Source organism: Bacillus sp. NS1 (assembly GCF_058248265.1).
In genome coordinates, this window is record NZ_JBZAZF010000006.1 from 115,343 (window position 1) to 173,013 (window position 57,671).

At 44.8% G+C, this 57,671-nt stretch carries 56 protein-coding genes and 2 pseudogenes (2 of these 58 running past the window's edge); 43 read left to right on the plus strand and 15 right to left on the minus strand.

Annotated features, from left to right (window positions below; translation table 11 throughout):
* Positions 1-212, plus strand: partial view of a lipase EstA gene (estA, locus tag AC4CV5_RS18995; protein WP_166854387.1) — the final stretch only. Its footprint begins 427 nt before the window's first position; only the last 212 of its 639 coding nucleotides appear in the window; its start codon lies beyond the left edge, outside the window; it ends in the stop codon at positions 210-212.
* Between the two features lie 37 nt (positions 213-249).
* Here estA and AC4CV5_RS19000 read toward each other — a convergent pair whose 3' ends face one another.
* Positions 250-633, minus strand: coding sequence for an RDD family protein (locus tag AC4CV5_RS19000; RefSeq protein WP_166854743.1), 384 nt, complete (start codon positions 631-633; stop codon positions 250-252).
* Positions 634-867: 234 nt separating this feature from the next.
* Between AC4CV5_RS19000 and AC4CV5_RS19005 the strand changes: the two genes are divergently transcribed.
* Complete coding sequence (locus AC4CV5_RS19005) at positions 868-1,944, plus strand: helix-turn-helix domain-containing protein (RefSeq protein WP_166854386.1); 1,077 nt, start codon at positions 868-870, stop codon at positions 1,942-1,944.
* Positions 1,945-1,982: 38 nt separating this feature from the next.
* Here the strand turns inward: AC4CV5_RS19005 and natK are convergent, their stop codons facing one another.
* A complete protein-coding gene (natK, locus tag AC4CV5_RS19010) occupies positions 1,983-2,939 on the minus strand; it encodes a two-component system sensor histidine kinase NatK (RefSeq protein WP_490923607.1) in 957 nt (318 codons plus the stop codon).
* Positions 2,940-2,951: 12 nt separating this feature from the next.
* A complete protein-coding gene (gene natR, locus AC4CV5_RS19015) occupies positions 2,952-3,653 on the minus strand; it encodes a two-component system response regulator NatR (RefSeq protein WP_373923986.1) in 702 nt (233 codons plus the stop codon).
* Positions 3,654-3,796: 143 nt separating this feature from the next.
* Here natR and natA point away from each other — a divergent pair, with 143 nt between their 5' ends.
* The 3 genes from natA (at position 3,797) to AC4CV5_RS19030 (ending at position 6,766) form a co-directional block, all read left to right on the plus strand.
* On the plus strand, positions 3,797-4,537 hold the full coding sequence (gene natA / locus AC4CV5_RS19020) for a sodium ABC transporter ATP-binding protein NatA (protein WP_490923608.1): 741 nt from the start codon (positions 3,797-3,799) through the stop codon (positions 4,535-4,537).
* Complete coding sequence (gene natB, locus AC4CV5_RS19025; RefSeq protein WP_063336008.1) at positions 4,538-5,698, plus strand: sodium ABC transporter permease NatB; 1,161 nt, start codon at positions 4,538-4,540, stop codon at positions 5,696-5,698.
* Between the two features lie 135 nt (positions 5,699-5,833).
* The gene (locus tag AC4CV5_RS19030) at positions 5,834-6,766 is read left to right on the plus strand and encodes an aldo/keto reductase (protein WP_490923610.1); all 933 of its coding nucleotides are present in this window, start codon (positions 5,834-5,836) and stop codon (positions 6,764-6,766) included.
* A 39-nt stretch (positions 6,767-6,805) separates the two neighbouring features.
* Here the strand turns inward: AC4CV5_RS19030 and AC4CV5_RS19035 are convergent, their stop codons facing one another.
* Positions 6,806-7,870, minus strand: coding sequence for a DUF4352 domain-containing protein (locus tag AC4CV5_RS19035; protein WP_490923612.1), 1,065 nt, complete (start codon positions 7,868-7,870; stop codon positions 6,806-6,808).
* 46 nt (positions 7,871-7,916) lie between these two features.
* The gene (locus tag AC4CV5_RS19040) at positions 7,917-8,024 is read right to left on the minus strand and encodes a hypothetical protein (RefSeq protein WP_119913350.1); all 108 of its coding nucleotides are present in this window, start codon (positions 8,022-8,024) and stop codon (positions 7,917-7,919) included.
* Between the two features lie 173 nt (positions 8,025-8,197).
* Between AC4CV5_RS19040 and AC4CV5_RS19045 the strand changes: the two genes are divergently transcribed.
* A complete protein-coding gene (locus tag AC4CV5_RS19045; protein ID WP_222143483.1) occupies positions 8,198-9,613 on the plus strand; it encodes a YcdB/YcdC domain-containing protein in 1,416 nt (471 codons plus the stop codon).
* Between the two features lie 185 nt (positions 9,614-9,798).
* Positions 9,799-11,160: a YcdB/YcdC domain-containing protein gene (locus AC4CV5_RS19050; protein ID WP_490923615.1), complete on the plus strand. Its 1,362-nt coding sequence runs from the start codon at positions 9,799-9,801 to the stop codon at positions 11,158-11,160.
* A gap of 6 nt (positions 11,161-11,166) precedes the next feature.
* On the opposite strand, the gene cwlK is transcribed toward AC4CV5_RS19050, so the two are convergent.
* Positions 11,167-11,670 carry a peptidoglycan L-alanyl-D-glutamate endopeptidase CwlK gene (gene cwlK / locus AC4CV5_RS19055; protein ID WP_222143485.1) on the minus strand — a complete coding sequence of 168 codons (504 nt, stop codon included), beginning with the start codon at positions 11,668-11,670 and terminating at the stop codon, positions 11,167-11,169.
* A 120-nt stretch (positions 11,671-11,790) separates the two neighbouring features.
* On the opposite strand from cwlK, the gene rapJ reads away from it, so the two are divergent.
* The 6 genes from rapJ to znuB all read left to right on the plus strand — a co-directional run bounded on the left by rapJ (position 11,791) and on the right by znuB (position 18,222).
* Positions 11,791-12,912 (plus strand): response regulator aspartate phosphatase RapJ, encoded by a 1,122-nt coding sequence (rapJ, locus tag AC4CV5_RS19060; RefSeq protein ID WP_248602407.1) that lies wholly within the window; start codon positions 11,791-11,793, stop codon positions 12,910-12,912.
* A gap of 108 nt (positions 12,913-13,020) precedes the next feature.
* Complete coding sequence (locus tag AC4CV5_RS19065) at positions 13,021-13,797, plus strand: SDR family oxidoreductase (protein ID WP_490923617.1); 777 nt, start codon at positions 13,021-13,023, stop codon at positions 13,795-13,797.
* Positions 13,798-13,821: 24 nt separating this feature from the next.
* Positions 13,822-15,513 (plus strand): glycoside hydrolase family 13 protein, encoded by a 1,692-nt coding sequence (locus tag AC4CV5_RS19070; RefSeq protein WP_490923619.1) that lies wholly within the window; start codon positions 13,822-13,824, stop codon positions 15,511-15,513.
* A gap of 181 nt (positions 15,514-15,694) precedes the next feature.
* On the plus strand, positions 15,695-16,672 hold the full coding sequence (locus tag AC4CV5_RS19075; protein ID WP_166854377.1) for a metal ABC transporter substrate-binding protein: 978 nt from the start codon (positions 15,695-15,697) through the stop codon (positions 16,670-16,672).
* A gap of 54 nt (positions 16,673-16,726) precedes the next feature.
* Positions 16,727-17,422: a zinc ABC transporter ATP-binding protein ZnuC gene (gene znuC / locus AC4CV5_RS19080; protein WP_072182371.1), complete on the plus strand. Its 696-nt coding sequence runs from the start codon at positions 16,727-16,729 to the stop codon at positions 17,420-17,422.
* Entirely contained in the window at positions 17,380-18,222 is an 843-nt protein-coding gene (gene znuB, locus AC4CV5_RS19085) for a zinc ABC transporter permease ZnuB (RefSeq protein WP_222143489.1), read from the plus strand. Before znuC ends, znuB begins: the two co-directional genes overlap by 43 nt.
* 40 nt (positions 18,223-18,262) lie before the next feature.
* On the opposite strand, the gene AC4CV5_RS19090 is transcribed toward znuB, so the two are convergent.
* Positions 18,263-19,258 carry an LLM class flavin-dependent oxidoreductase gene (locus AC4CV5_RS19090; protein ID WP_490923620.1) on the minus strand — a complete coding sequence of 332 codons (996 nt, stop codon included), beginning with the start codon at positions 19,256-19,258 and terminating at the stop codon, positions 18,263-18,265.
* 286 nt (positions 19,259-19,544) lie between these two features.
* Here AC4CV5_RS19090 and AC4CV5_RS19095 point away from each other — a divergent pair, with 286 nt between their 5' ends.
* The 11 genes from AC4CV5_RS19095 (at position 19,545) to niaP (ending at position 30,700) form a co-directional block, all read left to right on the plus strand.
* Positions 19,545-20,144, plus strand: a complete 600-nt coding sequence (locus tag AC4CV5_RS19095) for a TerD family protein (RefSeq protein WP_010332925.1) — start codon at positions 19,545-19,547, stop codon at positions 20,142-20,144.
* A gap of 22 nt (positions 20,145-20,166) precedes the next feature.
* Entirely contained in the window at positions 20,167-20,748 is a 582-nt protein-coding gene (locus AC4CV5_RS19100; RefSeq protein ID WP_010332926.1) for a TerD family protein, read from the plus strand.
* A gap of 35 nt (positions 20,749-20,783) precedes the next feature.
* Positions 20,784-21,362 carry a TerD family protein gene (locus tag AC4CV5_RS19105; RefSeq protein ID WP_373924000.1) on the plus strand — a complete coding sequence of 193 codons (579 nt, stop codon included), beginning with the start codon at positions 20,784-20,786 and terminating at the stop codon, positions 21,360-21,362.
* Between the two features lie 51 nt (positions 21,363-21,413).
* On the plus strand, positions 21,414-22,187 hold the full coding sequence (locus tag AC4CV5_RS19110) for a TerC family protein (RefSeq protein ID WP_222143492.1): 774 nt from the start codon (positions 21,414-21,416) through the stop codon (positions 22,185-22,187).
* A 62-nt stretch (positions 22,188-22,249) separates the two neighbouring features.
* On the plus strand, positions 22,250-23,410 hold the full coding sequence (locus tag AC4CV5_RS19115; protein WP_222143652.1) for an HpcH/HpaI aldolase/citrate lyase family protein: 1,161 nt from the start codon (positions 22,250-22,252) through the stop codon (positions 23,408-23,410).
* Entirely contained in the window at positions 23,400-24,710 is a 1,311-nt protein-coding gene (locus AC4CV5_RS19120; RefSeq protein ID WP_490923658.1) for a phosphoribosyltransferase family protein, read from the plus strand. Before AC4CV5_RS19115 ends, AC4CV5_RS19120 begins: the two co-directional genes overlap by 11 nt.
* Positions 24,711-24,716: 6 nt before the next feature.
* On the plus strand, positions 24,717-25,826 hold the full coding sequence (locus AC4CV5_RS19125) for a cysteine protease StiP family protein (RefSeq protein WP_373924001.1): 1,110 nt from the start codon (positions 24,717-24,719) through the stop codon (positions 25,824-25,826).
* On the plus strand, positions 25,823-26,623 hold the full coding sequence (locus AC4CV5_RS19130) for an HAD family hydrolase (RefSeq protein ID WP_222143494.1): 801 nt from the start codon (positions 25,823-25,825) through the stop codon (positions 26,621-26,623). The genes AC4CV5_RS19125 and AC4CV5_RS19130 overlap by 4 nt, the downstream gene beginning before the upstream one ends.
* A 31-nt stretch (positions 26,624-26,654) precedes the next feature.
* Positions 26,655-28,268: a YceG family protein gene (locus tag AC4CV5_RS19135; protein ID WP_490923623.1), complete on the plus strand. Its 1,614-nt coding sequence runs from the start codon at positions 26,655-26,657 to the stop codon at positions 28,266-28,268.
* A gap of 15 nt (positions 28,269-28,283) precedes the next feature.
* Positions 28,284-29,375 carry a toxic anion resistance protein gene (locus AC4CV5_RS19140; RefSeq protein WP_222143495.1) on the plus strand — a complete coding sequence of 364 codons (1,092 nt, stop codon included), beginning with the start codon at positions 28,284-28,286 and terminating at the stop codon, positions 29,373-29,375.
* A 122-nt stretch (positions 29,376-29,497) separates the two neighbouring features.
* Complete coding sequence (gene niaP, locus AC4CV5_RS19145; protein ID WP_490923625.1) at positions 29,498-30,700, plus strand: niacin permease NiaP; 1,203 nt, start codon at positions 29,498-29,500, stop codon at positions 30,698-30,700.
* A gap of 29 nt (positions 30,701-30,729) precedes the next feature.
* On the opposite strand, the gene AC4CV5_RS19150 is transcribed toward niaP, so the two are convergent.
* Positions 30,730-31,899, minus strand: a complete 1,170-nt coding sequence (locus tag AC4CV5_RS19150) for an MFS transporter (protein WP_490923627.1) — start codon at positions 31,897-31,899, stop codon at positions 30,730-30,732.
* A gap of 68 nt (positions 31,900-31,967) precedes the next feature.
* Positions 31,968-32,263, minus strand: a pseudogene (locus tag AC4CV5_RS19155) (ArsR/SmtB family transcription factor).
* Between the two features lie 289 nt (positions 32,264-32,552).
* Between AC4CV5_RS19155 and opuAA the strand changes: the two are divergent.
* Genes opuAA through AC4CV5_RS19170 form a run of 3 tightly spaced genes read left to right on the plus strand, consistent with a single transcriptional unit; the run spans position 32,553 to position 35,540 of the window.
* On the plus strand, positions 32,553-33,809 hold the full coding sequence (gene opuAA, locus AC4CV5_RS19160) for a glycine/proline betaine ABC transporter ATP-binding protein OpuAA (RefSeq protein ID WP_326222743.1): 1,257 nt from the start codon (positions 32,553-32,555) through the stop codon (positions 33,807-33,809).
* A gap of 1 nt (position 33,810) precedes the next feature.
* On the plus strand, positions 33,811-34,659 hold the full coding sequence (opuAB, locus tag AC4CV5_RS19165) for a glycine/proline betaine ABC transporter permease subunit OpuAB (protein WP_166854367.1): 849 nt from the start codon (positions 33,811-33,813) through the stop codon (positions 34,657-34,659).
* On the plus strand, positions 34,659-35,540 hold the full coding sequence (locus AC4CV5_RS19170; protein ID WP_333514128.1) for a glycine betaine ABC transporter substrate-binding protein: 882 nt from the start codon (positions 34,659-34,661) through the stop codon (positions 35,538-35,540). Before opuAB ends, AC4CV5_RS19170 begins: the two co-directional genes overlap by 1 nt.
* Positions 35,541-35,671: 131 nt before the next feature.
* On the opposite strand, the gene AC4CV5_RS19175 is transcribed toward AC4CV5_RS19170, so the two are convergent.
* Positions 35,672-36,271 carry a DUF421 domain-containing protein gene (locus AC4CV5_RS19175; RefSeq protein WP_248602417.1) on the minus strand — a complete coding sequence of 200 codons (600 nt, stop codon included), beginning with the start codon at positions 36,269-36,271 and terminating at the stop codon, positions 35,672-35,674.
* A gap of 123 nt (positions 36,272-36,394) precedes the next feature.
* Positions 36,395-37,702 (minus strand): chloride channel protein, encoded by a 1,308-nt coding sequence (locus AC4CV5_RS19180; RefSeq protein WP_222143501.1) that lies wholly within the window; start codon positions 37,700-37,702, stop codon positions 36,395-36,397.
* 229 nt (positions 37,703-37,931) lie between these two features.
* Between AC4CV5_RS19180 and AC4CV5_RS19185 the strand changes: the two genes are divergently transcribed.
* The 5 genes and pseudogenes from AC4CV5_RS19185 (at position 37,932) to AC4CV5_RS19205 (ending at position 43,754) form a co-directional block, all read left to right on the plus strand.
* Positions 37,932-38,099: a hypothetical protein gene (locus AC4CV5_RS19185; protein ID WP_175271331.1), complete on the plus strand. Its 168-nt coding sequence runs from the start codon at positions 37,932-37,934 to the stop codon at positions 38,097-38,099.
* Between the two features lie 134 nt (positions 38,100-38,233).
* A pseudogene (locus AC4CV5_RS19190) lies at positions 38,234-38,831 on the plus strand (DUF6773 family protein).
* Positions 38,832-38,978: 147 nt separating this feature from the next.
* Positions 38,979-40,958, plus strand: a complete 1,980-nt coding sequence (amyE, locus tag AC4CV5_RS19195; protein WP_490923630.1) for an alpha-amylase — start codon at positions 38,979-38,981, stop codon at positions 40,956-40,958.
* A 173-nt stretch (positions 40,959-41,131) separates the two neighbouring features.
* On the plus strand, positions 41,132-42,097 hold the full coding sequence (locus AC4CV5_RS19200; protein WP_456520694.1) for an L-lactate dehydrogenase: 966 nt from the start codon (positions 41,132-41,134) through the stop codon (positions 42,095-42,097).
* Between the two features lie 31 nt (positions 42,098-42,128).
* Positions 42,129-43,754: an L-lactate permease gene (locus AC4CV5_RS19205; RefSeq protein ID WP_248602422.1), complete on the plus strand. Its 1,626-nt coding sequence runs from the start codon at positions 42,129-42,131 to the stop codon at positions 43,752-43,754.
* A gap of 43 nt (positions 43,755-43,797) precedes the next feature.
* Here the strand turns inward: AC4CV5_RS19205 and bmr3 are convergent, their stop codons facing one another.
* Positions 43,798-45,333: a multidrug efflux MFS transporter Bmr3 gene (bmr3, locus tag AC4CV5_RS19210; RefSeq protein ID WP_373924011.1), complete on the minus strand. Its 1,536-nt coding sequence runs from the start codon at positions 45,331-45,333 to the stop codon at positions 43,798-43,800.
* 112 nt (positions 45,334-45,445) lie between these two features.
* Here bmr3 and AC4CV5_RS19215 point away from each other — a divergent pair, with 112 nt between their 5' ends.
* The 3 genes from AC4CV5_RS19215 to AC4CV5_RS19225 all read left to right on the plus strand — a co-directional run bounded on the left by AC4CV5_RS19215 (position 45,446) and on the right by AC4CV5_RS19225 (position 47,445).
* On the plus strand, positions 45,446-45,910 hold the full coding sequence (locus AC4CV5_RS19215; protein WP_166854357.1) for a MarR family transcriptional regulator: 465 nt from the start codon (positions 45,446-45,448) through the stop codon (positions 45,908-45,910).
* Between the two features lie 74 nt (positions 45,911-45,984).
* Complete coding sequence (locus tag AC4CV5_RS19220) at positions 45,985-46,614, plus strand: LysE family translocator (protein WP_166854356.1); 630 nt, start codon at positions 45,985-45,987, stop codon at positions 46,612-46,614.
* Between the two features lie 69 nt (positions 46,615-46,683).
* Positions 46,684-47,445 (plus strand): YqcI/YcgG family protein, encoded by a 762-nt coding sequence (locus AC4CV5_RS19225; protein ID WP_222143504.1) that lies wholly within the window; start codon positions 46,684-46,686, stop codon positions 47,443-47,445.
* A gap of 1 nt (position 47,446) precedes the next feature.
* Here the strand turns inward: AC4CV5_RS19225 and AC4CV5_RS19230 are convergent, their stop codons facing one another.
* Positions 47,447-48,787, minus strand: a complete 1,341-nt coding sequence (locus tag AC4CV5_RS19230; protein ID WP_490923632.1) for an amino acid permease — start codon at positions 48,785-48,787, stop codon at positions 47,447-47,449.
* Between the two features lie 129 nt (positions 48,788-48,916).
* Here AC4CV5_RS19230 and AC4CV5_RS19235 point away from each other — a divergent pair, with 129 nt between their 5' ends.
* Both AC4CV5_RS19235 and nadE read left to right on the plus strand, forming a co-directional pair.
* The gene (locus tag AC4CV5_RS19235; RefSeq protein WP_166854353.1) at positions 48,917-49,513 is read left to right on the plus strand and encodes a DUF1989 domain-containing protein; all 597 of its coding nucleotides are present in this window, start codon (positions 48,917-48,919) and stop codon (positions 49,511-49,513) included.
* A gap of 132 nt (positions 49,514-49,645) precedes the next feature.
* The gene (nadE, locus tag AC4CV5_RS19240) at positions 49,646-50,464 is read left to right on the plus strand and encodes an NAD(+) synthase (RefSeq protein WP_490923633.1); all 819 of its coding nucleotides are present in this window, start codon (positions 49,646-49,648) and stop codon (positions 50,462-50,464) included.
* Between the two features lie 49 nt (positions 50,465-50,513).
* Here nadE and tmrB read toward each other — a convergent pair whose 3' ends face one another.
* The gene (gene tmrB, locus AC4CV5_RS19245; protein ID WP_490923660.1) at positions 50,514-51,107 is read right to left on the minus strand and encodes a tunicamycin resistance ATP-binding TmrB; all 594 of its coding nucleotides are present in this window, start codon (positions 51,105-51,107) and stop codon (positions 50,514-50,516) included.
* Between the two features lie 281 nt (positions 51,108-51,388).
* Between tmrB and AC4CV5_RS19250 the strand changes: the two genes are divergently transcribed.
* Positions 51,389-51,949, plus strand: coding sequence for a shikimate kinase (locus tag AC4CV5_RS19250; RefSeq protein WP_490923635.1), 561 nt, complete (start codon positions 51,389-51,391; stop codon positions 51,947-51,949).
* 25 nt (positions 51,950-51,974) lie between these two features.
* Here AC4CV5_RS19250 and AC4CV5_RS19255 read toward each other — a convergent pair whose 3' ends face one another.
* On the minus strand, positions 51,975-52,736 hold the full coding sequence (locus AC4CV5_RS19255; protein WP_166854351.1) for a class I SAM-dependent methyltransferase: 762 nt from the start codon (positions 52,734-52,736) through the stop codon (positions 51,975-51,977).
* 116 nt (positions 52,737-52,852) lie between these two features.
* Between AC4CV5_RS19255 and AC4CV5_RS19260 the strand changes: the two genes are divergently transcribed.
* The 5 genes from AC4CV5_RS19260 to pruA form a co-directional block, all read left to right on the plus strand.
* Positions 52,853-53,827: a LysR family transcriptional regulator gene (locus AC4CV5_RS19260; protein WP_222143508.1), complete on the plus strand. Its 975-nt coding sequence runs from the start codon at positions 52,853-52,855 to the stop codon at positions 53,825-53,827.
* 71 nt (positions 53,828-53,898) lie between these two features.
* Entirely contained in the window at positions 53,899-54,858 is a 960-nt protein-coding gene (gene cah / locus AC4CV5_RS19265) for a cephalosporin C deacetylase (RefSeq protein WP_490923637.1), read from the plus strand.
* 80 nt (positions 54,859-54,938) lie between these two features.
* Positions 54,939-55,721 carry a nucleotidyltransferase domain-containing protein gene (locus AC4CV5_RS19270; RefSeq protein ID WP_166854348.1) on the plus strand — a complete coding sequence of 261 codons (783 nt, stop codon included), beginning with the start codon at positions 54,939-54,941 and terminating at the stop codon, positions 55,719-55,721.
* A gap of 187 nt (positions 55,722-55,908) precedes the next feature.
* Positions 55,909-56,820: a proline dehydrogenase PutB gene (gene putB, locus AC4CV5_RS19275; RefSeq protein WP_166854739.1), complete on the plus strand. Its 912-nt coding sequence runs from the start codon at positions 55,909-55,911 to the stop codon at positions 56,818-56,820.
* A gap of 16 nt (positions 56,821-56,836) precedes the next feature.
* Positions 56,837-57,671: the 5' portion of an L-glutamate gamma-semialdehyde dehydrogenase gene (gene pruA, locus AC4CV5_RS19280; RefSeq protein ID WP_222143510.1), read on the plus strand. 713 nt of this gene lie beyond the right edge of the window; 835 of the gene's 1,548 nt are visible here — the first part of the coding sequence; it begins with the start codon at positions 56,837-56,839; its stop codon lies beyond the right edge, outside the window.

Genomic DNA, 57,671 nt, shown 5'->3' on the forward strand with positions numbered 1-57,671 from the left:
AGGCGCTTCCAGGAACAGATCCAAACCAAAAGATTTTATACACATCCGTTTACAGCAGTGCCGATATGATTGTCATGAATTATTTATCAAAATTAGACGGTGCTAAAAACGTTCAAATTCATGGTGTTGGCCACATCGGTTTATTGATGAACAGCCAAGTCAACAGCCTGATTAAAGAAGGACTGAACGGCGGAGGCCAAAATACGAACTAACGAGATGCATAACCTTGAAGAATTCTATTCTTCAAGGTTATTCTGCTTTTAGCACAATTGTTTTCGCAGCCATATCATGAACGGTTTGTTTTTTCTTCGTAAATGCGGCTGTCAAATAGATCAGGCGAGAGAACACATGCACCCACGCTATCATGTAACGGACAATGGCCTGTGGAAGGGATATTCTTTCGTATGTTTCGTCTCTCACGATTTGCAGCCCAATGATTTTTTTGCCCAGTGTACCCTTCCAGTTTGTCAGCGGCATCAGCAAAGGATACACAAGCAGCATTATTATGGCGACAACAATGACGCCGGCGGACCCGTCACCAAACGTAAATCCGGCTGCCAAAATCACTGCTGCGGCAATGACCACATCAAGTAGTAGGGCGCAGGCGCGCAACATAAAACCAGCTAGTTCCAACATAAACACTCCTTAAAATTTTAGATAAATACCTAATGATTGTAAAAAAGAAGGGCCTAAAGTGGGAATAGGTTATAAGTCTTAAATCACAAAAGTTGGTGTAAATGTCATAGGTAAATTGGCATAATCAGCCAGCTTATCATATTACCAAATTCTTTTTTATCCCGAAACCAAGCCCTCAGAAGTTATTTTTGTTAAAATAGAAAAGTTACAAAAGAATTCGGAGGGTTTATTGTGGGAAAAGTGAAACGAAATGCCCCTTGCCCATGTGGCAGCGGCAAGAAATATAAAAAATGCTGCGGAAGTAAAGTTGTCGATTTCCCGACAGAACTAGCGGCAAAAGAAGCAAAACAAATTCAGGAAGACTTAGTGGAGTATGCCTTCACAGTACATAGAGAAAGTATTTCAGGCTTTATCAACCAGCATGATTTCCTTTCTGCTATGGACAGACAGACGAAAGACATTAGCGTATTTAACTTAGGAATCTGGGGAATCTTCTTCCATCAGCTTGCTGGTGAAAAGACAATCTTCGAAGAGTACCTTCAGAAAAAAGGCGATTCAATCACTCGTCCGAAAACGCGTGAGATCGTTGAATCATGGAAGAGCATGACGCCTGCTTTATTGCTGTTGCAGGACATAAAAGAAGGTGTCATTCACTTTGAGGATGTTATTACGACAAAACAATTCGAAGTGGAAATGGACGCCAACAATCAAGACCTCCCGCCAGTGGGGAGCCTGATTCTCGGATATCCAATCCACGAAGCAGAAAAAGCAGAATTCTTCATGCAGTTCACGATCTTCCCGGTGAAGAGAACGGAAGCGCTGATCAGCAAAGTGAAGAAATATGCGGATGCCGCTGTGAAGAACGGCAAAACGCCGGAAGACTTCATGAAGCAAGAATTCAACAACGTTCTGTTCGCGCTGTTAGCGGAGAAAGATGAAGAGCCGCAAGCAGAGGCAGCTGAAGAAAGCAGTGTTGAGTGGGCAAATGACATGGAGAAAGAAACAGCTGCGGCTATTGAAGAAGGCATGAGCGGAGATGAGTATCCGACTGAATTGATTCCGGCTGTCATTGACATTTGGAAAACATTCTGTGAGAAAAAATCACCTGTTATCAGAAAACCGGAAGCTTTTGCTGCGGCAGTTGAATATTATGTGAATGCGATTTCTCTTAACGGCGCGTCCGTTTCTCAAGCCAAACTGGCGAAAAAATACGGCGTCAGCGCCTCAACAATTTCCAGCCGTTACAAAGAAATTGAAAGCACGTTGCAAGACGAAGCGGATCGTTTTGCACAAACATTATCCTCATAATGAAAAAAACCTTGAAAAGCCTGGCTTTTCAAGGTTTTTTATTTTTGAAACGGAATTTTGATTTCTAACCGGAAGACGGGGTGGCGGTAGGTAAAATCCAGCCTGCCAAAAGCGCTCTTCACCAGTTTTTGAATGATAAACGTGCCCATGCCTTCATGAGCGCCGCCTTTCGTTGAACGGCCAAACGATTGATACAGTGTATCGAGCACTTTTGGATCCATGCCGGGCGTGCTGTTTTCACAAATCAGCACATAAAGCCCGTTGCGCAGCGAAGTTTCCAGCTTAATCTCCGCTTTTTCTCGGGCTTCCTCCGCGCTGTCGAGCGCATTTTCTAATATGTTGCCGACCAAGCTGACCTGATCAGCGGGTGAAAACGGAAGTGAAGAAAGCGGTGTATGCATATGCAGCGAAACCTTCACACCTGAAGCATGTGCTTTTTCAAGAAAATCATAAAGCACTCCTGCAACGTACGCATTCTCTCCCTTCAAAAAACGGTCATATTGACTGTATTCATCCGCCCAGTTTTGAATATATGCTTGTGTATCTGCCTTGGACTGCGCTGAACGGATCGCTGTCAGATGCTTCATTGTATCGTGATTCCGGCTTCTGACATCCATCAGCATTCGATTAGCGTGCTGTTCAGCCTGAGTCAGCTTATCAATTTGATCAGAAAGCCTTGCCTGCAAAGCAGACTGTCCGATACGGAGCCCTTCACACGCTGCATATATCACGATCGCAAACAATGCTAGCAGTATGTCAGAGCCAACCAGCACCGCCGCCGCTGACATCACTTGAATCACGCCAATCCATGTACAAAGCTGGAGGGAACAGCGGTCCCACATCTGCTTCGTTTTCCATAGGTACAACCCTGCTGCCGCCGTGCCTAAAGCAGCGGCGAGAAAAGAGACGGCTGTACTGTGCGAAAGAGCAGCAGCCCCCTGATAAAATATAAAACTAAATAAAAACAGACAAAGACATTGAAAAAGGGTAATCACGTACTAAACTCCTCAAAAATAGTAGTTTTGAAAATAATCAAGCTGCTGCTTGGTGATCATCGCTTTTTTAGACGTTCCCTCAAAGGAAACTGTAAATGAATGCTTGGTATAAGCGGAAAAGTGCTTTATGTAATGAATGTTGATAATAAAGGAACGGTGCGAACGGAGAAAATCCTTCTCCGGCAGGTCGCCTTTAATATCATTTAATGTTTGATACGTCTGCACCTCTTCGGCAGTTGTCACAATCGTCGTCGAACGTCCCGTCCGTTCTGCGAAAATGATATCCTTCTTTTGCAGCACGTGCATTTCAGATTTTTGCTTAATCAATATCCGCCCATTCAAATTCGTTTCCGTTTTCTTTTTCAAATAACGGTCGAAGGAAGCGTTCAGCCGGTCGGCATGGTACGGCTTCATAATATAATCATGAACGTTCAGGTCAAAGGCATGAACGGCATATCCGCCGTTGCCGGTGACGAAAATCACATCCACATCAAGCGAATGGGATCTGATCAAATCAGCAAGCTCATAACCAGACATATGAGGCATCTCGATATCGGCAAGCAGCAGATCAATGTCACCGTTCTTCACCCGGCTGTAGGCTTCCTCCGCTGAATCGGTGGAAAAGACAATTTCGACATCCTGCATTCTGGACACGATCGCTTCCAGCTTCTCTAAATCTACTCGATAATCATCGACAAGTCCGATTTTTACCATTATCATTCCCCTAGTTACATAGAATCATCTTTATTCTATCCCATTTCGCGACATAAAAAGAACTCTTCGCGACAACTTTATCCAACAAATCCAGCATTTCGTATATAGTCATTACTAGAAATAACGAAAAGGGAGATTGTGACATGATTACACTGACCGATTGCAGCCGCAGGTTTCATGATAAGAAAAAGGTAGTCAAAGCGGTGCGAGATGTAAGCTTAACAATTCAAAAAGGAGAAGTCGTCGGCATTCTCGGAGAAAACGGTGCCGGCAAAACCACGATGCTGAGAATGATTGCTGCCTTGCTTGAACCGTCAGAGGGTGCAGTCACAGTAGCCGGCTTTGATACGGTCAAGCAGCCGGCCGAGGTCAAAAAAAGAATCGGCGTCTTATTCGGAGGAGAAACCGGACTTTACGACAGGATGACCGCTAAAGAAAATCTGCAATATTTCGGCAAACTGTACGGGCTGAACCGCCATGAGATCAAAGCAAGAATAGAAGATTTATCAAAACGATTCGGCATGCGTGATTATATGAACCGCAGAGTAGGCGGGTTCTCGAAAGGCATGAGGCAGAAAGTCGCCATCGCCAGAGCGCTGATTCACGATCCGGACATCATTTTATTTGATGAGCCGACAACAGGGCTTGATATTACATCCAGCAACATCTTCCGCGAATTTATTCAGCAGCTGAAAAAAGAACAAAAAACCATTCTATTCTCCAGCCACATTATGGAGGAAGTGCAGGCGCTCTGTGACAGTGTCATCATGATTCACAGCGGAGAGGTGATTTACCGGGGGGCGCTTGAATCCCTATACGAGAGCGAGCGCAGTGAGGATTTGAATTATATCTTTATGTCTAAGCTTGTCAGGGGGATTTCTTAAATGCTGAGCCATATTTATAAAAAAGAAATGATCGACGCTTTGCGCGACAGAAAAACGATTTTACTCACAATCTTAGTGCCGATGATTATGATGCTTGGACTTGTCTTCTTTTATGAAAGCATGCTGTCCGACAAAGGGGAGCAGTACACGCTGGCTGTCGGCCATTCGCTTCCGCCCGCACTGGAAAGCAAGCTTAATGAGATTGACGAAATCAGCGTAAAAACATTTGCAAAGCCTGAAGAGGCAGTTGATGAAGGAAAAGCAGATGCCTATCTGAACGTCCCGAAAGAGTTCGACTCATATGTCAACAGCATGACACCTTTTAAGGTTGATGTTTACGGCAATTCAATCGATCAAGGGTCTTCAAATGCCATGCAGCTTGTGCAGTCTGCCTTAGATCAGTACAAAAATGAAATTGTGCAGCAACGTTTAACAAATAAGCATATTGATCAATCGGTGATCCAGCCGTTTACGATTCAGCAAAAGGAAGCGGATGAGGAGAAAGGGACTTCCGCTATTATGCTTTCCGCCATTCTGCCCATGCTGATTCTGACTTCCATTGTTTCCGGCGCAATGCCGATCGCTCTTGATATCATGGCCGGTGAAAAGGATCGGAAGTCAATCGAGGCGCTGCTATTAACGCCAGTCAGCAGAAACAAAATGCTGGTCGGCAAGTGGCTTGCGGTTTCCACTTTTGGCGTGGCTTCAGGTGTATTGGCTTTGGTGTTTTTGATTTTGTCCACCGTGTTATTTACCGAGAATTTAAAAACGGCCTTCCAGCTGGGAGATCATATGTGGAGTGTAATCGGCGCTTCAGCGCTAATCATTGTGCTCTCTGCATTGCTGATCTCTGCGATGGAGCTTTTCATCAGCATCATGTCCAGCTCGGTAAAAGAAGCGCAAAGTTATATGTCTCTCGTCGTCTTTCTGCCTGTGTTCCCGATGTTTTTCATCTTCAGCAAGGCACCGAACCAATTTGATTTATCATACTTTCTCATCCCGTTTCTGAACCTGCATGCGTTATTTAAACAGCTTTTATTCGGGATGGTTGACCCGGCTGCCATTTTGTCTACGTCAGGAACCATCGCCGTGCTCATCGCCATCTTCTTTTTACTAGCCAGAGCCTGCTTCCTGAAAGACAAATGGGTTCTTCCAAAATAAACTTGCAAAAGGAGAAATACACTTTCTCCTTTTTGTATATCCTGAAAAAAGAAGGAAAATAGAAAAAGGATATCTAATACAAAAAGTGACCCTGCACTATTTTTCATCAAAATTGGTTTCAAAGGAGAAGGAACAATGGATCAAACACGTACACTCGGCAAAACGAAGCTGAAGGTGAAGCGGATCGGATTCGGCGCGAATGCGGTCGGCGGGCATAATCTATTTCCAAATCTAAATGATGAAACAGGGAAGGATTTAGTGCGCACGGCATTGGATGGCGGCGTCAATTTTATCGATACCGCCTTTATATATGGATTGGGGCGATCTGAAGAATTAATCGGCGAAGTCTTACAGGAACGCAGCGTGCGGAATGAGCTCATCATCGCCACCAAAGGAGCTCATAAAGAAGTGGACGGCAGCATTGAATTAGACAATAGCCGGGAGTTTCTTCGCAGCGAGGTCGAGAAGAGCCTGAAGAGGCTGAAAACAGATTACATTGATTTGTATTATGTTCATTTCCCGGATGGAAAAACGCCTCTCGCTGAAGTGGCAGGCACGCTGAAGGAGCTGAAGGATGAGGGGAAAATCAAAGCAATCGGTGCTTCTAACCTCGACTATCAGCAATTGCAGGATTTTAATGCAGACGGCTATTTGGAGGTCTTCCAGGCAGAATACTCTCTGATTCAGCGTGATGCCGAGAAGGAGCTGCTTCCGTACTGTGAAACACACGGCATTTCCTTTATTCCTTATTTTCCGCTCGCATCCGGACTGCTGACAGGAAAATTCACGAAAGACACGGTCTTCGAGGACTTCAGAAAGGATAAGCCGCAATTTCAGGGAGAAGCGTTTATTCACAATCTCAAAAAAGTAGATAAGCTGAAAGCGGTAGCGGAGGAAAAACAAGCGGAGACGGCACATGTCGCCTTAGCGTGGCTGTTAACGAGACCGGCGATAGACGCTATCATTCCAGGCGCTAAGCGTCCTGAGCAATTAAAAGATAACCTGAAAACCTTGAACATTGAACTGACTGAAGATGAGGTAAACTTTATCAGCGGGATCTTCACATAAAAAAGGAAATAGCCTTGGAGGCTATTTCCTTTTGGTGTTTTATTCTTTGATGAATGCTTCAACTAATTCTGCTGCTCTGTAGTCGTCCATATCAAGCTGCCATTGGTCGATGTCATTTTTCTTCATTTTCACTTCAACTGTTTTTTCAGAAGAAGCAGGTCCGAGCTTTTTGAATTCCTCAGGATATACTTGAAGCGCGTATTTCACAGCATCTTCATAGCTTGCGCCGGCATTTTTGCTGTAGTAGTCTTTCACTTTGTCTTCGATACGGTCTGAAAGAGAAGATGCATCTACAGGTTTAACTGTGGCTTCAACAATTGCTTCGTCTTTAGAGATTGAAGTCGTTTTTGCCTGAATGGAAGAGTTTTTGCTTAATCCCTCTTTAATGCCGTTCACGATATTATCAAGCGCTTTGCTGTCCGCATATGTGCTGGAAAGGCCGGAAGCTGAGAGATAACCGTCTTTGGCTGATTCATTAAAATCATTTACAATTTCATTTTTGTTAGCACCGGTGATTTTTTCGAAATCGGCGTTATCTTTGCCGAAAAGAAGGACATCAACATAAGCTGATAACGCTTTTGCAGAATCTTGGAGCTTATCTGCTGTCGCAAGGATTTTTTTGTCTTTTCCGTCAATTTTGAAAGTAACTGATTTTGGCTTTTTATCACCGTAAGATTCCGGCGTATAGTTAAGCTCGTATTTCTCGCCTTTATCTACAACAAAGAAGAGGCTTCCTTCAACTGATTTGTCAGCGTTAATCGTGCTGCTGCGCAGCTTTTCGTTATAGTCTTCAGGATCTGTGTCAGACATCTTAGCATCCTCTTGATACAAAGTGAAATCCATACTGTCTACATTCAGTGGTTCTTTTCCTGTGTTTTTCACAGCGACATTGACTTTTAACACAAGCTGGTCATCTGAAGTGGACTTATCATATTTGGACGGTAGTGTATAAGAGACATCCTTGATTTTGACTTGAGCTATATCTGAGCTTTTTTCTGTTTCTGAATTTTTCTTCTCCGCGTTTGTTTTGCTTCCTGAACAAGCAGCTGTAAACATCATCAGCAGAAGAATAAGGAAAACAGCGTACGTTTTTTTCTGAAACATTCATTTTTCCTCCTCAAATGGTTTAGGAAAGGGGAGTCTTTTGTCTTTAAGAAATGGATCTTTTTGAATGGATTAGCATCATATAACCAAAAAAATCAGTTCTTTTCTCACGGTTTTCACCGGATTTTCTGGAAACTCCGCCCTTCTTTGTCATGAATGGACCTATAAAAAGTTACAACGGAATTAATTTTAAGATTATTAGCTTTCATATTGAATAGGTTCATCATCCTATTTTTGGTGAAAAATGTTCTGGAAAAACTGGTAAACTCAGAAATTTGTGTATTTTAGACTATTACTTTTTGATTAGGTGAAGAGGACATAAGAACGATGAAAGGGGTTGTCTTGGTGAAGAAAGAGGAACGAAAACAAAAAGCACTGGAAATCGGCCGGGTTCCGGAACACTTAAAACTGGAAATTGAAGATTATGGCGATAATGAGAAAAGAACCTATTTTTGTTGGATAGATCCTCAGGATGAACACATCGGCATTATCGTGGAACTTGATCCGGACGGGCAGCTTACGTCCCTTTCCCGTGATATTGAGCCTGAGAGCAAAAAAAGGCTGTCTGAAGAGCAATTAGAGAATAGCATGCGCCAATTTGTCGAGACTCATTATCCCGGAGCGCTCTCTGCCTTTGTCCGTGATGAAAATGACTGTACCTCCGGCGATAAAGTGAGATTTTCATATGTTCAAATAGAGGACGGTCTTCCTCTTCCCATGAGCGGATTTATGGCGGATATCACCTTATCAGGCGAGATCATTTACTTCCGCTATTACGGGAAAGCGGGCAGCATCATCAAACCAAAGCGGATCGCGAATGATGAGGAGGCACTTGCCTTTATCAAGAAGGATGTGGAGTTCAACCTATTGTTTGAAGTTCTCAATCGTTCTGTTTACAAAAACGGGGACGGTCAGCCGCATTTGGTGTATGAGCCTGAATGTAGGGCCATTACTGTACCTGCAGATTTGGTCCAAGAAGAAAAAGAATTTGTTGATGACGATGACAGGGAGCCGGAAAGCTTTCCTCTCCCTTTATTCGAAGGCATTCACGAAAAGGCTGATCTTGGCAGTATGATTGGACTCGAAAAAGGGTTTGTCAAAGAGCGGGAAGCGGACTTGGGAGACGGGAGAATTGGGACCGTTTGGCGGAATCCGGATGATCCCGTGTATCAGCCGGCTGATAAGAGCATGGACAGCTGGTTCAAAGGGCGGGTCCATCAAGCGTTGAAAACCATCCATAACAAAGAAACCGGAAAACTCGAAGGCGTTATGTCATTTATGGAGAAAAAAGGGCCGTTAACAGTAACTGAGGCAGAGTGCGAAAAAATTGCGCTTCGTTTCTTGTTTGCTTTATTTCCGAATGCCGATCAATATTTTAAGATCAGGTACGATGAACCGGATGAAGAAGAAAACGCAGTCGCTGGTTTTACATTCGAAGCACACTGTCACGGGGTTCCGCTTCGGTTTGGTCAGATTAGAATTTGCGTCAGCCGCCAGACAGGGCACATTACCGTTTATATGGCGCCGGATATTGACCCAAAGGAGCTGGAAGCCATTCATCCGGTTCCGGCTATTTCAGCAGAACAAGCGAAGTCTATCTTGTGGCAGCATTTTAACGTTGAGCTAAGCTGGGAGAGAGAATACCGCGATGATGAAGAACACAGCTACAGGCTCGTCTATAAGCCGGTGTATCCGCGTTTTATCGAAGCCCATACAGGAGAGCCGGTTTTCAGTTTATGGTAAAACAGCCAAAAGTCACGCAATTGCTGCAGATGTATAAGGTGAGATGTGATGAAAGTAACAGAAAGAATATCAGAAAACAACGACAATAATAGAAAAGGACCTTTCTTCACTTTAAATGAAGAAAGGTCTTTTTATATAATAAACAGGATTCTCTTTGTCGTAGACTCTTTGAAAGGATGACTTCATTGGTTAATAAACAGCTGAAAAAGAAGGCGCAAGAGATCGGGAATGTACCTCCGCATTATGAGCTTGAAATAGAAGATTACGGCCAAAAGCAAAAGAAGAAGGGGCAGGCATACTTTATCTGGAAGGACCCTGAAGATCCGGAAAAACACATTACAGTTGAACTTGGACATGACGGCGCTTTGCTCACTTTTTCAACAACCGTCTGCTCCGAGACAGACAAAAAACTTCCAGATGCCGAGCTGAAGCTGACTGCTCTTCAATTTGCTGCTGCCAACCATCCAGGCACATTTATGAATTTTCATTTTCAAGGCAAGGAAGAACGGGGGCAGCACATCCGGTTTGTCTATACCAAAATGGAGCTGGGGCTTCCGATTCCCAATTCAGGCTTTTTAGTTGATATGATACGCAGCGGACAGATTGTCCATTTTTTATATTACGGAGAAGAGCATAAAGCCGAAGTTCCAAAGGAATTTGTAGCAAAAGAGAAGGTTATGTCCCATTACTTAAATACAATGACTTTGCAGCTGATGTACGATGTCATTGACGGCGAACAAACACCCAGGCTTGTGTATGAACCGATTCTGCCGGGATACAGCTACCCAGCGGATGTAGACGAAATCGTGCCTGACCAGCATATCGCAGACGAAAGAATAGAAAACGGAGCGCCCCTGCCGCCGCTTCAGAACAAGGAAGAAGTCGATATATTTGCCTTGCTGGGTTTTACCCCTGATATGCAGAAAGTCAGTGAAAGAGACTTTGGAGAAGAAATAGGAAGCACGTGGCGAAAAGGCACTGCGCCGGAGCGTAAGGATTTAAGCATTGGGAGTTATTTTGAAACGAGAAATAAAAACACAATCAAAATGAAGACGGATAAAAAAACCGGAAAATTAAAAGCAGCGCTTTCTTTTATGGACCAGCAGAACAACCGCCAATGCTCAACGGAAGAATGCCAAAGGACAGCGCTTCAATTTTTGTATGCCCTCTATCCGAGAGCAGCTGAATTTTTCAGAGCGAATCCCGTCCGAATTGATGAAAGAGGGAGGGTCCGCAATCATTTTTCTGTCTGGTATAAAGGAGTGCCGCTGCGGTTTGGCGCTGCTCGCATCATTGTCAATCCGGATACGGGAATGGTTGACGCTTTTATGGCACCGGATATTGATCCAGAACAATTGGAAACAATAAATCACAGGCCGGATGTTTCTGCTGAAGAAGCGAAAGAAACGTTTTTGGCCGCATTTGATGTGAAGCTGGAGTGGCAGCCTGATTTTACACCAGGCAGCGATCAGCATTACAAACTCGTATATAAGCCGGTTTATCCTTCCTATATTGATGCGCACATAAGGAAAAAGAAAAGGCTGTGAGGGTGTCTAGTCAGGAATCATCTCCAAGTGGGGATAGTCCTTGAATCGTGTCCAGTCCCCGCCCCACTCAAAACCGAGTTTCTTAGCGATCTCGACAACCTCCAGCCAATCTGATTTTCCGTTTTGATTGCCGTCATATTCCAAATCCCATAAGATGCTGCCATCCTTTTTTTGAAGGGCGAAATCAATAGCTAAACCATAGTTATGATACGATTCCCCTCCTCTTGCATAGGTGACAATATTCCCTTTTTTTGTACGTCCCTGTTTATATAATTCGTCTTGTTCCTTAAAGGACCTGAATCCTTCTGTAATGACGACGGTGATGCCTTTATTCGCTGCTGCGGCCTTGAGGGCATCGGCATTCTGCTTTACAATCGGATGAAGATCCGAAGGGACAGGCATATCCTGCAGGGCATTTTGAGAATGCCATTCGTGCCGTATATAACTAAAACACAGATCAAGAAGAAACAGAATACATAAGATAACAGATGTTTTTACGGGTAATTTCATATCGGTCTCACTTTCTCATGATGTGCTAAATGTTGACGCTTATACGATTGACTCTCTCTAAAAGCGAACAGCTATGATAAAATATAACATAAATAGTAGCAGGAGGAAGGAGGCAGACCGATGAGAGCAAAGATTCCATCTGAGGAAGTGGCAGTAAAGCTAAACGAATGGTACAAGCTCATTCGCGCATTTGAAGCAGATCAAGCAGAAGCGTTAAAGCAGGAGATCGAATACGATTTAGAAGACATGGAAGAAAATCAGGACTTGCTTTTATATTTTTCTTTGATGGAATTCCGGCATCGAATCATGCTTGATAAGCTGATGCCGGTGAAAGACAGCGACACCAAGCCTCCGTTCTCTGATATGCTGAACGAAATTGAAAGCAATCAGCAAAAACTCACAGGCTTATTGGAATACTACTTTTATTATTTCAGAGGGATGTACGAATTTAAGCAGAAAAATTTCATACTAGCGATTGACCATTATAAGCATGCCGAGGAAAAACTCGAATATGTCGAGGATGAGATCGAAAAAGCTGAGTTTCTTTTTAAGGTTGCAGAAGTGTATTATCACATCAAACAAACGTATTTTTCAATGAATTATGCGAGCCAGGCGCTTGATATCTATACGAAATATGAACTGTACGGGCGCCGCCGCGTGCAGTGTGAATTTATCATCGCCGGAAATTTGACCGATGTTTATCATCATGAAAAAGCGCTGACACACTTGTGCAGCGCCTTAGATCATGCCAGGCAGCTGGAAGAAGCGTATATGATCGCCGCTGCCCATTATAATGTCGGGCACTGTAAGTACAGTCTGGGCGATTACAGTGAAGCGGAGGGCTATTTCAAAACAGCCGCCGCCATTTTTGAGGAGCACAACTTTCAGCAGGCCGTTCAAGCCGTTTTTTCACTGACCCATATCTACTGTAAAGAGGGAAAATACGATAAAGCGGTAGAGACGTATGACCGTGGGGTAAAGAGCGCCTCTGAATGGAAAGATGACATATATTTGACGAAATTCCGCCTCATTCATGAGCTGTATCTTGGAAGCGGCGACCGGAATGTACTTAAAGAATGCTTTGACCTGCTGGAATCCCGCCAGCTTCTTGCCGATGCTGAAGATCTGCTGCATGATACAGCGGAACGTTTCAATCAGCTGGAACGCTACGAGTCCGCCGCTTTCTTTTACCAAAGGCTGATGAATATTAAAAAGAAGCTTGCTGAGCAGCGTTTTCAATAGGAAATGGCAGAGAACATAATCGGTTCTCTGTTTTTTTGTGCTGTTTTTAACCCGGAAAAATAGGGTATTTTCCACTGCATAATGGAAAATCAGAGGAGGATATCGTTTATGTATAAAGATTTAACCGGAAAAACAGCGATTGTGACAGGTTCTTCAAAAGGAATCGGGAAAGCCATTGCGGAACGGTTTGGACAGGAGAACATGAATGTTGTTGTGAACTACCACAGCGACCCATCTGGAGCCGATGAAACGATGGACATCATTAAGCATAACGGAGGGAAAGCTGTCGCAGTTGAGGCAGACGTGTCAAAAGAAGCAGGGATTCAGGCGCTCTTGGACGCCGCTTTAGAGCATTTCGGCACGCTCGATATCATGGTGAACAACTCCGGCTTTAACGGCGCGGAGGCCATGCCGCATGAGATGAGTCTAGAAGATTGGCAGAGAGTCATTGATGTCAACGTCACAGGAACCTTTATGGGAGCAAAAGTAGCGCTTAACCACATGATGAAAAACAACATCAAAGGCAATGTGCTGAATATCTCGAGCGTTCACCAGCAGATCCCGCGCCCCGTCAACGTTCAGTATTCCACGTCCAAAGGCGGCATCAAGATGATGACAGAAACGCTGGCACTCAACTATGCGGATAAGGGAATCCGCGTCAACGCGATAGCGCCCGGCACCATTGCCACAGAATCAAATGTTGATACGAAAAAGGAAGAGAACAGACAAAAACAATTGAAAAAGATTCCGATGAAAACCTTCGGAAAGCCGGAAGAAGTGGCGGCAGCAGCGGCTTGGCTCGTATCTGAGGAAGCGAGCTATGTGACCGGCACAACACTATTCGTCGACGGCGGAATGACACTTTATCCATCTCAGCTTGAATAGAACACAAAACAGGGGGATTGCGGGATGAAAACAGACTGGTGGAAGGATGCGGTGGTGTATCAAATTTATCCGAGAAGCTTTCAGGACAGCAATGGAGATGGAATTGGAGACCTGCGGGGGATCATTTCCCGCCTTGATTACATAAAGGAGCTCGGGGCAGATGTGATTTGGATTTGCCCGATCTATCCTTCTCCGAATGTTGATTACGGCTATGATGTGACGGACCATAGGACGATTATGGATTCATACGGAACGATGGACGATTTTCACGAACTGCTTGACCAGGTGCACCAGCGCGGTTTAAAGCTGGTGATGGATTTTGTGTTAAATCACACCTCGGTCGAGCATCCGTGGTTTAAAGAAGCGGAGCTGGACAAAAACAGCAAATACCGCAGCTATTACTTTTGGCGCCCCGGTACAAAGAATGGTCCTCCGACGGACTGGGTGTCTGACTACGGATGCCCGGTCTGGCAATACGAGGAGCACACGGGAGAATATTATCTCCACATGAATGCCGTCAAACAAGCTGATTTAAATTGGGAACATCCTGAGGTGCGCCAAGCGGTGTTTGACATGATGAGGTTTTGGCTCGATAAAGGGGTGGACGGCTTGCGCATTGATCAGCTCCATCTCATTTCTAAGAAAGAATATCTTCCTTCGTATGAGGACTATATCAATCAGCAGGCAGAGCCAAAGCCTTTCCAGCCAAATGGCGAACGAATTCATGACTATTTAAAAGAAATGACAGATGAAGTATTTTCCCGGTACGATGTGATGTCTGTCGGAGAGGTTGGCAGTGTCACACCGGAGGAAGGGCTGAAGTATACGGGAACCGATAAGCATGAGCTGAATATGATTTTTCACTTTCAGCATATGGAGCTTGACCAGCAGCCAGGAAAAGAACATTGGGATGTAAAGCCCCTTGAGCTTTCTGATTTAAAATCGGTTTTGACAACATGGCAAAAAAAGCTTGAACATGAAGGCTGGAATACGTTGTATTGGTGCAACCACGACCAACCCCGGATTGTGTCCAGGTTCGGAGACGATGGGGAATACCGCAAAGCATCTGCGAAAATGCTCGCCACCGTTCTTTATCTCATGAAGGGAACGCCTTATATTTATCAGGGAGAAGAAATCGGGATGACAAACGCTCCGTTTACCCGGATTGAGGACTACAAAGATATCCAAACGATTAATATGTATCATAAACGGGTGTTTGAAAAAGGCTATGATCCGGAAGATGTGATGAAATCGATCTTAGCCAAAAGCCGGGATCACGCTCGGACGCCGATGCAGTGGAGCAGCGGCAAAAATGCCGGATTTACTGACGGTACGCCTTGGCTGAAGGTCAACCCGAACTTCACGTCCATCAATGTGGAAGAGGCGCAGACAGACGCTGATTCAATCTTAACCTATTACAAAAAGCTGATCAGCCTGAGAAAGCGATACGCTGATCTCATCAAAGGAAGCTATGAACTTTTGCTTCCGGATGATCCGCAGCTGTTTGTATACATGAGAGAAAACGGCAAACAGCGGCTTTTGTCGGTCAATAACTTTTCAAAAGAGCAGGCTGTTTTCCGCTGGCCTAAGCAATGCGGCAAGGATCAGTCATCCCTGCTTCTCAGCAATTATAAAAACAACGGCGACCTTGCTGACGAAATGGTGTTACAGCCTTATGAGAGCAGAGTGTATCTTCTGGACAATACAATCAAATGATTCAGCCCGGCATTTTCAGCCGGGTTTTTTAAGTGCATATATTCGCGCCATAGACGGGAAAAATAAAATCAAAATGAAAATTAACTTGCAAAACGTAATGACTTCGGTTTATTATGATATAGGATTACAAAATCGTTATCATTTTGATTTAAGTGAATATGAAAAAGAGGGGATATACGATATGTTTAAAAAATGGAGCGGTTTGTTTGTGATTGCAGCGTGCTTTTTAATGGTTGCAGCATGCGGCAACTCATCAACAAAAGGGTCGGCGGATTCTAAGAGTGATAAATTGCATATTGTCACAACGTTCTACCCGATGTATGAATTTACGAAACAAATTGTAAAAGACAAAGGCGATGTGGATTTGTTAATTCCATCTTCCGTCGAACCGCATGATTGGGAACCGACGCCGAAAGACATTGCCAACATTCAGGATGCTGATTTGTTCGTTTATAATAGTGAATACATGGAGACATGGGTTCCATCAACTGAAAAAAGCATGGGTCAAGGTCATGCCGTTTTCGTCAATGCGAGCAAAGGCATTGATTTAATGGAAGGCTCTGAAGAAGAACATGAAGAGCACGGAGAACACGAGGAGCATGAGCATGGGGAGCATGAGCACAGCCATGAAATGGACCCTCACGTATGGCTCAGCCCTGTTCTGGCGCAAAAGGAAGTTAAAAATATAACGGCGCAAATCATAAAACAGGACCCGGATAATAAAGAATACTACGAGAAAAATAGTGCAGAATATATTGCAAAACTGCAGGATCTTGATAAACTATATCGTACAACCGTAAAAAAAGCGGCGAAGAAAGAATTCATTACGCAGCATACAGCTTTCGGCTATTTGGCAAAAGAATACGGCTTGACTCAGGTTCCGATTGCAGGGATTTCTCCTAACCAAGAGCCAAGCGCAGCTGACTTGGCAAAGCTGAAAACATATGCCAAAGAACATAACGTAAAAGTGATTTACTTTGAAGAAATTGCATCCTCAAAGGTCGCAGAAACGCTTGCCAATGAAATCGGCGCGAAGACAGAAGTGCTCGATACACTGGAAGGCTTAAGCAAAGAAGAACAGGATAAAGGTTTAGGGTATATCGACATTATGAAACAAAACCTCGATGCCCTGAAAGATTCACTATTGGATAAATCATAAGATAGTGTGCGCCGGAGGGTGCACACTATTTCTTTGTGAGAAAGGAAGATTGACATGAATCTCGTCTCATTGAAAGATATCGTTTTCGGCTATTCCCACACGCCTGTGTTGGATAAGGTTTCACTTGATATTGAAAGCGGAGAGTTTGTCGGCATCACAGGACCAAACGGGGCCTCTAAATCGACGCTCATGAAGGTGATGCTCGGCATGCTGAAACCGTGGGAAGGCACGGTGACGATCAGTAAAAGGAATACAGAAGGAAAACGCCTGACGATAGGGTACGTTCCGCAGCAAATTTCTTCATTTAATGCCGGCTTTCCGAGCACAGTACTGGAGCTTGTTCAGTCAGGCCGCTACACAAAAGGAAAATGGTTTAAACGTTTAAATGAAGAAGATCATCTCGAAGTGGAAAAAGCACTGAAAATGGTGGAAATGTGGGAGCTCCGCCACCGGAAAATCGGCGATTTATCAGGCGGACAGAAGCAGAAAATCTGTATCGCCAGAATGCTTGCCAGCAACCCGGATCTCTTAATGCTGGACGAACCGACAACAGCCGTTGACCACGACAGCAGAAAAGGATTTTACGAATTTATGCACCATCTTGTGAAAAATCACAACCGAACAGTTGTGATGGTCACTCATGAACAAAATGAAGTACAGCAATTTTTAGATAAAGTGATTCGATTAGAGAGAGGAGAAAAAGGCGGATGGAAATGTTTGACTTGGAATTCATGCGACGAGCTTTTCTAGCAGGCGGCATGATTGCCATCATGGCCCCGATACTAGGGGTGTATCTCGTTCTCAGAAGACAGGCCTTAATGGCTGACACACTTTCACATATTTCATTGTCAGGTGTTGCCATCGGCTTTTTCCTCAGCACCAATATTACCGCGGCGAGCATAGTCGTCGTGACCGTCGGCGCAATCGGGATTGAATACATGCGGCGGGCATACCGGACATACTCGGAAGTATCGATTGCCATTTTAATGGCGGCGGGTCTGTCCTTCGCGATGTTTTTAATCAGCCTTTCGAAAGGCGCCGCCAATATGAGCATTGACCAGTACTTATTCGGGTCGCTCGTGACGGTTAACCAGCAGCAGGTCTATATTATCGGCATCATTACATTGTTGATCCTGCTCTATTTTATCGTATTAAAAAGGCCGCTCTACCTGCTGACATTTGATGAAGCAACAGCCAAAACGTCCGGAATCAATACAAACATTCTGTCGATGTCATTCAGTATTGTCACTGGTCTTGCGATCTCAGTTATTATTCCAATTATCGGCGTACTGCTCGTATCGGCACTGCTCGTATTGCCGGCAGCTTTCGCCATTAGAATCGCAAAAGGCTTTAACATGGTATTTATGTCAGCCATTCTCATTTCCTTATTCAGTGTATTTATGGGACTGACATCATCTTATCAGCTCGGCACACCGCCAGGGCCTTCCATTACCCTGCTGTTAATTGTTCTGCTCTTGATCGGATTTGCAGTTCAAGGGATATGGACGTTTATCAAAAAAGAAACCCAGCGTAAAAAAGGACGCAGGTAAAAATAAAAAGCAGTTTTTCCTTCAGGAAAAACTGCTTTTTTTATAGAAATAACTCTGCAAGACGCTCATAGGATTCTTTTTTCGCCTCAAAGTCAAACACATTGCAAAGAACCATCATTTCATTTGTTTCATAGCGGTCAACTAGCTCTAGAAGCTGCTGTTTTACAGTGCTTGGAGAACCGATGACCATGCGCTTTCTGTTTTCTCGTATTTGGTTTTTATCTGATTCGGTATAGTGGTATGCTTTCGCTTCCTCAATACTTGGCACCCTGCTGTCCAAGCCTTTCCCGACGCGAAGAAGCCACAAATCTTGGCTTAACGCGAGCTCCTCTGCCTCTTCATCTGTTTTTGCGCAAATGACAAAGATCGTAAACAGTGCGGTTGGAGATGTGAAATGGGCTGATGGCTGAAAGTTTTCACGATAGACGCGAAACGCGCTTTCCCCTCGTTCGGGGTTAATAAAATGTCCAAATACATATCCGATTCCCTGATGGGCCGCTCGCCTTGCGCTGTTTTCCCCCAATCCAAGCACCCAAAGCTCCGGCACTGTATCAATAAGAGGCGCTGCTTTGATCCCGGCATACGGATGCCCGGCGGGAAGCGAATCGGTCAGAAAATAAGAGACATCCTGAAGCTGTCTGTTAAAATCGGTTAAGCTTTTTTTGATGCCGTCGGTTAATGCGAGCCGGGTTTTCGTCGTTCCGCCCGGCGAACGCCCGAGGCCGAGGTCAATCCGGTTCGGATACAAGGCCTCAAGCTGGCGAAAGGTTTCGGCCACCTTAAACGGGCTGTACTGAGGCAGAAGCACACCGCCAGACCCGACACGAATCTTGTTGGTGTGAGCCGCGATGCGTGCGATCATAATTTCCGGTGCCGTGCTTGCCAGTCCTTTCGTGCTGTGGTGCTCGGCAAACCAATAACGCTTATAGCCCCACTCTTCACTTCGTCCGGCCAGCTCAACCGAATGCTGAAGGGCTGTCATGGGGCTTTCTCCTTTAGAAACAGGTGCCTGATCAAGTATGCTTAAATGAATCAAAAGGCCGCTTCCTTTCCGTTGCTTTTTAGAATGTGATACAAGAATAGGCAAAATGACTCGCTCACGTCAAATGGTTTGTTTAAGATCCGTCATTCATATGATTTGCTAAAGATATATCAAATATGGGAGATTTTTTTCGAGGATTTTCGTCAATTATTCTAAACTTTTACGAAACTTTGATATAATAAAAAACGTATATATTAATAATTTACAGGCATTCAAGTTACGTTTGTACGTAAAAATAAATGTGACTATATTCACATTTCGATGATTAGGAGTGAATCGTGTGGCAATTTCTTTAGAAAAAGGTCAGCGAATTGATTTAACAAAAGGAAAAGCGGGTCTGTCAAAATTGATGGTGGGTCTCGGCTGGGACCCTGTTTCATCAGGCGGCGGCTTTTTTGGAAAGCTGCTCGGCGGAGGCGGACCAAATATTGACTGTGACGCATCAGTGCTGATGCTGGAAAACGGCAAGTTCACTGATAAAAAAAATGTCATTTATTTTGGAAACCTGAAAAGCCGCTGCGGCAGTGTCAAGCACACAGGTGACAACCTGACAGGCGACGGAGCGGGCGATGATGAGCAGATTTTAATTGATTTGGCGAAAGTGCCTGCCAACATTAATAAGCTTGTATTTGTTGTGAATATTTATGATTGCGTAAGAAGAAAACAGGATTTCGGCATGATTCAAAATGCTTTTATCCGTGTTGTTGATCAATCAAATCATGAAGAAATGCTCAAATACAATTTGAAAGACAATTATGCTGGCAGAACAAGCCTGATTACGGCTGAAATCTACCGCCAGGACGGCGAGTGGAAATTCGCGGCGGTCGGCGAAGGCACAAACGATACAAGATTAGAAGATATTGTCAACCGATACGTATAAAAGAAAAAGGAGTGGATGAAACATGGCAATTTCATTGGCAAAAGGACAAAAAGTAGATTTAACAAAAACGAATCCGGGTCTTTCAAAGGTTGTTGTCGGTTTGGGCTGGGATACGAATAAGTATGACGGCGGACATGACTTTGATCTTGACTCAAGTGTGTTTCTTTTAGATGCGTCTGGAAAATGCGCATCTCAAAATGATTTTATTTTCTATAATCAGCTTGAAGGCGGAAACGGTTCAGTCGTTCATTCAGGCGATAACCTGACAGGCCTTGGCGAGGGTGATGACGAGAATGTAAAAGTCAATCTCAGCGCCGTACCTGCCAATATCGACAAAATCTCATTTGTGATCACGATTCACGAAGCGGAAGCGCGCAGCCAAAATTTTGGACAAGTGTCAAATGCGTTTGTGCGCATTGTCAATGAAGAAACAAATGAAGAGCTTATTCGTTACGATCTTGCGGAAGATTTCTCTATTGAAACGGCAATTATCGCTGGAGAGCTTTACAGACACAACGGCGAATGGAAATTCTCCGCTATCGGCTCAGGCTACCAAGGCGGTCTTGCCCGCATCGCAACAGATTACGGCCTGCAAGTCGGTTAAGACATATTACGAAGAGCAGAAAGGAGAGAGGCAGTATGGCCATTCAATTAGCAAAAGGACAGCGTGTGGATTTAACGAAAACAAATCCGGGACTTACAAAAGCGGTGATCGGTTTAGGCTGGGATACAAATAAGTACTCAGGCGGACACGATTTTGACCTGGATGCTTCAGCCTTTTTAGTGGATGCGCATGATAACTGCGTGAATGATCTCGATTTCGTCTTCTATAATAACCTTGAGCATCCGAGCGGCGGTGTCATTCATACGGGTGACAACCGCACCGGAGAAGGCGACGGAGATGATGAGCAGATCATCGTTGATTTTTCAAAAATCCCTGCTCACATTGAGAAGATCGGCATCACAGTTACCATTCATGACGCGGAAGCACGCAGCCAAAACTTTGGACAAGTTTCCAATGCGTTTGTGCGTGTTGTTGACGAAGAAACGCAGAATGAGCTTCTTCGCTTCGACTTGGGAGAAGATTTCTCAATTGAAACTGCTGTTGTCGTTTGTGAGCTTTACAGACACGGCGGCGAGTGGAAATTCAATGCGATCGGCAGCGGTTTTTCCGGCGGGCTGGCTGCATTGTGCCGGAACTACGGTTTGCAAGTGTAAGCGAGTGACAAATAGAGAAGTCACCGTTTCAAATTAATAGGAGGAAAAAATTTGGACTTTTTACATCATATCATGTCTACGTATGCTTCATTTTTCGATTGGAAAATGTGGGGGGAAGTGCTTTCTGACCCTGTTTCCTGGGGTCTGATCGGGTCCCTTGTTGTTCTGGAAGGCCTTTTATCGGCCGATAACGCGCTTGTTCTTGCGGTGATGGTCAAACATCTGCCGGAAAAACAGCGGAAAAAAGCGTTAACGTATGGTTTGTTTGGAGCTTATATTTTCAGGTTTATTTTCATCGGGCTCGGTATGCTCCTCATTAAATTCTGGTGGATCAAGGTGCTTGGCGCGCTTTACCTGGCTTGGCTCGTCATTAAGCACTTTTGGATCGGAGAAAAAGAAGAGGAAGCAGACGGTATTAAGAAAAATTCTTGGATGGTCCGTACATTCGGTATCTTCTGGGCGACTGTTATTTCAGTTGAATTAATGGACCTTGCCTTCTCTGTGGACAGCATCTTGGCCGCGTTTGCGGTATCTGAAAAAGTATGGGTTCTTCTGATCGGCGGTATGCTTGGTATTTTAATGATGCGTACAGTGGCAAAAGTATTCCTTGTGCTGATCGATAAAATCCCTGAGCTTGAAAACACAGCATTCGTGTTAATCGGAATTATCGCGCTGAAAATGGCAGGGAGCGCTTTCCATTATGAAATGCCGCATTCTGTATTCTTCATTATCATTATCGCTGCATTTGCGGTGACATTTATCATTCACTATATCAACAAACAAAAGCAGGTGCGCGAACAAACAGCTGCGTCAAAAGAAGAATAAAACAAAACAAGGAGGGAGTTTCATGTCCTTCCTTTTTTGTTACAGAAAAGAGGGTGACTGGTTTGCGGTATTTCCACTATTTATCAGCGCGTCAAGAAGAGCATGTATTTTATCAAGTGCCGAAACAGGTCACGAAAGAGGCGCCGAAAAAGTGGCTTGAACAAGCGCTGGGAGCCCTATTATATATGCCTGCAACCCGCCACGACATCGGCGCTATGATTACTGAACAAAAATACGAGGATCTAACGTCCGTTGTGTTCTGCTTAGAGGATGCGATCGGGGATCATGAAGTCAAGCAGGCTGAACATAATCTCAACATTCAGCTTGAGCTCATAGAACAGGCAATTCAGCAAAACAAAATAGAACCGGAAAATCTTCCGATCATGTTTATAAGGGTGCGTTCTCCGAAGCAGATGCAGGAGCTGGCCGGCCGCTTGAAGCACCTTCTCCATTTGTTAACCGGTTTTGTGTTTCCGAAATGTTCAGAAGTGAACGCCCGTGACTATGCCGAAACGCTGAAAAACATCTCTCGCGATAGGAGAGCGCCGATTTATGGAATGCCGATTTTAGAAACGCCTGATTTGCTTTCTAAAGAGACACGGACGGAGGCTTTCGGAGAGCTGAGTGCGGTTCTGCATCAATATCAGGACTTGATTCTAAACGTGCGAATCGGTGCGACTGATTTGTGCGGGTTATACGGCATCCGGAGAAAGCCGGGACAAACCATCTATGATATTCGCCTGATTTCCGATTTTATGGCGGATGTCATCAATTATTTCGGCCGGACATTTGTCGTTTCTGGACCGGTCTGGGAATATTTCCAGGCAGCGCAAAAGCCTCACCTTCTATCAGGACACCAGCCTGCTGAGCTGAATGAGCATGTCAAAGGTTTGGTGAAGGAAACAGAGCTTGATATTGCTAACGGGATTCACGGAAAAACAGTCATTCACCCGTCTCAGCTTAAAGCGGTAAACAGCCTGTATGTTGTATCAAAGGAAGACTATATGGATGCGTTAAGCATTATTCATCACGGAAACGGTTCAATCGGAGTGATGAAAAGCCATTTTTCCAACAAAATGAATGAAATGAAGCCCCATATGAAATGGGCTGAGAACATCATAATAAAATCAGAAATTTATGGGGTGTATCATGAAAACCGATCTTTCTCCGATTTGCTCAACGAACAGCAAACCACTTCAAATATTGGACAATATGGCGGTTGATCTGTCGGTCACTGACAATCCGCTTTCTATTCCGGAGCAAGTCTTATTTGAAATGGCGGCGCGAGTGAACAAAAAAAGAGGTTTTTTATTTGTCAGCAAAGTGCTGGGAAAGCATATTCCAGTTCATCCGCTGAAGCCGCTTTTAGCGTCAGGGCTGCTTGCTTTGGAGTACGCTGAACGAAAAACGGGCCGTGAGCTGAAGGAGAAGGCTGACATTCTGAACGGGTTTCTTTCAGGAACGGACAGCGGGCTTCGGGATGCTTATCGAACATTGCAAAAGCAGCGCATGGCACTAGAGGAGGCGCCGCTTGTGATCGGGTTTGCGGAAACGGCGACAGCACTTGGACACGCGGTTTATAACTGCATTGAGAATGCGTCGTATGTCCATACAACACGTGAACAAATACGAAACAACGAGCCTTCCATTACATTTGTCGAGGAGCACTCCCATGCGACCGATCAGCTGTGCTATGCGGAACCTCATATGATCAACAACAATTGCCCGGTGATTCTCGTGGATGATGAAATCACAACAGGAAAAACGGCATTGCATATCATTCGGGATATACAATCGAAATTTCCCCGCAAAGAGTACGCTGTTTTGTCTTTATTGGATTGGCGGACTGAGGAACACAAACAAGCTTATGCTGAAGCGGAACGGGAATTAGGGGTTACCATATCAACAACAGCTTTACTGTCTGGGCGCATTTCCTTTAAGGGAGAGCTTTTGTCAGAGTCCACCTATGATTACAAACCGAAGCCGCAGGAATCAGCAATAAACAGAACAGACATCGACTTGTCCGGCTTCTTTGCATCCTTACCCTATCAGCCGGCCACATTCGCAGACGAGCATTTTTATGTGAAGGAAACAGGGCGATTTGGCTTAAAGGCGAGTGACAGGCAGGCCGTCCACGAGGCCTGCCGCCTAGCTGCACAGCATGTGGAACAATATCGGAAGGGGAGAAGAACGCTTGTGCTCGGAACGGGAGAGCTGATGTACATCCCTATGAAAATCGCAGCGCATCTTCACGGCTCTATTTCCTATCAATCTACTACCCGCAGTCCGATTCACCCTGTTGCCAAAAAGGGCTATGCTGTGCAAAACGGATATTCATTTATGAATCCCGAAGATGAGGGGGTTCGCCATTTTATCTATAACCTCCCCTCCGGAGCGTATGACGAAGTCTTTTTCTGTCTTGAAAAGACCGTTTCGGATGAGGCGTTACAGCCAATTTTTCATCTATTCAAAGAAAAAGAAGTGCCGCATATCCATATTGTAACCCTTTCAGGAAAGGCGTGATCTGAATTGACAGAGATAATTGACCGGATTGGAAGCTATTCGAAGGAGGATGTCACCTTTCTATTAAAAGATTTGTCCGCCGTTTCGATTGAAAAAAGCACGGAAGAACGGGAACGGTCGATTCAAAGCGGCACCCATTACTCTGAAATGCTGCCGATCGAATATAAGCCGACAGATGAGTATATGAAACTGTTTTATGCCTCGCTTGAAGACAGTAAACAGAAGGTTGCGTTGGCGGCCGGAGCTGTGGCGGAGCAGCTTTTCGCCAAACACGGTAAGCATATGGTTTTGTGCAGCCTGGCAAGGGCAGGCACGCCGATCGGTGTATTGATCAAACGGTACATCAAAATGAAGTATCACATCTCAGTTCCGCACTACAGCATATCGATTATTCGGGACAGAGGAATTGATGAAAACGCCTTGCAGTATATGCTGAAGCATCATCCAGACGGAAAGATCGCCTTTATCGACGGCTGGACAGGCAAAGGCGCTATTACAAAAGAACTGAACCGATCCATCCAACAGTTTAACCAGCGCTGGAATACGAAACTTTCCTCAGAAATTGCGGTGCTTGCCGATCCGGGTGATTGCGCGGACATCTACGGAACGAAGGAGGATTTTCTGATTCCGAGTGCCTGCTTGAACTCTACGGTCTCGGGTCTTGTCAGCCGAACGGTCTTAAATGAAAAATGGATGGGGCCGAATGATTTTCACGGGGCGAAATATTACCGTGAGCTGAGCGAAGAGGATGTTTCTGTATTCTATATTGAAACGATAGCGGAGCAATTTCCGTCTATTTTTAAAGAAGCAGAACGCCTGGCGATTAGCTTTCAGCGCGCACATATGAAACCGGATTGGAGCGGCTTGGTTTCCATTGAGACGATCCGAGAGCAATTTGGCATCAGCAATACGAACCTGATCAAACCGGGAGTCGGAGAAACGACCCGTGTGCTTCTTCGCAGAGTGCCTTGGAAAATACTAATTCAGCCTGGCGCTGAAGAAACGCTGAAACATATTCTTTTACTGGCAAAGGATCGGGAAGTGCCTGTAGAAGAATACGAGAACATGTCTTACAGCTGCTGCGGGCTAATTCGTCCGGCGGAGAAAAGCCTATGAACGCGTTTGCCAGCGATTTAGACAGAACATTAATTTATTCAAGGCGCATGATCGGCACGCCCGATAAGGAAGCCGGGATTGAGCTGATAGAAACATTAAATGGGCGGGAGCTTTCTTATATTTCCTCAGCCGTAAAAGAGCATATAAATCAGATTCAGAAGGATCACTATTTTATCCCTGTGACCACGCGTACAAACGAACAGTATAAGAGAATCGTATGTTTCCAGCAGGACATTGTGCCGGAATATGCGGTGACAACAAATGGCGGGTGCATCTTAAAGGACGGCGAGCCTCTGAAAGAGTGGGACGAGCTGATGAAAGAGGAGCTGGCGTCGTGTCTGCCGATCGAGGCCATGCTGAGGGAAATTGCAGGTCTCTCGTTATCAGATGCGGTAAAAAGAACCCGAATCGCCCATCACTATTTTGTGTATCTCATTTTACATGAGGAAAAAATACCGTACATTGATATATCGGCTGTGAAAAAGTGGGGAGCCGATAAGGGCTGGCAAGTATCCCTGCAGGGGCGAAAGCTTTACTTTATTCCCAATCCGCTTAATAAGTGGAAAGCGGTCGAATACCTGAAATCCAGGCTCTCTCTTGATGAAATTTATACGGCTGGAGATTCTCTGCTTGACCTTGAACTGATCCGTGAAGCCGATTTTGGCATCGCACCCGCGCACGGCGAGGTATTGAGTCACGATCCGAAACTTCGCAAAACGGTTGCAAGCGGCATGCTGGCGGGAGAAGAAATCACAGCGTCAGTTTTATCGCAAATATCTAAATTAAAACACGTGTAATCTACACAAACAAACCGGAAAGGAGGATATGATGAGACAAGAAGAACTAACCATTCATAAAGCATTTCCGGCTGATGGGAATTGGAAAAACCTGCTGTTTCAGCCATTGCCCGAGCGGGATCACTATGAAACAGAACAAGGCCTTTCTTTTTCTCGTCTTGCCGGGCAGATATTAGGCACACCTATTGATGAAACGGACTATTATAACGAGCTGTATGAGCTGTCTACTCACGATCGCATTACCATTCTGAGTGAAACGCTTGATAAAACAATCGAGCCGGAAACATTTCAAAAGCTCCAGCACATTCATTCCATCAATCAGAAAGAAAAAGGGCTGTCAGTTAGCCGCTTTGTTGCCTTTCTGGAAGGAGAAAAACTGATTGCGAAGCACTCGAATCCCTTGATGCACCGCCATTTAAGAAAAGCGCTGATGACGCTTTTACATACCTTTGCAGAAAATCATGAGCAGGGGCTGAATCATCCGGATTTTCGCAGAGTGCTGCTTGATGTCTCGAAGTTTTCGTTGAATCATCTGAATCCTTGGCTTGAAAAAACCGATATAGAGCGGGAGATGCCAAAGGTAGTTTGGTATGGAGACGCGACGAAAAGCCAGCTCTATTTCTTATATTATCTAATGTTAGTCGGCTGTGATGTTCTGCTGTTCCATCCGGCGGGAACCGATCAGCTGGCGCTTGTTGATCCGAAGCAGGAGCTCAGTTTTACGGAAAAGCTTCCGGATGTATCGGAGCTTCAGCCGTTTCCGAAAGAAAAACCGGACCGGAAATCAACAGTCGCCTACCGCTCAACAAAGGAATTCGAACATGTGCTGAATCACGAGGAATCCATGCTGTATAAGCCATGGCAGTTCAGAGATCACACCCCGGTGTCTGTTACGCTCAAAACGACCTATGATGAACTGTTTTTAATCACGAAAGAGCGCGCCTTTATTCGCCCGAATTTCAAAGCTGATAAACATTCCATCGAGATTCCAAATGTATTCGCCAAAATTATGGGCGTGTCAAAAGACAATAAAGAATATTGGAACAGGCTTCATACATTAGCAGATTATCAGGAAACAGAAATGGTAAGAAGCTTTCCGTTTACAGAAGAAATAAAATCGAACTATCAATTTCATTACAGCCACGCGCTTGACCACGAAGGGAACATTGATCCGGACAAGCTGATGGCAAGCAATGTGTGGCAGTACAAGCAGCTTCCGGCGGGTGTTCAGGATGCCATTGCCAAAACGATTTCGAGAATGTGCAGGCACCCGCGGCTTAAGGCTTTGCATCAGGAACAAGTCAAGGATGTTCAAATCTACTTGTTTAAACAAACGACAAACTTGCCTGCTAATCTGCTGAAATTGATTCAAATGTTCGACTATGCGCAAACCGTTCCGAAACTCGTTTTATATCATACAGAAATGAGCGGCGGGCTCACGCGATCGGATGCTGCTGCCCTGCTGTTCCTGAATGAAATCGGAATCGATATCATCATTTATAACCCTCCCGGCCATCAAGATATTGAGCAGTTTATTGAAGAGGATCAGTATGATATCCACTGGCTGGACGACATGGTGTTTCAGCAGGACTATAAAGAGCCTTCACTTGTGAAAAGGCTGTTCAGAACGATTACCCAAAAGTAAGGAGAGAAGAAAAGCATGACAACAGAAAATCAAAATCCGCTTGTTCTCGATAAAAACGAAGAAATTTCTCAGCAAAAGGCAGACGATATCCGCCTGCAGCTCCGCCAGGAACCAGAGGTGCAGCGCCTCGCTCAGCAAATTGACGTGAAAAACCAAATGGAGCTGCTGGAGTACGGAAAGGAGCCGGCTGTTGAAATTTCCAAGTTCTCTGACCGCATCTTGGGGATGATGAAAACAACAAGCGTGACAGATTCAGGCACGATGCTGACTCAGCTTGGAAAAATCATGGACCGCTTTGACAAAAATGATTTTGATGAGCCAAAGGGACTGATGGCCAAAATTTTCAAACGCGGCGGCAGCATGATTGAGAAAATCTTTAAAAAGTATCAGACGCTTGGTGGAGAAATTGAAAAAATCAACGTTGAGATTTCCAAGTATAAAGATGAGATGACAAAAACAAACTACACGCTTGATGAAATGTATGAAAACAATATCAACTACTACATGGAGCTTGAAAAATACGTTGTTGCCGGTCAAATGAAGCTGGAAGAGATGCAGTCAATCCTTCCTTCCTATGAAGAAAAAGCGGCAAGCGGAAACCAGCTTGCGCAAATGCAGCTTGATACGCTGCGCAACGGCATTCAGGCGCTTGAGGAACGGGTGTATGATCTGGATATGGCGCGAATGGTGGCGCTTCAAACCGCACCGCAGATCCGTCTCCTTCAGCGCGGTAATGCTAAGCTGATCGGGAAAATTAACTCCGCTTTTATTATCACGATTCCGATTTTCAAAAATGGCATTATTCAGGCCGTTACAGTGAAACGCCAAAAGCTTGTGGCTGACTCTATGAGCGAGCTTGACCGCCGGACAAACGAGATGCTGAAACGCAATGCGGAGAACATCTCGAGCCAGAGTGTTGAAATTGCCAGAATGGCCGGCAGACCGAGCATTGATATTGAAACGATCGAATCGTCTTGGAACACGATCGTCAGCGGAATGCAGGAAACAAAACAAATCGAAGAAGAAAACAAACGCCTTCGCGAAGATGGTGCAAGACGAATTGCCGAGCTTCAGGATAATATTAAAAAAGCAGCATTGCAGCAATAAAAAACCCCCCGCTTGTGAAGCATAAGCGGGGGTTTTTGTTTTACATCAATTAGTTAATGACAATGTGTAAAGACAGGTGTAAACTTAAACGGTAATCATTTTGCATATCAGAGGTGTTGGCAATGGGAAAACAACAGCCTATATCCCAGCGTAAGCTGCTGGGCGTCGCCGGTTTGGGGTGGCTGTTTGATGCAATGGATGTCGGAATATTATCGTTTATAATCGCCGCGCTCCATGTGGAGTGGAATCTGTCGCCCGAAGAAATGAAATGGATCGGAAGCGTCAATTCCATCGGCATGGCTGCGGGTGCGTTTTTGTTTGGTCTGCTGGCTGATCGAATCGGCCGCAAAAAAGTGTTTATTATTACCCTTTTGTGCTTTTCGATCGGAAGCGGCATTTCCGCTTTTGTGACGAGCTTATCGGCATTCCTCATTCTGCGTTTCGTCATCGGGATGGGGCTTGGCGGCGAGCTTCCAGTCGCTTCAACTCTCGTTTCGGAAGCGGTTGTGCCTGAAAAGCGGGGAAGAGTGATTGTGCTTCTGGAAAGCTTTTGGGCTGTAGGCTGGCTCGTAGCGGCACTGATTTCTTACTTTGTGATACCGAGCTTCGGCTGGCAGGCTGCCCTGCTGTTAACCGCGCTGACTGCTTTTTACGCTCTGTATTTGCGAACGAGTCTGCCTGATTCGCCGAAATATGAGTCGCTCTCTGCCAAAAAGAAATCGGTGTGGGAGAATGTAAAAAGCGTCTGGGCAAGACAGTATATACGGGCGACCGTGATGCTGTCGATCGTTTGGTTCTGCGTCGTGTTTTCTTATTACGGCATGTTCCTATGGCTCCCAAGTGTCATGCTGCTGAAAGGCTTCAGCATGATTCAAAGCTTTGAATATGTCCTGCTGATGACGCTTGCTCAGCTGCCGGGCTATTTTTCTGCCGCGTGGCTGATCGAAAAAGCCGGCCGGAAGTGGATACTTGTCATTTACCTGATTGGTACGGCAGGAAGCGCCTATTTCTTCGGAACGGCGGATTCCTTAGGCCTTCTGCTTACGGCTGGAATGCTGTTATCGTTTTTCAATCTTGGTGCGTGGGGCGTGCTGTATGCCTATACGCCGGAGCAATACCCGACAGTGATTCGGGCAACAGGTTCAGGAACGACAGCAGCGTTTGGAAGAATCGGCGGCATCTTCGGGCCTTTGCTCGTCGGAACGCTTGCAGCCCGTCATATTTCTTTTTCTGTCATCTTTTCAATCTTTTGCATTGCAATCTTACTCGCGGTTGCTTGTATTTTGATTATGGGAAAGGAAACGAAACAAACTGAGCTAGAATAGGAAAAGCACCTCTCGGTTGAGGTGCTTTTTTACATTTGTGTCCGGACTGCGGGTTGGCGTTTCCCGTTTTTACTGATTGTCTGGTAGAGCGCCATAGATAGTATGAATAGAATGGCAGTCAATCCTGTGACGGCTTCGAAATGATGTGCGCTTTGATATAAAAAACCTGCAACACATGTGCCGACAGTGGTTCCCGCGTACATAGCGGCATTGGAAAGGGAAGCGATGGTTCCTCGCGCGTCTGGTGAAATGGATTGAAAGACACCCATCATCAACGGAAAGATGATGCCAGCTGTAAAGAATGTGAGAAAAAAGCTCGTTTCTACTATAAATAAATTAGGAAAGAAAGGAAGAGCGAAATAGAGAGCGCCCATCAGCAGCATGCCGCCGGTCAATGTCTTAAACATGCCCAGCTTTGCTGAAATCCGACTGCCGATAAGGCTTCCCATATTACCCAGTCCGAGTACAAGCATAGCGGCGCCGATTTGCGAAACGGTTAAATGATAATCCGCGGAAAGCCAAGTGCCGAGAAAGCTGAACGACGCGAAATTTCCGGTTTGAAAGAGAAAATAGGCAAGTAAAATGATCGATGTTTTTGGCAGTAAAAACAGCTCCCGATATGGACTGAATATTGACGGGCGCGCCATTTGTTCAGCAGGGCGAATATCAGGCATAACGGCCGCCAGGATTAACACAAGAATAAGCGAGCACCCTGACAAAACGAAAAAGGGCGTATGCCATGTAAAGGAAGCGAAAAACCCTCCGATAGGCAGTCCGAGCATTTGTGAAGCGGCCAATCCTGCTGTCGCAATCCCCATGCTTTTTATGATCTGAGAAGGCTGGACGATGACAGGGATGGACGCCCAAATTTGAGGCGTCACAAACGCAGCGCTAACGCCTGCGGCAAAACGGAACAGGCACATGGCGGCAAAAGAGGGAGCGATGCCGCATAAAAACGTGGACAAGATAAAGCCTGCAAATCCCCACAGCATGACTGTTTTCCTGTTAAGCCTGTCTGAGATCGGACCTGCGATCAAAGCGAAAAGCGCATAACCGAGTGCATAAGCACTGACCATCCAGCCTGACATATCGGTAGAGACATGAAACTGATCCTGTAAAAGCGGGAGAAGCGGAGAAAGCAAAAAGGTATCCGTGCCAATGACAAACATCACACTGAAGAAAAGCCAAATACGAATCAAATTTTATCACTCCTATAGTTTTATAACTTTGAAACTATGAAACAGATATGTATAGAGAAAACCCTTTGTCAGAGGGTTTCCAAAAAGCCAGGCAGGTATGTTTGAAATGTGTCTTCACGCAGACTGACATATTTTGTCCGCGAATCTTTCCGAGTTGCCGTCAATCCCGCTTCACGCAGCGTTTTAAAATGATAAGATGCTGTGGTTTTGACAATGCTGCATTTTTCACCTACTTCACCGCAGCTGAGTTCTTTTCCGCTGTAATAAAGCGTACGAATAATGGCAATCTTGATTCGTCAGACAGTGCTTTAAAAATTTGGGCTCTGATTTGATCATCTGATTGTTTCATGAAACTATAATATATAATGGGAGGTGGAAAAGCACCTTATTTTTCCAGAGAAGGAGCAGGGGGTGTAATAGGAATAAGGAATTTAATTCCATTTGAAACGCTTTCAACCATGGTTGGACTAAATATCACCTGTAAAATACAATCATAAAGGAGGATTGCAGAGCATTTAGAAGCATAAATAAGGTCATGTGGTCACAGTGGATGTTTATAAAGAAATGGTACAGAATAAAAGAGTATATGCTGTTTGTGTGGAATGTTACATAAGTGTTACGGTAATAAGGATTGTTTAATATGGAGGGAAAATATGAGTGTAGATGAGAAACCAATTAAGATAAAAGTCGAGAAAATATCTAAAATTTTTGGGAAACAAACAAAGAAAGCAGTTCAAATGCTTGCCAACGGAAAGACAAAAAAAGAGATCCTGAAAGCGACCGGATCAACCGTTGGGGTCAATCAGGCAGATTTTGATGTATATGATGGTGAGATATTTGTCATCATGGGTCTATCAGGGAGCGGTAAATCAACTTTAGTGCGGCTGTTAAACCGGCTTATTGAACCGACTGCCGGAAACATTTACATTGATGGTGACATGATAACAAATATGTCTAAAGACCAGCTCCGGGAAGTCCGCCGGAAGAAAATCAGCATGGTCTTCCAAAAGTTCGCTCTGTTTCCGCACAGAACGATACTTGAAAACACAGAATACGGGCTGGAACTTCAAGGTGTAGACAAACAAGAACGTCAGCAAAAGGCGCTTGAGTCCCTTAAGCTTGTCGGACTTGAAGGATTTGAACAGCAATATCCTGACCAGCTTTCCGGCGGGATGCAGCAGCGTGTCGGCCTTGCCCGCGCGTTGACGAATAACCCGGACATCCTTCTGATGGACGAAGCGTTCAGTGCGCTTGATCCTTTGATTCGTAAAGATATGCAGGATGAGCTTCTTGACCTTCACGAAAATGTTGGAAAAACAATTATCTTCATTACGCATGACCTTGACGAAGCATTGCGCATCGGTGACAGAATCGCTTTGATGAAGGACGGTAACATCGTTCAGATCGGCACACCTGAAGAAATCCTGATGAGTCCATCTAACGAATATGTTGAGAAATTCGTTGAGGATGTTGATTTATCTAAAGTCCTCACAGCAGGCCACATTATGAAACGCGCTGAAACAGTGCGGATTGATAAAGGTCCTCGTGTGGCGTTAACATTGATGAAAAACTTAGGGATTTCATCTATTTACGCAGTCGATAAACAAAAGCAATTGTTAGGTGTCATCCACGCGGCTGATGCGAAAAAAGCGGCCGAGTCTGATTTGTCACTTCAAGATATCTTAAATACAGAATTTACGACTGTACCAGAGAATACGTATCTGACAGAGATTTTTGACGTTGTCTCTGATGCGAACATTCCAATTGCGGTTGTAGATGAGAAGCAGAGAATGAGAGGGATTGTCGTAAAAGGCGCGTTGATTGGCGCACTTGCCGGCAATAACGATTACATTAATGTTGAAGGCACTGATGAACAAACACAAGATCCTTCTGTACAGGAGGTGAAGTAAGATGGATAGACTGCCTAGAATACCTTTAGCCGATATGATTGACCGTTTTGTTGACTGGATTACGATGACGTTTGGCGGATTCTTCGACGGAATCGCAAACGGGTTGGCCTTTTTTGTAAATGGAATTGTCAGCGGCCTCGGATTTATCCCATCTATTTTGTTAACGATTATTTTCGCAGCACTTGCGTGGTGGATTAGTACAAGGGGAATCGCGTTATTTACATTGATCGGATTCCTCCTGATCGATTATTTAGGATATTGGGATCCAATGCTGCAAACATTGGCGCTTGTTTTGACATCTGTCATTATTTCGATTGTGGTCGGTGTTCCGATCGGAATTTGGGCATCCCAGAAAGAAACGGTTCGCCGTATTGTAACGCCTATTCTTGATTTAATGCAGACAATGCCTGCTTTCGTATATCTATTGCCGGCCATTTTCTTCTTTAACATCGGTGTTGTGCCGGGTGTTGTTGCATCCGTTATTTTCGCGATGCCGCCGACAATCCGTATGACTGTTCTCGGTATTAAACAAGTGCCGGCTGATCTAATTGAAGCGACTGAAGCGTTCGGTTCTACGACAGCTCAGCGTTTGTTTAAAGTTCAGCTTCCGCTTGCAACAAAAACGATTCTGGCCGGAATCAACCAAAGCATCATGCTTGCGTTATCAATGGTTGTTATCGCAGCAATGGTCGGTGCGCCTGGACTAGGTTCAGAAGTATACAGCGCCGTTACACAGCTGAAAACAGGGGTCGGTGTAGAAGCAGGTATCGCTATCGTTATCGTTGCGATTACGCTCGACCGTATTACACAAAATATTAAAGTGAAGAAGAAAAGCAGGGGGAATGCCTGATGTTTAAAAAAATCATCGGTATCGGTGTTTCCGCCATGCTGGCACTCTCACTTGCGGCTTGCGGATCAGAAAACGACGAAAATGCGTCCGCGGCTGAACAGGTGAACAAGACGATCATCGGGATTGACCCCGGTTCAGGTATTATGAGCCTGACTGATCAAGCGTTGAAGGATTATAACCTGAACGACTGGACACTGATTTCATCGTCAAGCGCTGCTATGACTGCTACGCTCAAAAAGTCATACGACCGGAAGAAACCAATTATTATCACAGGATGGACTCCGCACTGGATGTTCTCCAGATATAAATTAAAATATCTTGATGATCCGAAAAAAACTTATGGCAGTGCTGAGGAGATTCATACGATCACCAGAAAAGGCTTCAGCAAAGAACAGCCGAATGCCGTTAAGCTTCTGAGCCAGTTTAAATGGACGCAAGACGACATGGGTGAAGTGATGATCAAGGTGGAAGAAGGAGAGAAACCTTCCAAAGCCGCTGCTGATTATGTGAAGAAGCACAAAGATCAAATCGCGGAGTGGACCAAAGGCGTGCAAAAGGTGAAGGGAGACAAAATCAACCTGGCCTATGTGGCGTGGGACAGTGAGATTGCAAGTACAAACGTTATAGGCAAAGTCTTAGAAGACTTGGGCTATGACGTGAAACTCACTCAGGTAGAAGCTGGTCCGATGTGGACGGCGATTGCGACGGGAAGCGCGGACGCATCCCTTTCCGCATGGCTGCCGAATACCCATAAACCATACGCTGTCAAATATAAAGGCAAATATGATGATGTAGGCGTCAGTATCACTGGCGTGAAGATGGGGCTTGTTGTGCCTCAATATATGAAAAACGTCAATTCAATTGAAGATTTGAAGAAGTAAAGAAAATGAAGGCTGCCGAGTAAATCTCGACAGCCTTCATTTTTTCCTTCAAAAAAAAAGATATAAGCAGAACCAACAAAGAAAACCTTAAAGTAAAAAGGTTATGATGACATGGCCACTTATCATTTTTTTTAATCCAAATTGTCTTTAGGTTTTTCTTTATGCTTTCTATCTTTCACTTCAGTAAAAATGTTATTTGAAGTCTTTGTGGATTCATTGGAGGGCTTAGATTGCTGCGATTCAATCAGCGATTTTAGCATTTGAATATCTTCTTTCGTGGCGTATTGTTTTTCGGATTTTAACATATAACCTAACTGGCCGTTGGATTCTATTGTAGCCCATTGTAAATCAGTCAAGTGCTGTATATTTTGTTGTCTCAACCTTACTTCAAGCATATCAACTGTTAACCGCAGTTTTTTTAAATTTCTTTCATTTGCTTTGCCGTTTTCGACTACAATAAGTGATTTTCCATAAATAAACGTTTCAAGGGCATCTGATTTCAACACGATATATTCAATAAAAAGAAGCGTGAGTACCATTAAAAACGTAATCAGCATAGTAATCCAAATGTTCCTGTTGCCAACAGGTTGAATAATTAATGATCCAACCGCTATCATCATGACAGTTTGAGCTACCGTAAGCTGAGAAACTGATTTTCTGCCAGCTAACCGTAAAATAAGAACTCCTCCTGCCACGACTACTATAGATTTCCATATGAAATTTAAATCCAAAAATATCCCCTCTTTTCAACCAATCATCTTCCTGCGCTGTTTTTATTGTGGGTTATATTATGTATTCTATTCTTCAGCGATAGTCACTTTAGCGGAACTAAATGCAGCATACTGCTTTTTTGTCTAAGATTTTTTTTTCTTTTCGACATTCTCAATGGTTTCTCCGTAAGCGATATTATATAACCTGCTCTTAGGCTCGTATATTTTTTGAGAAGGCCATAGTCCGTGGTGTCCTGAAAATAAATAACTAACCATACAAGCCGCGAAAAAGTACTCTAGCCCCTTTCCGTGGAACATCTCCATTGCCAATAGGAAGGCTGCTAAGGGGGTATTGGCACCGCCGCAAAAAACAGCAATTAATCCTAATGCAGCGAGAAATGACATGGGTAAATCCATGAATGTGTGTATGGTGTTCCCTAATGTTGCCCCCATAAAAAATAAAGGTATTGCCTCTCCGCCAACAAAGCCGGTTCCAAGAGTAACTGCTGTAAAAACCAGTTTGGCGAGAAAGGCAAAAGGAGGAACATCTTCTTTGAAGGATTGTTGTAGCATATCTAATCCCCGGCCATTGTAATCTTGCGAACCTGCTATTAGAGTTAGGGCCACAATGATCAATCCGCCAACAAAGGCTCTTTTCATATGATTTTTTTTGAAGAGCTTCTCAGAAAATGTTTGTATACCGTGTCTCATTTGGCTGTATAAAACACTTAATAAACTGAAGATAACAGCTGCGAGAATAACTTTTATAAACGTAATAAAAGATAGGTGCGGCACAATTTGTATGTAGAATTCTTCGTGTTTATGACCCCACACTGCTGTTGTCATAAAGTGACCGGCAAAGCTGGCTGCCAGACAAGGAACAAGTGCTTCGAATTTCAGTTTTCCTAAAGCAGCCATTTCCATGCCGAAAACAGCACCTGTTATGGGAGCACCAAAGGCGGCGCCAAACCCGGCGCTTATGCCGCTCATGATTAACATTTTACTGTCGAACATGTTTAAACGAAATAGCTTGTTTACTGCCGCAGCTATACTTCCTCCCATTTGGACAGCCGCACCTTCTCTTCCCGTAGAACCGCCAAAAAAGACAGTTATGAAAGTTCCCAAATAGACGATAAGTCCCATTCTCCGCGGAACCACTTTCTTTCCATGAACCGCGTCTATCACTAGATTATTTAATTCAGCAGTGTCATTTAATGTGTTATTGGAAAATACCTTTCCGTAGTTCATATAGATATATCCTAAGATCACTCCTCCTAAAGGCAGAAGAAAAATAAGCCAATCTCTTTTTTCCCGCACGTCTCCTAAATAATCGTTTGTCTCTAAAAGAAAAGTTGTCGTTGAGCTCACAATGATACCAATAATGCTTCCAAAAATAATCCATCGAACAAGAATTGAAAAAAAGTTTTTATACTTTAGTATTGTTGCATTCATTCATTACCCTCATTTCACACTTTTAGCTGCATAACTTATGTAATAATCTGGTTCACTTATCCAGAATGGCTTGGGGATTTATGGACTCATTTTTGCAGCAATTACAACTATCTAAGCTAACCGTTCGAACCTATTGTTGCCTATTATTCAAAAATTGATTATCGAAATTTTATTCCGAAAGGAAATCCTCCATAATGATTCGGCTCTTACAAAAGAGGGGGGGTGGATGATGGCGGCAGCCAAGTCCAGGGATCGTTATCTTACTGTTTACGGCGACTTGATGATAGTGCTTGGCGCAAGCTTGATTCGGTACGTGAAATGGTTTCGGTATGTGCTTCTGCTCGCTCTGAGATCGTACCTTAATCGGTCTATGTGTTTAGCTGTATCGGTGTATTGATTACGAGGCTGTTTATTCCATACTGATGCCCGCCGGCTTGTACGGCGGGCTTTTGAATTATTCATTGCAGAAGCACAGGCTGTTATTGTAAGATGTAAGCCATAAGCCATTCGTAAAAGTGCGGGAGGAAGGTCATGAATAATCTGCGTAATAGACTTTCAGGCGTGAATGGGAAAAATAAGAGAGTAAAAGAAAAAGAACAAAAAATCTGGTCGGAGATTGGGATGATAGCGGGAGCATTTGCGTTGCTTGATGTGATCATCCGCGGCATTATGTTTGAATTTCCGTTTAAAGAATGGGCTGCAAGCCTTGTGTTTTTGTTCATCATTATCTTATATTACTGCATCAGGGCAGCAGCATCTGGAATGCTCATGCCGAGAATAGACACCGAAGAAGAACTGCAAAAACGGGTGAAACAGCAGCGAATAGAATCAATTGCGGTCGCCATTGCGGTAGTGGTGCTTACGATGTACGACAGGGGGATTCCCCATACATTCTTCGCTTGGTTGAAAATGATCCTTCTTTTTATCGTCTGCGGCGGCGTTCTGTTTCTGCTTCGGTACGTGATTGTGAAGCTGGCTTACAGGAGAGCGGTAAAAGAAGAGACAGAGAAGAAATCATCTTGATAGATGGTTTCTTTTTTTGTTTGTAAAGTGAGAGAAACGCTCACAGTTCCGGGCAGCTTTTTCTATAGGAACATTGATTTGTATTCACTCTATCAAGTTGTTTTGATAGAGTGAATGTGATAATTTAAAATGTAAGCGTTAACAAAATTATCCAGTCTTCACATCAGTTTGAAAGGAGGAAGCGGAAGAATAAAGTAAGAGGGATTTTTGACTCCGCAATAAGACTTCAAAAATCAAATAAGGAGTGTCAAGAATGTTTGAAAAACGATTCAAAACCTCTTTACTGCCGTTATTCGCTGGATTTTTATTGCTGTTTCATTTGGTTCTGGCAGGACCAACGGCTGCGAATGCTGAAACAGCGAACAAATCGAATGAGCTGACAGCGCCATCGATCAAAAGCGGAACCATTCTTCATGCATGGAATTGGTCGTTCAATACGTTAAAACACAATATGAAGGATATTCATGATGCAGGATATACAGCCATTCAGACGTCTCCGATTAACCAAGTAAAGGAAGGGAACCAAGGAAATAAAAACATGTCGAACTGGTACTGGCTGTATCAGCCGACATCATACCAAATTGGCAACCGCTACTTAGGCACTGAACAAGAATTTAAAGAAATGTGTGCAGCAGCTGAAGAATATGGCGTAAAGGTCATTGTTGATGCAGTCATCAATCATACCACCAGTGACTATGCGGCAATTTCTAATGAGATTAAGAGTATTCCAAACTGGACTCATGGAAACACACAAATTAAAAACTGGTCCGATCGATGGGATGTCACGCAGAATTCATTGCTCGGGCTGTATGATTGGAATACACAGAATACACAAGTACAGTCCTATCTGAAACGTTTCTTAGAAAGAGCGTTGAATGATGGGGCAGACGGCTTTCGTTTTGATGCCGCCAAACATATTGAGCTTCCGGATGACGGGAATTACGGCAGTCAATTTTGGCCGAATATCACAAATACATCTGCCGAGTTCCAATACGGAGAAATTCTGCAGGATAGCGCCTCCAGAGATGCTGCATATGCGAATTATATGAATGTGACAGCATCTAACTATGGACATTCCATAAGGTCCGCTTTAAAGAATCGCAATCTGAGTGTGTCGAATATCTCCCATTATGCATCTGATGTGTCTTCCGACAAGTTAGTGACATGGGTGGAATCGCATGACACGTATGCCAATGATGATGAAGAGTCTACATGGATGAGTGATGACGATATTCGCTTAGGCTGGGCAGTGATTGCTTCTCGCTCAGGCAGTACGCCTCTTTTCTTTTCCAGGCCTGAGGGCGGCGGAAATGGTATAAGATTTCCGGGGAAAAGCCAAATAGGCGATCGCGGGAGTGCTTTATTTGAAGATCAGGCTATCACTGCGGTCAATAGATTTCACAATGTGATGGCTGGACAGCCTGAGGAGCTCTCGAATCCGAATGGAAACAACCAGATATTCATGAATCAGCGCGGCTCACACGGCGTTGTGTTGGCAAATGCAGGTTCATCTTCTGTCACTATCAATACGACAACGAAGTTACCTGATGGCAGGTATGATAATAAAGCTGGGACCGGTTCATTTCAAGTAAACGATGGTAAACTGACAGGCACGATCAATGCCAGGTCTGTGGCTGTGATTTATCCTGACGATATTGCAAATGCGCCTCATGTCTTCCTTGACAATTACAAAACAGGTGTATCACATTCTTTTAATGATCAACTGACGATCACGCTGCGTGCAGATGCGAATACAGCAAAAGCCGTTTATCAAATCAATAATGGGCAAGAGACAGCGTTTAAGGATGGAGACCAATTAACGATCGGAAAAGGAGATCCGTTTGGCACAACATACACCATCACGTTAACAGGAACGAATAGTGACGGTGTAACGAGAACTCAGAAATACAGCTTTGTAAAAAGAGACCCATCTGCGGCCAAAACCATTGGCTATCAAAATCCAAATCATTGGGGCCAAGTAAATGCTTATATCTATAAACATGATGGGGGCCGGGCAATAGAATTGACCGGATCTTGGCCGGGAAAAGCAATGACTAAGAATGCTGATGGAATTTACACGCTGACGCTGCCTGCGGATACTGATACAACGAACGCCAAAGTGATTTTTAATAATGGCAGCTCCCAAGTGCCCGGACAGAACCAGCCTGGGTTTGATTATGTGCAAAATGGTTTATATAACGACTCTGGCTTAAGCGGTTCTCTTCCTTATTGAGGGCAAGCGATCAGAGGAAAAATCCCAAAGAAACCATCATAGATGGTTTCTTTTTTGTTCATAAATCAGACAAAACTTTTCTCTTGCAATAGTTTGTGAAATGTTGCACAATATAAATGTGAAATACTTCACAAACAAACACCGAAGAAAAACATACCCTGGAAGGATGATTAATGATGAACAACCATGTAAATAAAGTAGCTTTAATCGGAGCGGGTTTTGTTGGAAGCAGTTATGCATTTGCGTTAATGAACCAAGGGATCACAGATGAGCTTGTGGTCATTGATTTAAATAAAGAAAAAGCAATGGGCGATGTAATGGATTTAAACCACGGAAAGGCGTTTGCGCCGCATCCGGTCAAAACATCTTACGGAACATATGAAGACTGCAAGGATGCTGATATTGTCTGCATCTGCGCCGGAGCAAACCAAAAACCTGGTGAGACACGCCTTGAATTAGTAGAAAAGAACTTAAAGATTTTCAAAGGCATCGTCAGTGAAGTCATGGCGAGCGGATTTGACGGCATTTTCTTAATCGCGACAAATCCGGTTGATATTCTGACTTACGCGACATGGAAATTCAGCGGACTGCCAAAAGAGCGAGTAATCGGAAGCGGCACAACACTAGATTCTGCGAGATTCCGTTACATGCTGAGCGAATACTTTGGCGCAGCGCCTCAAAACGTGCACGCGCATATTATCGGAGAGCACGGCGATACAGAGCTTCCTGTCTGGAGCCACGCGAATGTTGGCGGTGTGCCGGTCAGTGAACTCGTTGAGAAGAACGATGCGTATAAACAAGAGGAGCTAGACCAAATCGTAGATGACGTGAAAAACGCCGCTTACCATATTATTGAGAAAAAAGGTGCGACTTATTATGGTGTTGCGATGAGCCTTGCCCGTATTACAAAAGCCATTCTTCATAATGAAAACAGCATTTTAACTGTCAGCACATATTTGGACGGGCATTACGGCGCAGATGACGTATACATTGGCGTTCCGGCTGTCGTAAACCGCGAAGGTATTGCAGGCATCACTGAGCTGAATTTAAATGAGAAAGAAAAAGAACAGTTCCTTCACAGCGCAGGTGTCCTTAAAAACATTTTAAAACCTCATTTTGCAGAACAACAAGTCAACTAATCGCAACTATAGAGTAAAGGGCTGATTGTCAATGTGGGAGCAGTTGTATGATCCGTTTGGAAACGAGTATGTGAGCGCACTCGTGGCGCTCACTCCGATTCTCTTTTTTCTCTTGGCTTTAACTGTTTTTAAAATGAAAGGCATTCTTGCGGCATTTCTTACGCTAGCCGTCAGTTTCTTCGTCTCCGTATTTGCATTTCATATGCCGGTTGAAAAAGCAATTTCTTCTGTTTTGTTAGGAATCGGGAGCGGGCTGTGGCCGATCGGCTACATCGTCCTGATGGCGGTATGGCTGTATAAAATCGCAGTGAAAACCGGGAAGTTTACCATTATTCGGTCCAGCATTGCCGGCATTTCGCCTGACCAACGATTACAGCTATTATTAATTGGTTTTTGTTTTAACGCGTTTTTGGAAGGCGCGGCCGGTTTTGGTGTTCCGATTGCGATTAGTGCGGCGCTGCTCGTCGAACTTGGTTTTAAACCGTTAAAAGCGGCGGCGCTCTGCTTGATTGCGAACGCAGCCTCTGGAGCCTTTGGGGCGATCGGGATTCCTGTGATTACAGGGGCGCAGATAGGTGATTTGTCTGCTCTTCAGCTGTCACGGACATTGGTGTGGACACTGCCAATGATCTCATTTTTGATACCGTTTCTGCTTGTATTCCTATTAGACCGAATGAAAGGAATCAAACAGACATGGCCTGCCCTGTTAGTTGTGAGCGGTGCGTATACAGCGGTTCAGACACTGACAATGGCAGTGCTCGGACCGGAATTAGCAAACATTTTGGCGGCCTTATTCAGCATGGGCGGGCTTGCGCTCTTCCTCCGCAAATGGCAGCCGAAAGAGATTTACCGGGAGGAAGGAGCCGGCGAGACTGGTGCAAAAAAAGCATACAGTGCCGCTGACATTGCGAAAGCGTGGTCTCCTTTCTACATTTTAACTGCGGCGATCACAATCTGGAGCCTTCCTGCCTTCAAAGCGCTTTTCCAAGAAGGCGGGCTGTTATATCAAACAACACTTTTATTGAAAATGCCTTTTCTGCATCAGCAAATGATGAAAATGCCGCCGATTGCGCCATCTGCCATGCCGATAGATGCCGTCTTTAAAGTCGACCTGCTGTCAGCGACTGGTACAGCGATTTTAGCGGCGGTCATCGTGACAGGGCTGTTCAGTAAAAAATTCTCCTGCCGGGATGCCTTTGCTTCCTTGAAGGAGACAGGAAAAGAGCTGTGGGTGCCGATTATGACGATCTGCTTCGTGATGGGATTTGCCAATCTGGCCAACTTCGCAGGGCTCAGCTCTTCAATTGGATTGGCACTGGCGAAAACAGGGGACTTGTTCCCGTTTGTCAGTCCTGTTCTCGGCTGGATCGGCGTGTTCATTACCGGTTCAGTTGTCAGCAATAACGCTTTATTCGGACATTTACAGGTTGTCACAGGGGCGCAGATCGGTGCGGGTTCTGATTTGCTGTTAGCTGCAAATACAGCGGGCGGGGTGATGGCGAAACTCGTTTCTCCTCAGTCTATCGCCATCGCCGCCGCAGCGGTCGGCCAAACAGGGAAGGAATCTAAACTGTTTAAACGGACAGTGGCGTACAGCCTGATTCTGTTATTGATCATTTGTATATGGACGTTTATTCTTGCAAGATTAGGATTGTAATAGAAAAAAGCAGTACATGCCAGCCATGTACTGCTTTATTATGTTAATTTGCTTTCTTCGCCATTTCCTCTGTTGTTTTCACTCTGGCTTTTCCCATAAACAAAACGGTAACCGCGGCGAGGACAATTGGAATCAAAGCGAGCAAAAAGACATATGTGATGCTTGTTGACATCGCATCAATAATGCGATTCAGGATCGCCTCAGGAATCTGGGAACGTGTCCCTGCTTGGAAAATCTCCTGCGGGTCGCCGATATTTTGCGCGGCACCGGAGCCCGCTGAGCCTTTCATGCCGCTGAAGGCGTCGCTCAGCTTGTTTGAGAACACGTTGGTTTGCACCGTTCCGAAAATAGTGACACCCAGGGTCATGCCGAAAGACCGCAAAAATGAATTTGTAGAGTTGGCCGTCCCCCGAAAGCGAGGTTCAAGATCGTTCATCGATGCTGCCGGCAGCAGGGAGAAGTTAAAACCTACACCAAATCCTGAAATCATCATAAAGACTGTCAGCCATACCCGTGCTGTGTCAGGCGTCATATTGGAAAGAAGCAGCATGCCGATAAAGAAAGCTACAACAGATATCAGCATCAAATTGCGGAAACTTGCCTTCGTTTGGAAAATCCCGCCGATCATGCTCCCAATGACGGATCCAATCATCATCGGCGTCAAAATGAAGCCTGCGCTTGTCGCTGAGCTGCCGTATACCGCTTGAACGAAAATCGGAATAAATACCGCTAAAATAATGAATGTTCCGCCATACAGGAAAGCGAGAATTTGCGCTGTGGCAAACAACCTGTTTTTAAACATCCAGAAAGAAATGATCGGCTCTTCGGCTTTTCTCTCCACAATAAAAAAGGTAATGAAGAAAACGGCGAACACAATAAACAGGCCAATGATCTGAATGGAATTCCAATCATATGTTTTGCCGCCAAGCTCTAGGGCGAACATCAGACATACAATTGATACGACTAAGGTAATCGCGCCGCCCCAGTCAATTTTCTGCTTTCTGTGCTCCAAAGATTCTTTGTAGTAGCGAATAATGAAAAACAATGACAATGCACCGATCGGCACATTGATGTAAAACACCCAGTGCCAGCTGATCGAATCTGTAATGATCGCGCCTAACAGCGGCCCGAGAACACTGGATAACCCAAATACAGCACCGAACATGCCGGACATTTTTCCGCGTTTTTCCGGCGGAAACAAATCAAAGATAATGGTAAAAGCAATCGGCAGGAGCGCGCCGCCACCAATCCCTTGAATGGCTCGGTAGATGATCAACTGATTCATCGTCTGTGCAATACCGCATAAAGCCGACCCGATTAAGAAAAAAATAAGTCCAAACAGGAAAAAACGTTTTCGGCCGTACATATCGGAAAGCTTGCCGTAAATCGGCATTCCAGCCATGACCGCCACCATATAGGATGCCGTCACCCAAGCAAACTTATCAAAGCTTCCAAGATCCGCTACAATGCTGCCCATCGCGGTGGCAACAATTGTATTGTCCATTGCAGACATCAAGATGCCCAGCAGGAGACCGAGGACCACAAATTTGGTGGAAGCCTGTTTTGCTGTTGTGTCCATTTGTTCTACCTCCTCTTACTTTTCTATGTAAGTTCTGATATCATGATAATAGTTTGATTGTTAAATATCTCGATTATCAAGATAAATTCGATTTTATAGGGAGGACTGTCAGTTGTCAACAAGAAATTCCAGAAGTGAGTTGGAAAAGACTGCCGTTCAGCTTTTTCGGAAATTGGGCACAAGAACGGTTCTGTTTCATCAGGCAGCCGCTCAAGCTCTCGGTCTGTTTCCCACCGATTTGAAATCAGCTGACATCTTAAATGAAGCGGGGCCGATGACGGCCGGAGAGCTGGGGAAAAAGACGGGCCTCAGCACGGGTTCGGTCACGGCGCTTGTTGACCGGCTTGAAAAAGCGGGGTATGTGGCTCGTGAAAGGGATCCGAACGACCGCAGAAGAGTCATAATCGTCCCATTGACTGCTTCAAAAAAACATGTAAAGGATTTGTTCCGTTCTCTGTCAGAGTCAACGATGGATTTGTGCCATGAGTACTCAGAAGAAGAACTGGAACTCATTTTCAGTTTCGTAGGCAAAGCCGCCGATATTGTGGAGGAAGAACTTAAACGTCTGAAACAGTAAGCGAATTTTGTGCATAGCTTGGCCCGTTCCCGAATAAATTGTACAAGTTACGTAAGAGAAGGGAGTACGGGCCGGTGAACATTTTTTTGAGCTATATTGTGCTGGGACTGTCCTTGTCTGCGCCTGTGGGACCAGTGAACGCGGCGCAAATAGACAAAGGAATTAAAAACGGTTTTTGGCATGCGTGGATTTTTGGTTTAGGCGCCATGACAGCGGACGGACTGTACATGCTTTTTATTTATTTCGGGCTGTCACAGTTTTTGACCGCTCCATTTGTGAAAACGTTTTTGTGGCTCTTCGGCTTTTTTGTTCTGACCTATACCGGAATTGAAACGCTGAAAAATGTCAGAGAACCGATGGATGTGCGAAGTTCGCGGGGAAAAGCGTCATATAGGAAAACGTACGCTTCGGGTTTTCTCATTTCACTGTCAAATCCATTGAGCATCCTTTTTTGGCTCGGAATTTACGGGAGCATACTTGCGAAAACAGCAGAGGCCTACAATATGAATCAGCTTCTGATCTATAGCTCCGGCATCATGATCGGCATTTTAATCTGGGACTTTTGCATGGCGATCACAGCCAGCATGTTCAGAAATCTGCTTCATGAAAAGCTGTTGAGAGGATTGACCGGAATCGCTGGTGTATCCCTCCTTATATTTGGCTTTTACTTCGGTTATCAAGGCATCAAACAGTTATTGGGCTGATTCATGAAGGACAGTCACCTGCAGCCTCCAGTTTTAATATAGTATCCAGATGATACTGGAGGTGGATCAATGGTGAATGGGATTTACACCAAAAGTTTTCTGGAACGTAATCAAGCTGAGCTTCCTGAATGGCAAAGAATTGCTTTTGAGCTTTTGGCAGAAACTGTGGCGGATGACGCGGATACGTTTCCGTGTATTCCCGGACGCCAGGCATTCCTGACTGATCAGCTTCGCATTGCTTTTGCCGGAGATCCGCGGGAAAACCGTACAGCGGAGGAGCTGGCACCATTGCTTACGGAGTACGGCAAGATATCGCGGGACACTGGTAAATATGCATCCCTGGTTGTGTTGTTTGATACACCGGAAGATTTGGCTGAGCACTATTCGATTGAAGCGTATGAAGAGCTGTTTTGGAGCTTTTTAAATAGACTGAGCCATCAAGACAAAAAAGAATGGCCGGAAGATATTCCGGCCGATCCCGAGCATTATAAATGGGAGTTTTGTTTTGACGGCGAGCCGTACTTTATCCTGTGCGCTACACCGGGGCACGAGGCGAGAAGAAGCCGGAGCTTTCCTTTTTTTATGATCACGTTTCAGCCGAGATGGGTGTTTGAAGAATTAAACGGCTCAACCGCATTTGGCCGCAACATGAGCAGGCTGATCCGGTCCCGTTTAAAGGCCTACGATCAAGCTCCGGTTCACCCGCAATTAGGCTGGTATGGAGGAAAGGATAATCGCGAATGGAAACAGTATTTCCTCCGTGATGACGAAAAACAGGTATCGAAGTGCCCGTTTTCGTATTTAAAGAACATGTTCAACAAAATGAAATAACTCACGAGCTGGCAGGGCGGTCTTTATGCCCCTGCTTTTTTTGATAGATCATGGTAACGATGGCAATGATCACGAGAAACCCTATACTCACAAAAAAACCGGGCCGGCTTGATTTTTCAAACAATGTGCCGGACACAGCCGCAGCAATCAGAATCATCGCTAAGTAAATCTGTGTTTTCCCCATGCCCTCAGGATCAGTCAGCTTTTTGCTGGAGAACAGGATAAACAGCCAAGTGTATAAAAGCATGAGACCCGCTGCTGTCGTCATGTGCTCATAAATGTTTTTGGGTAGCACTAACGACAGAATAATGGATAAAACAAGCCCCGCAAACGTCAGCCCCAACGCCGGCCAGCATATTTTTTTGCCTTCCTTTAAGGTAAAGCACTTCGGTGCGTCGCCGTCATCAGCCATCGTACAAAGCAATGTCGTAACCGCAAACAGCGAAGCGACGAGGGTCGAGAACCCGGCGATAATGAAAATCCCGTTAAAAATATCGAGGATAATCTTAAGGTTATATCCTTTTAACGACGTAATGAACGGGCTGTCCTGCTCTGTAAACGTGTCTAATGGAACCAGCAGCAAGGCCAGTCCAATCGAAATAATATAAATAATCGCCAGCGTCGCCAGCATCAGTTTCCCTGATTTAGACGCTTCCTCTGGTTTTTTCAAGTGAACCGCCATCAGCCCCATAACCTCAATTCCGCCAAAGGCGTAAAACGCGTAGATTAAACCTGTCCACAGCCCCATGGCGCCATATGGGAAAAACTCACTCGTCTTATTTGGAATCTGTACATCGTGCTTTCCGCCTGACAGAATGCCGCATAATGCCAGGATGGCAATCACAATAAACATAAAAATAGCGGCTGTTTTGATGACTGCCAGTACGTTTTCAGTCTTCTCAAAAACAGACAGCCCGGTGAAAATAATCAAAAGCCCAAGAACCGCGTAGATTGAAGCAAATACCCATAGCGGCACTTGAGGAAACCAGTGCTTCGTAAATAATGAAATGGCTGTCAATTGGCTCCCGGTAATCAGCATTTCTGATGACCAGTACACCCAGCCGTTGCTGAAGCCGGCCCATCTGCCGAATGCTTTTCTCGCATACGAACAAAACGAGCCTTTTTCAGGATGTTTTGCCGACAGCTTGGCAAGCTGCTCGAATACAAAATACGTGCCGATCGCCCCGATCAGAAATGAAAGCAGAACGGAAAAACCGCTTTTTACTATTGCAATGCTGGAACCGAGAAAAAATCCTGTTCCGATTGTGCATCCTATACCGATTAATGACAGCTGCCACCAGGCCAAATTTCCTTTTTGCTGGTCTTTTTTTGTTTGACTCATAATCATTTCAACCCCTTTTATCTAAGGTTAGATTGCGACCCGCCCGAAGCTTATATACATCGGATTTTTGCCTCTTTTTACATGGGGAAGGCGGAGAACGCTCATACTAATGAAAAAAGGAGCGAAGCAATGACAAAGCAATATATCGTGGAGCCGAAAAAAGGGCTTGGGCTGAAGCTGAAAAAGGGGCAGATTTTAAAGGTGGTTGATGTGGAAGGGCAGCAGGTTGCTGATTTTGTTGCGTACCATGCCAAGGATTTTTATGAGCATCTTGATCAGGGAGCAACGATTGATGCCAATCATTCCATTCATGTGAAAGTCAACGATCATATCTACTCGAATCTATACAAACCGATGCTGACGCTGATTGAAGATACGGTGGGCAAGCATGATCTGTTGCTTCCCGCCTGCCGTCCTGATATGAACAGGCTGTTATACGGCAAGCAAAAGGATGAGTTTCAGGATACATGCTATGACAATATGAACCGTGCGCTTGAGCAGTTTGGCGTACCGAAGCCTCACATGCATTACCCGTTTGCAATTTTTATGAATACTGTTCTTGATGAGAAAGGGAACCTGTCTGTGGAGACGCCGCTTTCGAATGCCGGGGACTATGTAAGGCTGCGGGCGGAAATGGATTTGGTTGTCGCGTTTTCTTCCTGCCCGATAGAAAAAGGCAAGTGCAATGGCGATAGTGTAACGTCAATACGGGTGGAAGTCAGCTGATCTCTCTTGTTCACTGTGAATCAAGACCTGTGCTATATTTAATAAGGATACATAATTGTCATGATTCATTTTCATCAATTTGGGGAAATGATCAAATAAGAAACAGCGAATTGTACAGGAGGAATGAATGGGATGAGCATGCAGGAAAAGATTATGCGTGAATTACATGTGAAGCCCTCAATTGATCCAAAGCAAGAAATTGAGGACCGAATCAATTTTTTAAAACAATATGTAAAGAAAACCGGTGCTAAAGGCTTTGTATTGGGAATCAGCGGCGGCCAGGATTCAACACTTGCGGGAAGACTCGCTCAGCTTGCGGTGGAGAGCATTCGCGAGGAGGGCGGAGACGCTCAATTTATCGCTGTCCGTCTTCCGCATGGCACACAGCAGGATGAAGACGATGCCCAGCTTGCTTTGAAGTTTATTAAGCCGGATAAATCATGGAAGTTTGATATTAAATCGACAGTCAGCGCTTTTTCTGATCAGTATCAGCAGGAAACAGGCGATCAGCTGACTGACTTTAATAAAGGAAACGTAAAAGCAAGAACAAGAATGATCGCGCAATACGCGATCGGCGGCCAGGAAGGCCTGCTTGTGTTAGGAACAGACCATGCTGCTGAAGCAGTGACTGGTTTCTTTACGAAGTACGGTGACGGCGGAGCAGACCTCCTGCCGCTGACAGGCTTGACGAAGCGCCAGGGAAGAACCCTGCTGAAAGAGCTGGGTGCACCGGAACGCTTATACTTAAAAGAACCGACTGCCGATCTGCTCGACGAAAAACCGCAGCAGTCGGATGAAACAGAGCTTGGCATTTCCTACGACGAGATTGACGATTATCTCGAAGGAAAAGAAGTATCAGCGAAAGTATCAGAAGCGCTGGAAAAACGCTACAGCATGACTGAACATAAACGCCAGGTTCCGGCGTCTATGTTTGATGACTGGTGGAAATAAGTTGAAGAAAGCCCGCTCTCGGAGCGGGCTTTTGTCGTGTACAGAAGCTTTATTTGATGCGGATATGATTCAGCTTTATCATTAATCTGTCGGTGAGCCTTCGGAGGCTGCCTCTCGTATCAGGATCTAATGGGAGTTCGGCTCTCGCGGCAATGTTCTCTGCCACATCCTGAATTGACAGGTTGTCTGTTTGAATGTGGTCCTCAAAAATGGGTGATGATAAACCTTCAACACAGCGGTCAATTTGTTTGGCGGCCCATGAGTTTTTTCCTTCTGCTCTGGTGCGCAGCCTTTTTAACAAGATTTCCTTTGAAGCCATTAGTGTAAAGTGGTGAACGATCCTGCCTTCATGTCTGAGCCTGCCGATGATCTCATTGAAGTATTCAGGATATACAATCGTCATAGGCACAATAATGATGCCGCGGTATGTATCTGACAGAGAAGCTAGCAAACAGTAATTGAACGCCCACCATAAGGGATAGCTTTGAAAATCGTCCTTTGCGATCTCCTGCGGCACCATGGAGCGCAGCGCAAAACCCATTTTCTCGGGATCATACACGTAAGATGGTTTCAGCCTTCTGTGCAGTTCGAAGGCTGTTTGTGTTTTTCCGGAACCGAATGCCCCGTTTATCCAAATGATCATCGCCATTTCTCCCTTCCTATTTATTTTATCATGCAGAAAAAGACCCTTCCATCGAAGAGTCAGCTGGAAAACAATAAGGGCGGAAGGTTTTAATGCTTTTTTGCGTCGAAGTATTAAAATACCTGCGGAAATGTTGTACAATGAATGTCATTCAGGCAAAAATGGCTAAACAACAAAGCGCACTATAAGCTTGACCGGTAAAGCCGGTATCTATATGAATATTCGCTAAATAAGCATATAATGAATATAAAATTTCATTCCTTAGGAGGATTTCGCCGAAGATGAATGCTAAACGAGCCATCCCAGTAAGAGAAAGAAATATCGTCCTGATCGGATTCATGGGTGTAGGAAAAACAACAATCGGCCAATTGGTCGCTAAAAAATTATATAGAGATTTTATTGATATTGACCAAGAGATCGAAAAGGATTTCAATATGACAATTCCTGAGATGTTTGAGAAAAAGGGAGAAGACTTTTTCCGGAAAACGGAGAAGGAATATATTTTAGACATCTGCCGTCATAAACGATTCAAAATCGTATCTCTGGGCGGGGGATCTTTTAAACAAGAGGAAATCAGAAATTGCTGTCTGGAAAACTGTCTCGTGCTTCATCTGGACCTGTCATGGGAGAACTGGAAGCAGCGAGCGGGCTTATTGATCGAGAGCCGCCCTGTGCTCCATAATCGCTCAATGGATGAAATGGAACAGCTGTTTAACGAAAGAAAAGTCATTTACGACAAACACAATTCAAAAGTCGCAACAGACAACCTTTCTCCGGAAGAGGTTGCTGATTACATTGTAGAGACGTTAAAAATCGGCTGGGATCTTTATCAGCCGATGTAAAAGCCGTGCGGTGCGCACGGCTTTTTTATCGTTTTATCCCTTGTATCAAAATCGCTTTTAAACAAAAGGAGACGGGCTGTCCATTTTGATTCCATTTGATGCAGAACGTGTCACGTGTTTCGTCTGATGCATCATTCAGGTGAGTGATGATTTGCTTTTCCCGGTCGGCGGGTGTTCCGCCGCGTTTGATCCAGCTTTCGTATTGAATCGGCAAATTCCACTTTTGGATGTCTTGATAGCCCAGTTGATTAGCGGTGAACATCGACTGCCATTCTGATAATGAGCTTTCCCGGACATGGGAAGGGTCACGAAGCCGGTTCAAATGATTGACAAACTCATCAAGAATGGGATCTTCAGGCGCGTAATGATCGACCAACAGAAAATGTCCGTCCTTTTTCAGCACGCGCGCAACTTCGTTGACGGCTTTGCGGACATCTGAAAAATGGTGGGCCGCGTATCGGCAGGTGATAATATCAAATGAATCGTCTGGGAAGGGGAGTGACTCTGCCGTTCCTTGCTGAAAGCGTACATTTCCCGCTCCTTTTTCTTGTGCAAAGGAGGACGCAACCTCTACCATCTCTTTCGTCGCGTCAACGCCGATGCATTCCTGTACAAATGGGGAAAATGCCAGCGCTGTATGGCCAGCACCAGCTCCGATATCCAGCAGCCGCTGCTCTGCCCGGCATTCCGCCGTTTTGATCATTAACCCTAAATCTTCTCCCTCGGCAAATACCTTCTCATCCCGGTACATCTCGGCATTTTTAGAAAACGGTGTTTCGTTTCTCATGTGAACCAGCTCCTTTTTTTGTAAATGATGATATGGATTATGTTAGCAATTTCTGTTATGATTCGTCCAAGATATAAAAATGATAAAAACGATAGGCTCAACCTATGGAGGCTGAAATGGATATTAAAGTGATGGAATATGCAGCGGAAATCGCCCGGCGCCAAAGCTTTACAAAGGCGGCAAAGCATCTTCATATCGCTCAGCCCTCTCTAAGCCAGCAAATCAAAAAGCTTGAGGCTGAGCTGGGGCTTACGCTTTTTCACAGATCCCACGGCTCTGTTACGCTGACACCCCACGGCCGGCGTTTTATTGAAAAAGCCGAGGGCATCATTCGTTCCAGAGATGACTTGCTACGGGAGATGCAGGAACGGTCTCAGGGGCTTGGGCGCAAGCTTTCCATTGGGGTTCCTGCTGTAACGGGGAGATATCTTTTTCCGCCACTGCTGAAGCAGTTTTTGGCGCGCTATCCTCATGTGGAGGTTCAGCTTGTTGAAAAAGACCCTGTTTCTTTAGAAGAGATGACGGCAAAGGGAGAGGTTGACCTTTCTGTCTTATCCTTGCCGATTGAGGATGAACGGCTCTCCATTACACCCTTGCTCACGGAACCGATTGTTCTCGCAGTGCCGAAGGAAAAACAAAGGTGGATGCCGCCGGAAATGATCGCGCTGATTGAAAAAGCGCTGGAAGGAAAGGGGGGCTGCCAGCTGTGCGTGCCGCTTGACATGGTAAGGAACGTGCCGTTTATCCTGTTAAAAGAAGGCTTCGGATTTCGAAGGACAGTTCTCGATCTCTGTGCGGAAAGCGGTTTTAAGCCGAATACTGCCTTTAAAACGAGCCATATTGAAACCGCCCAATCTCTTGTGGCTAATGGCTTAGGTGTGACAATGGCACCGAATATGGTCAGAAGGGAAAGAGACCCGGGTGTGATCTATTTATCTATTCAATCCGCGCCATCCCGAACCCTCGTCTTCGTATTTTTAAAGAACCGCTATGTCAGTCTGACAGCTCAGGCTTTTATGGAACTGAGCCGGGAAAGTCTTAAACAAACGTTTGATGAAGACTGTCTGGAAAACAAAAGTGAAAATATTTAGAAAACAGAGAGGAAACGTGGTAGTATAGGAATACAAACTAAATCTTATAAAACAAAGGAGAATAATCGGAAATGCAACTATTCGATCTGCCGCTTGACCAATTGCAAACGTATAAACCTGAAAAAACAGCACCGAAAGATTTTTCTGAGTTTTGGAAATCATCTTTGGATGAACTTGCGAAAGTCCAAGCAGCACCTGATTTACAGCCGGTTGATTATCCTGCAGATGGAGTCAAGGTGTATCGCCTCACATATAAAAGCTTCGGAAATGCCAGCATTGCCGGTTGGTACGCAGTGCCTGACAAGGAAGGCCCGCATCCGGCCATCGTCAAATATCATGGCTACAACGCAAGCTATGACGGTGAGATTCATGAAATGGTGAACTGGGCGCTCCACGGATATGCCGCTTTCGGTATGCTTGTCCGCGGCCAGCAGAGCAGCGAGGATACGAGTATTTCTCCGCACGGCCACGCTTTGGGCTGGATGACGAAAGGAATCCTTGATAAAGATACATACTATTACCGGGGCGTTTATTTAGACGCTGTCCGGGCGCTTGAAGTCATCAGCAGCTTTGACGAAGTCGATGAAACAAGAATCGGTGTGACAGGCGGAAGCCAAGGCGGAGGCTTAACCATTGCCGCAGCAGCTCTGTCAGACATTCCGAAAGCCGCGGTTGCTGATTATCCTTATTTAAGCAACTTTGAACGGGCCATTGATGTGGCGCTTGAACAGCCGTACCTTGAAATCAATTCCTTTTTTAGAAGAAATGGCAGCCCGGAAACGGAAGAGCGGGCGATGAAGACACTTACATATTTCGATATTATGAATCTCGCTGAACGAGTGAAGGTGCCTGTCCTGATGTCGATCGGTCTGATTGACAAGGTCACGCCGCCGTCCACCGTGTTTGCCGCTTACAACCACTTGGAGACAGAGAAAGAGCTCAAGGTGTACCGCTACTTCGGGCATGAGTATATCCCTGCCTTTCAAACAGAAAAACTTGCTTTCCTTAAACAGCATCTAAAAGGCTGTTAAGCGTGAAAGGCCGCCGCACATCATCAGGCGGTTTTTTTCTGCAAACTGCCGGAATGAGAACAGACTGGAGACGAATAGATATGAAACAAAGGATCATTGATGAATTAAAACGAATCGAGCAGTCATACGGAGTCAAAATCGTATATGCTGTTGAGTCAGGAAGCCGCGCATGGGGATTTCCGTCGCGGGACAGTGATTATGATGTCCGCTTTATTTATGTTCCGAAAAAGGAGTGGTATTTTTCAATTGAGCAGGAGCGTGATGTCATTGAGGAACCGATTCACGATTTGCTGGATATCAGCGGCTGGGAGCTGAGAAAGACGCTGCGCCTCTTCAAAAAATCAAACCCGCCGCTCCTTGAATGGCTGTCCTCAGACATTGTGTATTACGAAGCATTTACGACTGCAGAGCAGTTAAGAAAACTGCGGACGGAGGCATTTAAGCCTGAAGCAAGCGTGTATCACTATATCAATATGGCGAGAAGGAACGTCAAGGATTACCTTCAAGGGCAAGAAGTCAAAATCAAAAAGTATTTCTACGTGCTTCGGCCTATTTTGGCTTGCAAATGGATTGAAAAACACGGGACCATTCCGCCAATGGATTTTACTGTTTTGATGAATGAACTTGTTGATGACCCTGAGCTGAAGGCAGAAATGGAAACCTTACTTGTACGGAAAAGAAGAGGCGAAGAGCTTGATCTCGAAGCGCGAATTCATGTCATTCACCAATTCATTGAAACAGAAATCGAAAGAATCATGGAAGTAGCAAAAACGCTGAAAGCAGAACAAAAGGATATGACGCCTGAATTGAATCGGTTACTTTTAAATACGGTTGAAGAAGTGTGGAAGGATGGAGGAAGCTGATGTTTTTTGTCGCTTCCTTTTCTCCTTTATTCGACAGGATTCCCCGACTTTCTAACTATCTGATTGTGGTAAAACCACAAAAATAATCAGAATCTTTGTATTTTGAGAATATTGTGAACGTCGGTTTTGTCCATTTACAATAAACTCATACAAATACTTCTTAGATTGCGGGGTGTTGAGGTTGGAAGTGATCACAAGAGATTTTTTCTTATTTTTATCCAAAAGCGGCTTTCTTAATAAAATGGCAAAGAACTGGGGAAGCCGGGTAGCAGCGGGTAAAATTATCGGAGGGAATGATTTTAACAGTTCAATCCCGACCATTCGACAGCTTAACAGCCAAGGCTTGTCAGTTACTGTCGATCATTTAGGAGAGTTTGTGAACAGCGCCGAGGTCGCACGGGAGCGTACGGAAGAGTGCATTCAAACCATTGCGACGATTGCGGATCAGCAGCTGAACTCACACGTTTCTTTAAAAATGACGTCTTTAGGTCTCGATATAGATATGGATCTGGTGTATGAAAATATGACGAAAATCCTTCAGACGGCCGAGAAGCATAAAATCATGGTCACCATCGACATGGAAGATGAAGTCAGATGCCAGAAAACGCTTGATATTTTCAAAGATTTCAGAAAGAAATACGAGTATGTGAGCACAGTGCTGCAAGCCTATCTATACCGGACGGAAAAAGACATTGACGATTTGGATTCTTTAAACCCGTTCCTTCGCCTTGTAAAAGGAGCTTATAAAGAATCGGAAAAAGTAGCTTACCCGGAGAAAAGCGATGTCGATGAAAATTACAAAAAAATCATCCGAAAGCAGCTCTTAAACGGTCACTATACAGCGATTGCGACACATGACGACAAAATGATCGACTATACAAAGCAGCTTGCCAAGGAACATGGCATTGCCAATGACCAGTTTGAATTTCAGATGCTGTACGGCATGCGGTCGCAAACCCAGCTCAACCTCGTAAAAGAAGGTTATAACATGAGAGTCTACCTGCCATACGGCGAAGATTGGTACGGCTACTTTATGAGACGCCTTGCAGAACGTCCGTCAAACATTGCATTTGCTTTCAAAGGAATGACAAAGAAGTAAAAAAGGAGAGATTATCATGACAACACCTTACAAACACGAGCCTTTCACAAATTTCCAAGATCAAAACAACGTGGAAGCGTTTAAAAAAGCGCTTGCGACAGTTAGCGAATATTTAGGAAAAGACTACCCGCTTGTCATTAACGGCGAGAGAGTGGAAACAGAAGCGAAAATCGTTTCGATCAACCCGGCTGATAAAGAAGAAGTCGTCGGCCGAGTGTCAAAAGCTTCTCAAGAGCATGCTGAGCAAGCGATTGAAGCAGCTGCGAAAGCATTCGAAGAGTGGAGATACACGTCTCCTGAAGAAAGAGCGGCTGTCCTGTTCCGCGCTGCTGCCAAAGTCCGCAGAAGAAAACATGAATTCTCCGCGTTGCTTGTAAAAGAAGCAGGAAAGCCTTGGAACGAAGCGGATGCTGATACAGCTGAGGCGATTGACTTCATGGAGTATTATGCACGCCAAATGATCGAACTGGCAAAAGGCAAACCAGTCAACAGCCGTGAAGGCGAGAAAAACCAATATGTATATACGCCGACTGGTGTAACAGTTGTTATTCCGCCTTGGAACTTCTTGTTTGCGATCATGGCAGGAACAACAGTGGCGCCGATCGTTACTGGAAACACAGTAGTTCTAAAACCTGCAAGCGCTACACCTGTCATTGCTGCAAAATTTGTTGAGGTCCTTGAAGAGTCCGGATTGCCTAAAGGCGTAGTCAACTTTGTGCCAGGCAGCGGAGCGGAAGTCGGCGACTATCTTGTTGACCATCCGAAAACAAGCCTTATCACATTTACGGGATCAAGAGAAGTGGGTACGAGAATTTTCGAACGCGCGGCGAAGGTTCAGCCAGGCCAGCAGC

What these genes read in the sequence shown, in the direction of transcription:
- AC4CV5_RS19065 (WP_490923617.1), top strand. Translation starts at nt 13,021, where the DNA reads ATGTATAAAGATTTAACCGGAAAAACAGCGATTGTGACAGGTTCTTCA.
- znuB (WP_222143489.1), top strand. Translation starts at nt 17,380, where the DNA reads ATGGAAATGTTTGACTTGGAATTCATGCGACGAGCTTTTCTAGCAGGC.
- natR (WP_373923986.1), bottom strand. Translation starts at nt 3,653, where the DNA reads ATGGTAAAAATCGGACTTGTCGATGATTATCGAGTAGATTTAGAGAAG.
- AC4CV5_RS19270 (WP_166854348.1), top strand. Translation starts at nt 54,939, where the DNA reads ATGAAACAAAGGATCATTGATGAATTAAAACGAATCGAGCAGTCATAC.
- AC4CV5_RS19250 (WP_490923635.1), top strand. Translation starts at nt 51,389, where the DNA reads ATGAATGCTAAACGAGCCATCCCAGTAAGAGAAAGAAATATCGTCCTG.
- AC4CV5_RS19120 (WP_490923658.1), top strand. Translation starts at nt 23,400, where the DNA reads ATGGCGGTTGATCTGTCGGTCACTGACAATCCGCTTTCTATTCCGGAG.
- AC4CV5_RS19070 (WP_490923619.1), top strand. Translation starts at nt 13,822, where the DNA reads ATGAAAACAGACTGGTGGAAGGATGCGGTGGTGTATCAAATTTATCCG.
- natA (WP_490923608.1), top strand. Translation starts at nt 3,797, where the DNA reads ATGATTACACTGACCGATTGCAGCCGCAGGTTTCATGATAAGAAAAAG.
- znuC (WP_072182371.1), top strand. Translation starts at nt 16,727, where the DNA reads ATGAATCTCGTCTCATTGAAAGATATCGTTTTCGGCTATTCCCACACG.
- nadE (WP_490923633.1), top strand. Translation starts at nt 49,646, where the DNA reads ATGAGCATGCAGGAAAAGATTATGCGTGAATTACATGTGAAGCCCTCA.
- AC4CV5_RS19130 (WP_222143494.1), top strand. Translation starts at nt 25,823, where the DNA reads ATGAACGCGTTTGCCAGCGATTTAGACAGAACATTAATTTATTCAAGG.
- AC4CV5_RS19035 (WP_490923612.1), bottom strand. Translation starts at nt 7,870, where the DNA reads ATGTTTCAGAAAAAAACGTACGCTGTTTTCCTTATTCTTCTGCTGATG.
- AC4CV5_RS19205 (WP_248602422.1), top strand. Translation starts at nt 42,129, where the DNA reads ATGTGGGAGCAGTTGTATGATCCGTTTGGAAACGAGTATGTGAGCGCA.
- opuAA (WP_326222743.1), top strand. Translation starts at nt 32,553, where the DNA reads ATGAGTGTAGATGAGAAACCAATTAAGATAAAAGTCGAGAAAATATCT.
- AC4CV5_RS19200 (WP_456520694.1), top strand. Translation starts at nt 41,132, where the DNA reads ATGATGAACAACCATGTAAATAAAGTAGCTTTAATCGGAGCGGGTTTT.
- AC4CV5_RS19140 (WP_222143495.1), top strand. Translation starts at nt 28,284, where the DNA reads ATGACAACAGAAAATCAAAATCCGCTTGTTCTCGATAAAAACGAAGAA.
- AC4CV5_RS19135 (WP_490923623.1), top strand. Translation starts at nt 26,655, where the DNA reads ATGAGACAAGAAGAACTAACCATTCATAAAGCATTTCCGGCTGATGGG.
- niaP (WP_490923625.1), top strand. Translation starts at nt 29,498, where the DNA reads ATGGGAAAACAACAGCCTATATCCCAGCGTAAGCTGCTGGGCGTCGCC.
- AC4CV5_RS19185 (WP_175271331.1), top strand. Translation starts at nt 37,932, where the DNA reads ATGGCGGCAGCCAAGTCCAGGGATCGTTATCTTACTGTTTACGGCGAC.
- natB (WP_063336008.1), top strand. Translation starts at nt 4,538, where the DNA reads ATGCTGAGCCATATTTATAAAAAAGAAATGATCGACGCTTTGCGCGAC.
- AC4CV5_RS19045 (WP_222143483.1), top strand. Translation starts at nt 8,198, where the DNA reads ATGAAAGGGGTTGTCTTGGTGAAGAAAGAGGAACGAAAACAAAAAGCA.
- AC4CV5_RS19075 (WP_166854377.1), top strand. Translation starts at nt 15,695, where the DNA reads ATGTTTAAAAAATGGAGCGGTTTGTTTGTGATTGCAGCGTGCTTTTTA.
- AC4CV5_RS19105 (WP_373924000.1), top strand. Translation starts at nt 20,784, where the DNA reads ATGGCCATTCAATTAGCAAAAGGACAGCGTGTGGATTTAACGAAAACA.
- cah (WP_490923637.1), top strand. Translation starts at nt 53,899, where the DNA reads ATGCAACTATTCGATCTGCCGCTTGACCAATTGCAAACGTATAAACCT.
- AC4CV5_RS19030 (WP_490923610.1), top strand. Translation starts at nt 5,834, where the DNA reads ATGGATCAAACACGTACACTCGGCAAAACGAAGCTGAAGGTGAAGCGG.
- AC4CV5_RS19170 (WP_333514128.1), top strand. Translation starts at nt 34,659, where the DNA reads ATGTTTAAAAAAATCATCGGTATCGGTGTTTCCGCCATGCTGGCACTC.
- AC4CV5_RS19040 (WP_119913350.1), bottom strand. Translation starts at nt 8,024, where the DNA reads ATGACAAAGAAGGGCGGAGTTTCCAGAAAATCCGGTGAAAACCGTGAG.
- AC4CV5_RS19230 (WP_490923632.1), bottom strand. Translation starts at nt 48,787, where the DNA reads ATGAGTCAAACAAAAAAAGACCAGCAAAAAGGAAATTTGGCCTGGTGG.
- AC4CV5_RS19180 (WP_222143501.1), bottom strand. Translation starts at nt 37,702, where the DNA reads ATGAATGCAACAATACTAAAGTATAAAAACTTTTTTTCAATTCTTGTT.
- amyE (WP_490923630.1), top strand. Translation starts at nt 38,979, where the DNA reads ATGTTTGAAAAACGATTCAAAACCTCTTTACTGCCGTTATTCGCTGGA.
- rapJ (WP_248602407.1), top strand. Translation starts at nt 11,791, where the DNA reads ATGAGAGCAAAGATTCCATCTGAGGAAGTGGCAGTAAAGCTAAACGAA.
- AC4CV5_RS19255 (WP_166854351.1), bottom strand. Translation starts at nt 52,736, where the DNA reads ATGAGAAACGAAACACCGTTTTCTAAAAATGCCGAGATGTACCGGGAT.
- bmr3 (WP_373924011.1), bottom strand. Translation starts at nt 45,333, where the DNA reads ATGGACACAACAGCAAAACAGGCTTCCACCAAATTTGTGGTCCTCGGT.
- opuAB (WP_166854367.1), top strand. Translation starts at nt 33,811, where the DNA reads ATGGATAGACTGCCTAGAATACCTTTAGCCGATATGATTGACCGTTTT.
- AC4CV5_RS19225 (WP_222143504.1), top strand. Translation starts at nt 46,684, where the DNA reads ATGGTGAATGGGATTTACACCAAAAGTTTTCTGGAACGTAATCAAGCT.
- AC4CV5_RS19260 (WP_222143508.1), top strand. Translation starts at nt 52,853, where the DNA reads ATGGATATTAAAGTGATGGAATATGCAGCGGAAATCGCCCGGCGCCAA.
- cwlK (WP_222143485.1), bottom strand. Translation starts at nt 11,670, where the DNA reads ATGAAATTACCCGTAAAAACATCTGTTATCTTATGTATTCTGTTTCTT.
- AC4CV5_RS19100 (WP_010332926.1), top strand. Translation starts at nt 20,167, where the DNA reads ATGGCAATTTCATTGGCAAAAGGACAAAAAGTAGATTTAACAAAAACG.
- AC4CV5_RS19235 (WP_166854353.1), top strand. Translation starts at nt 48,917, where the DNA reads ATGACAAAGCAATATATCGTGGAGCCGAAAAAAGGGCTTGGGCTGAAG.
- tmrB (WP_490923660.1), bottom strand. Translation starts at nt 51,107, where the DNA reads ATGATCATTTGGATAAACGGGGCATTCGGTTCCGGAAAAACACAAACA.